Source organism: Halorubrum sp. JWXQ-INN 858, from assembly GCF_009806985.1.
Classification (GTDB): domain Archaea; phylum Halobacteriota; class Halobacteria; order Halobacteriales; family Haloferacaceae; genus Halorubrum.
This window is the reverse complement of the sequence record NZ_WUAX01000008.1, coordinates 28419-83507: the sequence shown is the minus strand read 5'-3', so window position 1 is coordinate 83507 and position 55089 is coordinate 28419. Positions and strand designations below refer to the sequence as shown.

56 protein-coding genes (1 of these 56 cut by a window edge) are annotated in these 55089 nt (G+C 69.3%); 30 read left to right on the top strand and 26 right to left on the bottom strand.

Features of this window, described 5'->3' with window-relative positions; all coding sequences use genetic code 11:
• Positions 1 to 1297, bottom strand: partial view of an HAD-IC family P-type ATPase gene (locus GRS48_RS05800; protein ID WP_200840211.1) — the start only. The gene continues 1433 nt to the left of window position 1, outside the view; the window shows 1297 of its 2730 coding nt (coding positions 1–1297); the start codon lies at positions 1295 to 1297; its stop codon lies off the left edge, out of view.
• Positions 1298 to 1595: 298 nt separating this feature from the next.
• On the opposite strand from GRS48_RS05800, the gene GRS48_RS05795 reads away from it, so the two are divergent.
• The 3 genes from GRS48_RS05795 (at position 1596) to GRS48_RS05785 (ending at position 5710) form a co-directional block, all read left to right on the top strand.
• Complete coding sequence (locus tag GRS48_RS05795) at positions 1596 to 1790, top strand: cold-shock protein (RefSeq protein ID WP_159484478.1); 195 nt, start codon at positions 1596 to 1598, stop codon at positions 1788 to 1790.
• Between the two features lie 338 nt (positions 1791 to 2128).
• A complete protein-coding gene (locus GRS48_RS05790) occupies positions 2129 to 4624 on the top strand; it encodes a DNA topoisomerase VI subunit B (protein ID WP_159484476.1) in 2496 nt (831 codons plus the stop codon).
• Positions 4625 to 5710, top strand: a complete 1086-nt coding sequence (locus GRS48_RS05785) for a DNA topoisomerase IV subunit A (RefSeq protein WP_159484474.1) — start codon at positions 4625 to 4627, stop codon at positions 5708 to 5710.
• 285 nt (positions 5711 to 5995) lie between these two features.
• Here GRS48_RS05785 and GRS48_RS05780 read toward each other — a convergent pair whose 3' ends face one another.
• Positions 5996 to 6202 (bottom strand): cold-shock protein, encoded by a 207-nt coding sequence (locus GRS48_RS05780; protein ID WP_159484472.1) that lies wholly within the window; start codon positions 6200 to 6202, stop codon positions 5996 to 5998.
• 198 nt (positions 6203 to 6400) lie between these two features.
• Here GRS48_RS05780 and GRS48_RS05775 point away from each other — a divergent pair, with 198 nt between their 5' ends.
• Positions 6401 to 6670: a hypothetical protein gene (locus GRS48_RS05775; protein WP_159484470.1), complete on the top strand. Its 270-nt coding sequence runs from the start codon at positions 6401 to 6403 to the stop codon at positions 6668 to 6670.
• Between the two features lie 157 nt (positions 6671 to 6827).
• Here GRS48_RS05775 and aroA read toward each other — a convergent pair whose 3' ends face one another.
• A complete protein-coding gene (gene aroA, locus GRS48_RS05770) occupies positions 6828 to 8150 on the bottom strand; it encodes a 3-phosphoshikimate 1-carboxyvinyltransferase (protein ID WP_159484468.1) in 1323 nt (440 codons plus the stop codon).
• Positions 8151 to 8254: 104 nt separating this feature from the next.
• Between aroA and GRS48_RS05765 the strand changes: the two genes are divergently transcribed.
• Positions 8255 to 8791, top strand: coding sequence for a multiprotein bridging factor aMBF1 (locus GRS48_RS05765; protein WP_159484466.1), 537 nt, complete (start codon positions 8255 to 8257; stop codon positions 8789 to 8791).
• A gap of 110 nt (positions 8792 to 8901) precedes the next feature.
• Here GRS48_RS05765 and GRS48_RS05760 read toward each other — a convergent pair whose 3' ends face one another.
• Complete coding sequence (locus GRS48_RS05760) at positions 8902 to 9684, bottom strand: DICT sensory domain-containing protein (protein WP_159484464.1); 783 nt, start codon at positions 9682 to 9684, stop codon at positions 8902 to 8904.
• Between the two features lie 123 nt (positions 9685 to 9807).
• On the opposite strand from GRS48_RS05760, the gene tpiA reads away from it, so the two are divergent.
• The 6 genes from tpiA to GRS48_RS05730 all read left to right on the top strand — a co-directional run bounded on the left by tpiA (position 9808) and on the right by GRS48_RS05730 (position 16342).
• Complete coding sequence (gene tpiA / locus GRS48_RS05755) at positions 9808 to 10452, top strand: triose-phosphate isomerase (protein WP_159484462.1); 645 nt, start codon at positions 9808 to 9810, stop codon at positions 10450 to 10452.
• Between the two features lie 188 nt (positions 10453 to 10640).
• Positions 10641 to 12575 (top strand): molecular chaperone DnaK, encoded by a 1935-nt coding sequence (dnaK, locus tag GRS48_RS05750; protein ID WP_159484460.1) that lies wholly within the window; start codon positions 10641 to 10643, stop codon positions 12573 to 12575.
• Between the two features lie 69 nt (positions 12576 to 12644).
• Positions 12645 to 13796, top strand: a complete 1152-nt coding sequence (gene dnaJ / locus GRS48_RS05745; protein ID WP_159484458.1) for a molecular chaperone DnaJ — start codon at positions 12645 to 12647, stop codon at positions 13794 to 13796.
• A gap of 72 nt (positions 13797 to 13868) precedes the next feature.
• The gene (locus GRS48_RS05740; RefSeq protein WP_159484456.1) at positions 13869 to 14189 is read left to right on the top strand and encodes a cupin domain-containing protein; all 321 of its coding nucleotides are present in this window, start codon (positions 13869 to 13871) and stop codon (positions 14187 to 14189) included.
• Positions 14190 to 14245: 56 nt separating this feature from the next.
• Entirely contained in the window at positions 14246 to 14983 is a 738-nt protein-coding gene (locus GRS48_RS05735; protein WP_159484454.1) for an AMP-binding protein, read from the top strand.
• 21 nt (positions 14984 to 15004) lie between these two features.
• Complete coding sequence (locus GRS48_RS05730; RefSeq protein WP_159484452.1) at positions 15005 to 16342, top strand: MFS transporter; 1338 nt, start codon at positions 15005 to 15007, stop codon at positions 16340 to 16342.
• A gap of 42 nt (positions 16343 to 16384) precedes the next feature.
• Here GRS48_RS05730 and GRS48_RS05725 read toward each other — a convergent pair whose 3' ends face one another.
• From GRS48_RS05725 to gyrB, 3 genes are all read right to left on the bottom strand, one after another.
• Positions 16385 to 18397, bottom strand: a complete 2013-nt coding sequence (locus GRS48_RS05725; RefSeq protein ID WP_159484450.1) for an AMP-binding protein — start codon at positions 18395 to 18397, stop codon at positions 16385 to 16387.
• 97 nt (positions 18398 to 18494) lie between these two features.
• A complete protein-coding gene (gyrA, locus tag GRS48_RS05720; protein ID WP_159484448.1) occupies positions 18495 to 20954 on the bottom strand; it encodes a DNA gyrase subunit A in 2460 nt (819 codons plus the stop codon).
• A 25-nt stretch (positions 20955 to 20979) separates the two neighbouring features.
• Positions 20980 to 22896: a DNA topoisomerase (ATP-hydrolyzing) subunit B gene (gene gyrB, locus GRS48_RS05715; RefSeq protein WP_159484446.1), complete on the bottom strand. Its 1917-nt coding sequence runs from the start codon at positions 22894 to 22896 to the stop codon at positions 20980 to 20982.
• Positions 22897 to 23063: 167 nt separating this feature from the next.
• Between gyrB and GRS48_RS05710 the strand changes: the two genes are divergently transcribed.
• Both GRS48_RS05710 and GRS48_RS05705 read left to right on the top strand, forming a co-directional pair.
• Positions 23064 to 24068: a ZIP family metal transporter gene (locus GRS48_RS05710; RefSeq protein WP_159484444.1), complete on the top strand. Its 1005-nt coding sequence runs from the start codon at positions 23064 to 23066 to the stop codon at positions 24066 to 24068.
• A gap of 61 nt (positions 24069 to 24129) precedes the next feature.
• Positions 24130 to 24714, top strand: coding sequence for a nuclear transport factor 2 family protein (locus GRS48_RS05705; RefSeq protein WP_159484442.1), 585 nt, complete (start codon positions 24130 to 24132; stop codon positions 24712 to 24714).
• A gap of 73 nt (positions 24715 to 24787) precedes the next feature.
• On the opposite strand, the gene aroC is transcribed toward GRS48_RS05705, so the two are convergent.
• Together aroC and GRS48_RS05695 are read right to left on the bottom strand one after the other, a co-directional pair.
• A complete protein-coding gene (aroC, locus tag GRS48_RS05700; RefSeq protein WP_159484440.1) occupies positions 24788 to 25975 on the bottom strand; it encodes a chorismate synthase in 1188 nt (395 codons plus the stop codon).
• 109 nt (positions 25976 to 26084) lie between these two features.
• On the bottom strand, positions 26085 to 27266 hold the full coding sequence (locus tag GRS48_RS05695) for a S1C family serine protease (protein WP_159484438.1): 1182 nt from the start codon (positions 27264 to 27266) through the stop codon (positions 26085 to 26087).
• Positions 27267 to 27352: 86 nt separating this feature from the next.
• Here GRS48_RS05695 and GRS48_RS05690 point away from each other — a divergent pair, with 86 nt between their 5' ends.
• From GRS48_RS05690 to hpt, 5 genes are all read left to right on the top strand, one after another.
• Complete coding sequence (locus GRS48_RS05690) at positions 27353 to 28093, top strand: hypothetical protein (RefSeq protein WP_159484436.1); 741 nt, start codon at positions 27353 to 27355, stop codon at positions 28091 to 28093.
• Positions 28090 to 29496, top strand: a complete 1407-nt coding sequence (locus GRS48_RS05685; RefSeq protein WP_159484434.1) for an NADH:flavin oxidoreductase — start codon at positions 28090 to 28092, stop codon at positions 29494 to 29496. Before GRS48_RS05690 ends, GRS48_RS05685 begins: the two co-directional genes overlap by 4 nt.
• Positions 29497 to 29519: 23 nt before the next feature.
• Positions 29520 to 29741, top strand: coding sequence for a hypothetical protein (locus tag GRS48_RS05680; RefSeq protein ID WP_321168310.1), 222 nt, complete (start codon positions 29520 to 29522; stop codon positions 29739 to 29741).
• 203 nt (positions 29742 to 29944) lie between these two features.
• Positions 29945 to 30718, top strand: a complete 774-nt coding sequence (locus tag GRS48_RS05675) for an enoyl-CoA hydratase/isomerase family protein (RefSeq protein WP_159484432.1) — start codon at positions 29945 to 29947, stop codon at positions 30716 to 30718.
• Between the two features lie 62 nt (positions 30719 to 30780).
• Positions 30781 to 31350 carry a hypoxanthine/guanine phosphoribosyltransferase gene (hpt, locus tag GRS48_RS05670; RefSeq protein ID WP_159484430.1) on the top strand — a complete coding sequence of 190 codons (570 nt, stop codon included), beginning with the start codon at positions 30781 to 30783 and terminating at the stop codon, positions 31348 to 31350.
• 66 nt (positions 31351 to 31416) lie between these two features.
• Here hpt and GRS48_RS05665 read toward each other — a convergent pair whose 3' ends face one another.
• On the bottom strand, positions 31417 to 32205 hold the full coding sequence (locus tag GRS48_RS05665) for an HpcH/HpaI aldolase/citrate lyase family protein (RefSeq protein WP_159484428.1): 789 nt from the start codon (positions 32203 to 32205) through the stop codon (positions 31417 to 31419).
• A gap of 128 nt (positions 32206 to 32333) precedes the next feature.
• Positions 32334 to 33008: a 2,5-diamino-6-(ribosylamino)-4(3H)-pyrimidinone 5'-phosphate reductase gene (locus GRS48_RS05660; RefSeq protein ID WP_159484426.1), complete on the bottom strand. Its 675-nt coding sequence runs from the start codon at positions 33006 to 33008 to the stop codon at positions 32334 to 32336.
• Positions 33009 to 33192: 184 nt separating this feature from the next.
• Here GRS48_RS05660 and GRS48_RS05655 point away from each other — a divergent pair, with 184 nt between their 5' ends.
• A complete protein-coding gene (locus GRS48_RS05655) occupies positions 33193 to 33612 on the top strand; it encodes a VOC family protein (protein WP_159484424.1) in 420 nt (139 codons plus the stop codon).
• A gap of 61 nt (positions 33613 to 33673) precedes the next feature.
• On the opposite strand, the gene GRS48_RS05650 is transcribed toward GRS48_RS05655, so the two are convergent.
• Entirely contained in the window at positions 33674 to 34045 is a 372-nt protein-coding gene (locus GRS48_RS05650) for a hypothetical protein (RefSeq protein ID WP_159484422.1), read from the bottom strand.
• 94 nt (positions 34046 to 34139) lie between these two features.
• Here GRS48_RS05650 and GRS48_RS05645 point away from each other — a divergent pair, with 94 nt between their 5' ends.
• Positions 34140 to 34883, top strand: a complete 744-nt coding sequence (locus GRS48_RS05645; protein ID WP_159484420.1) for a ThuA domain-containing protein — start codon at positions 34140 to 34142, stop codon at positions 34881 to 34883.
• Positions 34884 to 35260: 377 nt separating this feature from the next.
• Here GRS48_RS05645 and GRS48_RS05640 read toward each other — a convergent pair whose 3' ends face one another.
• The 3 genes from GRS48_RS05640 to pyrB form a co-directional block, all read right to left on the bottom strand.
• Positions 35261 to 36121, bottom strand: a complete 861-nt coding sequence (locus tag GRS48_RS05640; RefSeq protein ID WP_159484418.1) for a hypothetical protein — start codon at positions 36119 to 36121, stop codon at positions 35261 to 35263.
• Positions 36122 to 36402: 281 nt separating this feature from the next.
• Positions 36403 to 36861 carry an aspartate carbamoyltransferase regulatory subunit gene (gene pyrI / locus GRS48_RS05635; protein WP_159484416.1) on the bottom strand — a complete coding sequence of 153 codons (459 nt, stop codon included), beginning with the start codon at positions 36859 to 36861 and terminating at the stop codon, positions 36403 to 36405.
• Positions 36858 to 37790, bottom strand: coding sequence for an aspartate carbamoyltransferase (gene pyrB / locus GRS48_RS05630; RefSeq protein WP_159484414.1), 933 nt, complete (start codon positions 37788 to 37790; stop codon positions 36858 to 36860). The genes pyrI and pyrB overlap by 4 nt, the downstream gene beginning before the upstream one ends.
• Positions 37791 to 38039: 249 nt before the next feature.
• Between pyrB and GRS48_RS05625 the strand changes: the two genes are divergently transcribed.
• Together GRS48_RS05625 and GRS48_RS05620 are read left to right on the top strand one after the other, a co-directional pair.
• Positions 38040 to 38354: an ASCH domain-containing protein gene (locus tag GRS48_RS05625; protein WP_159484412.1), complete on the top strand. Its 315-nt coding sequence runs from the start codon at positions 38040 to 38042 to the stop codon at positions 38352 to 38354.
• 125 nt (positions 38355 to 38479) lie between these two features.
• Entirely contained in the window at positions 38480 to 38860 is a 381-nt protein-coding gene (locus GRS48_RS05620) for a transcriptional regulator (protein WP_159484409.1), read from the top strand.
• A 149-nt stretch (positions 38861 to 39009) separates the two neighbouring features.
• On the opposite strand, the gene GRS48_RS15210 is transcribed toward GRS48_RS05620, so the two are convergent.
• Together GRS48_RS15210 and GRS48_RS05610 are read right to left on the bottom strand one after the other, a co-directional pair.
• Positions 39010 to 39324, bottom strand: coding sequence for a HalOD1 output domain-containing protein (locus GRS48_RS15210; protein WP_200840210.1), 315 nt, complete (start codon positions 39322 to 39324; stop codon positions 39010 to 39012).
• Positions 39325 to 39412: 88 nt separating this feature from the next.
• Positions 39413 to 40210, bottom strand: coding sequence for a TrmB family transcriptional regulator (locus tag GRS48_RS05610; RefSeq protein ID WP_159484407.1), 798 nt, complete (start codon positions 40208 to 40210; stop codon positions 39413 to 39415).
• Between the two features lie 357 nt (positions 40211 to 40567).
• Between GRS48_RS05610 and GRS48_RS05605 the strand changes: the two genes are divergently transcribed.
• Entirely contained in the window at positions 40568 to 41371 is an 804-nt protein-coding gene (locus GRS48_RS05605) for a TrmB family transcriptional regulator (RefSeq protein ID WP_159484405.1), read from the top strand.
• A gap of 27 nt (positions 41372 to 41398) precedes the next feature.
• Here the strand turns inward: GRS48_RS05605 and GRS48_RS05600 are convergent, their stop codons facing one another.
• The 3 genes from GRS48_RS05600 to GRS48_RS05590 form a co-directional block, all read right to left on the bottom strand.
• Positions 41399 to 41701, bottom strand: coding sequence for a HalOD1 output domain-containing protein (locus tag GRS48_RS05600; protein ID WP_159484403.1), 303 nt, complete (start codon positions 41699 to 41701; stop codon positions 41399 to 41401).
• Between the two features lie 118 nt (positions 41702 to 41819).
• Positions 41820 to 42650 (bottom strand): DUF2797 domain-containing protein, encoded by an 831-nt coding sequence (locus tag GRS48_RS05595; RefSeq protein WP_321168309.1) that lies wholly within the window; start codon positions 42648 to 42650, stop codon positions 41820 to 41822.
• A 25-nt stretch (positions 42651 to 42675) separates the two neighbouring features.
• Positions 42676 to 43503: a helix-turn-helix domain-containing protein gene (locus GRS48_RS05590; protein ID WP_235028007.1), complete on the bottom strand. Its 828-nt coding sequence runs from the start codon at positions 43501 to 43503 to the stop codon at positions 42676 to 42678.
• Positions 43504 to 43545: 42 nt separating this feature from the next.
• Here GRS48_RS05590 and GRS48_RS05585 point away from each other — a divergent pair, with 42 nt between their 5' ends.
• A complete protein-coding gene (locus GRS48_RS05585; RefSeq protein WP_159484401.1) occupies positions 43546 to 44220 on the top strand; it encodes a hypothetical protein in 675 nt (224 codons plus the stop codon).
• A gap of 21 nt (positions 44221 to 44241) precedes the next feature.
• Here the strand turns inward: GRS48_RS05585 and GRS48_RS05580 are convergent, their stop codons facing one another.
• The 3 genes from GRS48_RS05580 to menD form a co-directional block, all read right to left on the bottom strand.
• Positions 44242 to 45192, bottom strand: a complete 951-nt coding sequence (locus tag GRS48_RS05580; RefSeq protein ID WP_159484399.1) for an NAD-dependent epimerase/dehydratase family protein — start codon at positions 45190 to 45192, stop codon at positions 44242 to 44244.
• Between the two features lie 140 nt (positions 45193 to 45332).
• A complete protein-coding gene (locus tag GRS48_RS05575) occupies positions 45333 to 45734 on the bottom strand; it encodes a hypothetical protein (protein ID WP_159484397.1) in 402 nt (133 codons plus the stop codon).
• Positions 45731 to 47638 (bottom strand): 2-succinyl-5-enolpyruvyl-6-hydroxy-3-cyclohexene-1-carboxylic-acid synthase, encoded by a 1908-nt coding sequence (gene menD, locus GRS48_RS05570; protein WP_159484395.1) that lies wholly within the window; start codon positions 47636 to 47638, stop codon positions 45731 to 45733. The genes GRS48_RS05575 and menD overlap by 4 nt, the downstream gene beginning before the upstream one ends.
• Positions 47639 to 47753: 115 nt before the next feature.
• On the opposite strand from menD, the gene GRS48_RS05565 reads away from it, so the two are divergent.
• Complete coding sequence (locus GRS48_RS05565; RefSeq protein ID WP_159484393.1) at positions 47754 to 48482, top strand: nucleotide exchange factor GrpE; 729 nt, start codon at positions 47754 to 47756, stop codon at positions 48480 to 48482.
• Positions 48483 to 48756: 274 nt separating this feature from the next.
• A complete protein-coding gene (locus GRS48_RS05560; RefSeq protein ID WP_159484391.1) occupies positions 48757 to 50001 on the top strand; it encodes an RNA-guided endonuclease TnpB family protein in 1245 nt (414 codons plus the stop codon).
• 77 nt (positions 50002 to 50078) lie between these two features.
• On the opposite strand, the gene surE is transcribed toward GRS48_RS05560, so the two are convergent.
• Entirely contained in the window at positions 50079 to 50984 is a 906-nt protein-coding gene (gene surE / locus GRS48_RS05555; protein WP_159484389.1) for a 5'/3'-nucleotidase SurE, read from the bottom strand.
• Positions 50985 to 51158: 174 nt separating this feature from the next.
• Here surE and GRS48_RS05550 point away from each other — a divergent pair, with 174 nt between their 5' ends.
• The 4 genes from GRS48_RS05550 (at position 51159) to GRS48_RS05535 (ending at position 53457) form a co-directional block, all read left to right on the top strand.
• Positions 51159 to 51491: a DUF5798 family protein gene (locus GRS48_RS05550; protein WP_159484387.1), complete on the top strand. Its 333-nt coding sequence runs from the start codon at positions 51159 to 51161 to the stop codon at positions 51489 to 51491.
• 134 nt (positions 51492 to 51625) lie between these two features.
• Complete coding sequence (locus GRS48_RS05545) at positions 51626 to 52000, top strand: helix-turn-helix domain-containing protein (protein WP_159484385.1); 375 nt, start codon at positions 51626 to 51628, stop codon at positions 51998 to 52000.
• On the top strand, positions 52000 to 52281 hold the full coding sequence (locus tag GRS48_RS05540) for a hypothetical protein (protein WP_321168338.1): 282 nt from the start codon (positions 52000 to 52002) through the stop codon (positions 52279 to 52281). The genes GRS48_RS05545 and GRS48_RS05540 overlap by 1 nt, the downstream gene beginning before the upstream one ends.
• Positions 52282 to 52476: 195 nt before the next feature.
• A complete protein-coding gene (locus GRS48_RS05535; RefSeq protein WP_159484383.1) occupies positions 52477 to 53457 on the top strand; it encodes a PLP-dependent cysteine synthase family protein in 981 nt (326 codons plus the stop codon).
• 59 nt (positions 53458 to 53516) lie between these two features.
• Here the strand turns inward: GRS48_RS05535 and GRS48_RS05530 are convergent, their stop codons facing one another.
• Positions 53517 to 53939: a CoA-binding protein gene (locus GRS48_RS05530; RefSeq protein WP_159484381.1), complete on the bottom strand. Its 423-nt coding sequence runs from the start codon at positions 53937 to 53939 to the stop codon at positions 53517 to 53519.
• Positions 53940 to 54026: 87 nt separating this feature from the next.
• The gene (locus tag GRS48_RS05525) at positions 54027 to 54632 is read right to left on the bottom strand and encodes a recombinase RecA (protein WP_159484379.1); all 606 of its coding nucleotides are present in this window, start codon (positions 54630 to 54632) and stop codon (positions 54027 to 54029) included.
• Positions 54633 to 55089 lie beyond the last annotated feature (457 nt).

Here is a 55089-nt window from a genome sequence, read left to right as displayed (position 1 = left end):
CGAGCCGTTGGATATCGGGCTGGCGCGACTGCGCCTCCCGTACCCGATCGACGATCCGTTGGATCGCCGTGTCCGACCCGACCTTCGTCGCCTCGACGAGCAGGACGCCGTTCGCGTTGATCGTGGACCCGACGACCTCGTCGCCGGGACCCTTCTCCACGGGCACCGACTCGCCGGTGAGCATCGACTCGTCGACGGCGGACTCGCCCTCGCGGACGACGCCGTCGGTCGGCACCGTCTCGCCCGGCCGCACCTTCATCAGGTCGCCGACGGCGACCTCCTCGACCGGGACGGTCCGCTCCGTCCCGTCGACGACGAGCGTCGCCTCGTCGGGTCCCATCCGAAGCAGCGCCCGGAGGGCGTCGCTCGCGCGCGCCTTCGATCTGACCTCCAGCCAGTTGCCGACGGTAATGAACCAGAGGATGAACGCGACCGCCTCGAAGTAGTAGTCGCCGATCAGCGCGGAGCCGACGACCGGCGCGAGCAGGACGGCCGTGCTGAACAGGTAGCCCGCGGACGTGCCGATCGCCACCAGCGTGTCCATGTTGACGTCGCGTCCTCGCGACCACGCGCGCCACGCGCCCGCGAGGAACTCCCGCCCGAGCGTCGCCATCAGAACCGTCGCGAGCGCGAACTGGACCCACCCGTGGTGGACGCCGAGTACCGTTTCCGGGTGCGTGTAGAGCCCGAACATCGCGCCCATCAGGTACCAGAACGGGAGCGTCAGGAGCCCCCCGCCGATCACGAGCCGTCGCTGCCGGACGAGCTCGCGTTCCGCGGCGGTCGTTCGCTCGTCGGTGCCCGAACCGCCGCCGTCCGCTCCGGTCGCCGAGTCCGTCCCGTCTCCGCTCGTCCCTCCGCTCGCTTCCTCACGTCCCTCGCGCATCGGCTCGAAGCCGGCGTCCTCGACGGCGGCGTACACGTCGGTGAGCGTCGCGTCGACCGGGTTGTACTCGACGCGCGCCTCGTCGGTGGCGGCGTTGACGCTGACCGCGATCACGCCGTCGACCGCGCCGATCGCCTCCTCGTTGGTCGCGGCACACGTCGAACAGCTCATCCCGATGATCCCGACGGTGGCCGTCTCCGAGACGGGGTCGTAGCCCGCCTCCCGGATCGCCGCGTAGACCGCCGCGAGGTCGGTCCGGTCGGGGTCGTACGACACGGTCCCCTCGTCGGTCGCGAAGTTGACGGACGCCTCCTCGACCCCCTCCAGCGCCTCCAGCGCCTCCCGAACCGTTCCGGAACAGGTCGAACAGGACATCCCGCCGATCTCGATGTGTGCGCGGCGAGAGCTCATACGTCTAGTCATACGGGGTCCGTACTCATGCGGGTTGTGGTTGTCGAACGTCGGCTGGGCGGGGAGAAAAGCTTCGAATCCGAACAGAGACCGGACGCAGACGTTGGGAACGAAACGAGGGGCGGTTCGATGGTCACGTCGCGGGGGGCCACGGCGGATCGATGGCGGGGATACCGGCTCGAAACCGACGGGGATGCCGGCTCGAAACCGACGGAGGTACCGGTTCGAAACGACCGTTTCGTGAGTATCGGTAACGCACCCAACATTTATGCCTCTGTTCGGCGTCCGTACGGACGCGATGGCGAAAGGCAAGGTCGACTTCTTCAACGACACTGGCGGCTACGGATTCATCGAGACCGACGAGGCGGACGAGGACGTGTTCTTCCACATGGAAGACGTCGGCGGCCCGGACCTCGAGGAAGGCCAGGAGGTAGAGTTCGAGATCGAGGACGCGGACAAGGGACCGCGCGCGAAGAACCTCACCCGACTGTAGGTCGCGCACCCCACCGATCCGGAACCGACCGCGACGGGACGACCGACCGCGGCGGAACCGATCACCGCCGAATCGACGACCGGCCGGTTTCCCCGGCGGTCCAACCAACACGGTCCCGCGTTATTCAGCCTCCCGAGCCGCCGGCTCGCTTCGGTCGAGCGGGTGAGCGCGTGCGGTGAGTGCATCCGAGGGACTGTCCAGGAACGGCTCGGGTAGATCCTCGGCTCGACGCCCTGATAGCCCGTCCCCGACCGAATCGACCCGGTACGACCCCGGCTTCACTTTCACCCCGTTGGCGGTGCGCTTTTAGGTCCCACCGCGAAAGGTACGGGCACCGAATGACGTCCTTCCAGTCGAGTCTCGGCGACGAGGAGGGGATCGCGGAGGAGCTGGCGGAGAGCCAGCGCGAGATCTCCATCGCCGAGTTCTTCGAGAAGAACAAACACATGCTCGGGTTCGACTCGGGCGCTCGCGGGCTCGTCACCGCCGTCAAGGAGGCGGTCGACAACGCCCTCGACGCGACCGAGGAGGCCGGTATCCTTCCCGACGTTTACGTCGAGATCGAGGAGGCGGGCGACTACTACCGCCTCGTCATCGAGGACAACGGACCGGGCATCACGAAAGAACAGCTCCCGAAGGTGTTCGGGAAACTGCTGTACGGCTCGCGGTTCCACAAACGGGAGCAGTCGCGCGGCCAGCAGGGGATCGGGATCTCCGCCGCCGTCCTCTACTCGCAGCTCACGTCCGGACAGCCGGCGAAGATCACGTCGCGCCCCAAGGGGCAAGCGAAGGCGCAGTACTTCGAGCTGATCATCGACACCGACACGAACGAACCGGAGATCAAGGTCGACGAGGAGACGAGCTGGGACCGCCCGCACGGGACGCGGATCGAACTGGAGATGGAGGCGAACATGCGCGCGCGGAACCAGCTCCACGACTACATCAAACACACGGCGGTCGTCAACCCACACGCCCGGATCGAGCTCCGGGAACCCGGGCTCGACGAGCCGATGAAGTCCGAGCGCGCGACCGACGACCTCCCCGCGGAGACGACGGAGATCCGTCCGCACCCGCACGGCGTCGAGCTCGGCGCGCTCATCAAGATGCTGGAGGCCACGGAGTCGTACTCCGTCTCCGGGTTCCTTCAGGAGGAGTTCACGCGAGTCGGCAAGAAAACGGCCGAGAGCGTCATCGACAACTTCCGTGACGTCTACTACGGCCGCGAGCTCGCGTGGTCGCCGCCCGCCGCCCACGAGGACCGCGACGTGGAGGCCGCCATCGAGGCCGCCGTCGCCAACAAGGGGGCGGCGGCGACCGCCGCGTTCGCCGAGGGCGTGGCGGGGACGGTCGCCGGCAACGCCCACCTGACGCGCTCGGAACTGGCGTCGATCGTCGGAACCGTCGCGGACGACGTCGAGGCCGACACCGGCCGGACGTTCGGGTCCACGGTCCGTGAGAACGCCGTCGAGGCCGCGTGGTCGGCGATCACGGGCGTCGGCGCGGGCGACGAGGACGCCGCCGACCGCGGAGGCGACGCCGACGGCTCGGAGGGCTCCGGCGACGCCGACGGCTCCGACGCCCACGAGGAGGGAGCCGCCCTCGTCCCGGACGTGTACGCGCTCGTCGACGACGCGACGTCGACCCGCAAGGACGACGTGACGGTCCAGGCGATGGCCGACGCGCTCGCGAGGCGGTTCGCGAACCTCGACGGCGACGCGTTCCGGATCAGCCACGGCGACCTCGAAACGCTCGTCGCGGACGCGGCGGGGTTCGTGACGGAACAACACGACGCGACGTTCGGGGACACGGCGCGGGGCAACGTCGTCGACGCGCTCTGGGCGCGGGCGGGGACGGTCCCGGACGACCCGCCGAAGGTAGCCGTGATCGCGGCCGACCGCGACGCGGCCGCCGACCTGCTCGACGCGATGCGGGTGACGGACATCCTCGCGCCCCCGACCGACTGTCTCGCACCGATCACCGCCGAGCTCGTCGAGGCGGGGCTTCGGAAGGAGTACGACGCGGACTTCTACGCGGCCGCGACGCGCGACGCCGAGGTCCACGGCGGCGACCCGTTCATCGTCGAGGCGGGGATCGCCTACGGCGGCGACATCCCGGCCGAGGGCTCCGTCGAGGTCCTGCGGTTCGCGAACCGCGTACCGCTCGTCTACCAGCGGGGCGCGTGTGCGACGACGGACGTGATCAAGTCGATCGGCTGGCGCAACTACGGGCTCGACCAGCCCGGGGGCTCGGGGACGCCGAACGGCCCCGCGGTGATCAGCGTCCACGTCGCCTCGACGAACGTCCCGTTCACGAGCGAGTCGAAGGACGCACTGGCGAACGTCCCGGCGATCGAAGACGAGATCGAACTCGCGGTCCGGGAGGCCGCCCGGGAGCTCAAGTCGTACCTCAACAAGCGGCGCTCGATGCAGCAGCGCCGCGAGAAACAGGACGTACTCGGACGGATCCTTCCGGAGATGGCCGACAAGGTGTCGGAGGTGACCGGCCGGGACCGTCCCGACATCGGGGGCGCGCTCGCCCGCATCATGAACAACGTCAGCGTCGAGCGCGAGGTGAACGGCGAAACGGTGACGCTCCACGTCGAGAACTACTCCGACACTAGCGAGCGGCTGGACGTGACCGACATCGTCTCCGTCGAGCCGCGCGACCCGTCGGCGGGGACCGTCGTCGAGATGGACGGCGAGTGGTTCCTCCAGTGGAAGCCCGAGCTGGCGGCGGGCGACGAGCGGCGACTGACGTACACGATCGACGGCGACGCCGACTTCGAGTTGAGCGTCGGCGGCGTCGAGACCGAGAAACTCACGGTGAACGCATAAATGACGACCGACGCAGACGCACGCGAGCAGCTCATCGACCTGGCCGCCGACTTCTACGACCAGTTCGCGGCGGGGCGGATCCCGGAGCTCGAGCTGCCGACCCGGACGAAAAGTAACATCGAATACGACCCCGAAAGCGGCGTGTGGGTGTACGGCGACCGCACGTCGACGCGGAGCGCCAACTCCGTTCGTGGCGCGCGGAAGCTCCTGAAGGCGGCGTACACGATCGAGTTCCTCGCCGACCAGTTGGAGGAGGACCGCTCGTCGACGCTGCGTGAGCTGTACTACCTCTCGGAGTCGTGGGACAACACGGAGGCGCAGTTCTCCGACCAGGACGAGTCGAACGACCTCGTCGAGGACCTCGAGATCGTCACGGGCGTCACCCGCGAGGACTTCCACATGCGCCCGGAGGAGTCGGGCGCGACCCTCATGGGCCCCCTGAAGCTCCGCGAGCAGACGCGCCGGGGCGAGCGCGACATCCACTGTCAGGAGGACGTCGGGGAGGGCGGCTACCAGATCCCGAACAACCCGGACATGATCGAGTTCCTCGATCACGACATCGACTTCGCGCTCGCCGTCGAGACGGGCGGGATGCGCGACCGGCTCGTCGAGAACGGCTTCGACGAGGCGTACAACTGCCTCGTGATCCACCTGAAGGGCCAGCCCGCGCGGGCGACCCGCCGGATCACGAAGCGGGTCCACGACGAGCTCGACGTCCCGATCCTCGTCTTCGCCGACGGCGACCCGTGGTCCTACCGGATCTACGGCTCCGTCGCGTACGGGTCGATCAAGTCCGCCCACCTCTCGAAGTACCTCGCGACGCCGGAGGCGCGGTACGTCGGGATCCAGCCCGCGGACATCGTCGAGTACGACCTCCCGAGCGACCCGCTCTCCGATTCGGACGTCAACGCCTTGGAGTCCGAGCTGGAGGACCCCCGGTTCCAGACCGACTACTGGGAGGAACAGATCGAGCTCCAGTTGGAGATCGGCAAGAAGTCCGAACAGCAGTCGCTCGCGAGCCGCGGGCTCGACTTCGTCACCGAGACGTATCTCCCCGAACGGCTCGACGACATGGGCGTGTTATAAGGGCATTTCGGCGTTTATAAGCACGTCTCAGCGTGTATCAGCTCACGTCGGCAGTTATAAGCACATCTCGGCGGTTATGAACGCTTCGAGGCTAGCACCAGCTTAAAACACGTCACCAGGGATCACCGATCGTTGGCGACGAGGACTCCCGGGCGTCGAGACGTGACTCGCAGCGATCGAACGGAACGCGTCGAGAACGACGCAGGCGAGCGCGTTCGCTACGACGGTGACTGATACGAAAGAACGAGTTCCTGCCCGTCGAAACACACGACGGAAGCAGTACTGTTATTTGCGGACGAGGTTCGTCGCGCGGGGTCCCTTGGGGGATGATTCGATGTCGAACTCCACTTCCTGGCCCTCCTCGAGGTCCGGACCGCCGATGTCTTCCATGTGGAAGAACACGTCCTCGTCGTCGTCGAGGTCGCCGTCGTCAGTCGAGATAAAACCGTAGCCGCCAGTGTCGTTGAAGAAGTCAACTTTTCCGTCTGCCATTGTAAACAAACGTAGTCCCCGGTTGCCGATAAGACTTCCGAGCGTCGCGGTACCATGACTCCCGTTTCGGGGTGCACGCGGAACGGTCGTTCGCGCGTCCTGGTCGTTCGTTCGTCCCGGTCCTTCGGGCTTCGGCCGTCGGTTCGGCTTCGGGGACAACTATTTACCGGATGATGACAAGGTGTCGCACGCATCGCCATGAAACCGTGCCAAAACTGCCAGACGGTCATCGACGAGTATCTCCTGGACAAACAGCTCGAACCCCTGCGCGACCTCACGGTCGACGACTTTAACGTCTGTGCGGACTGCACGACCGTCGTCGCGGACGCGTGCGTGACGTGTGGCGGCGCGGTGTACGTTCCCCGAAGCGGATCCGTCACCCCTGACTACTGTCCGGCGTGCCGGTCCGATCTAATAACCCGAACCGGCCGCGACCCCGGCTGGACGTGTGACCACCTGTCCGGCTGAACGGCGGTCGCTTCCGGAACACCGTTCTCGAGTCGGTCGCCGACCGACTGGTCCGGAGGCTAACGCGCTCGACGCGGCTCGACGCCCGCTCTAGCGCCCATGTCCCCCGTGTCCATCCTTTTCGCGTCCATGCCTCCCGTGTCCATCCCTTTCGCGTTCACGCCTCTCGCTCGACGTCGCCGCCGAGGTCGGACAGCGTGGCGAAGAAGTCCGGGAACGAGACGTCGACGTGCTCCCCGCCGCGGATCGTCGTGGTCCCCTCGGCGACGAGCCCCGCGATCGCGAGCGACATCACGATCCGGTGGTCCGCGCGGCCGTCGACGGTCGCGCCGCGGAGGTCGCTCTCGGAGCCGTGGACCGTGAGGACGTCGGGCTCCTCGGTCGTCTCCGCGCCGAGCTTCGCCAGCTCCTCGGCCATCGCGGACACCCGGTCCGTCTCCTTGTACCGGACGTGCTCGCAGTTCACGATCCGCGTGTCGCCGTCGGCGATCGCGCCGAGCGTCGCGATCGTCGGCAGGAGGTCGGGCGTGTCGCCGACGTCGACCTCGACGCCGGAGAGCGCGGAGCGCTCGACGGCGATCGTTCCGGCCTCGCGATCCCAGTCGATCGTCGCGCCCATTCGCTCCGCGATCTCCACGATCGCGGAGTCGCCCTGGGCGCTAGGGCGTGCGCCCTCGATCCGGACCTCCCGATCGGGATCGGCGGCGACCGCGCCGGCGGCGACGAGGTACGAGATGGACGAGAAGTCGCCGGGGACCGTGTACGTCCCGTCCGTGGGTTCGTACGTCTGTCCGCCGGGCACGGAGAAGCCCGTGGCCCCGTCCGCCGTGTCGCTCCCGACCGGCGTCGCCTCGATCCCGAACTCGCCGAGGAGCTCGAGCGTGATGTTCACGTACGGCGCGGACTTGAGCTCGGTCGTCAACTCGACGTCGATCCCGGCCTCGGTGACCGCGCCCGCCATGAGCAGCGCGGTGACGTACTGCGAGGAGACGTCGCCGGGGATGGCGACGTCGCCGCCCTCGAGCGGGCCGAAGAGGACGAGCGGTGCCTGCCCGTTGCCCCGCGTCGACTCCGCGCGGACGCCGAGGTCGGTGAGCGCGTCGAGCAGCGGCCCCTGCGGTCGGGACCGGAGCGACTCGTCGCCCGTGAGAACGGTCCCCCCGTCGGCGAGCGCGGCGGTGCCGGTAACGAGCCGGGTCGTCGTCCCCGAGTTGCCACAGTCGATCACGTCGTCCGGGACGTCGGGACGGCCGTCGAAGCCGCGCACCTCGAAGACGTCGGGGGAACGGTCGAGCTCGACCGTTCCCCCGAACGCGGAGACGGCGCGGGCGGTCGCCTTCGTGTCCGCGGAGACGAGCGGCGAGCGGACGGTCGCGCCGTCGCTGTAGCCGGCGGCGAGCAGCGCGCGGTGGGTGTAGCTCTTCGAGGGTGGCGCACGGGCCGTTCCCCGGACGGTCGAGGTGGAGACGTGAACGTCCATACGACCCTCTGTCCTCCCCACCGATAAGTCGGTACCGGACGCGGCACCGTCGGCGGCGACCGTCCGGCGGACCCTTTATACGACCGGCCACGCTACCGTCGCGTATGCCCCAGTGTGAAATGTGTGGTGCCGAACAGGCCTCGCTGACGACGACGAAGGTCGAAGGCGCCGAGTTGGAGCTGTGTAGCTCCTGTACGGACTTCGGCACGGAGGTCCGCCAGGACACGGGCTCGTCGGGCGGGAGCAAGTACTCGACGACTTCCAGCTCCGGCACGTCGTCCGCGTCGTCGTCCGGCGGTTCGTCCGGTTCGTCCGGCTCGGGGAGCGGCGGCGGGTCGCGGCGTCGCCGCGACATGTTCGACGACATGGAAGAGATCGTGACCGACTACGACACCCGGATCCGGTCGGCCCGGGAGTCAAAGGGACTGAGCCAGGAGGAGCTGGCCGACCAGCTCAACGAGAAGGCGAGCCTCATCCGGAAGCTCGAGCGCGGCGACACGCTGCCGACCGACGAGGTCCAGCGGAAGCTCGAGCGCGCGCTCGAGATCTCGCTCGTCGAGGGCGAGGAGGTCGACGCGGAGTGGGACTCCGGCGACGCCGGAACGATGACGCTCGGCGACGTCGTCAAGCGGAAGGACTGATCTAACGGGTCGACTCAAACGGGTTGACTCAAACGGGTCGACTCAAACGGGTCGACTCGAACGGAGGGCTCGGGCGGCGAACTCGGGCAAGGAACTCGGATGGAGAGGACTCAGACGGTCGCGCCGCTCCCGTCGTCGGCCGTCTCCGTCGAGCCGTATCGGTCGGTCAGGTGTCGGATCATGTAGTCGACGGTGGCGGGGTCGTAGCTCCAGAACCCGTAGAACCGTCCGGGCTCGCGCTCCTCGGCGAGCAGCGCGCATTTCGCGTCGTCGAGGCCGCCGCCGTCGTAGGCGACGAACCACGTCTCGCGTATCTCCGGCGTCCGCGCGACGTGAACGGTGTAGTGTTCGACGTCGGGCGCGTTGCCCTCCGCGGCCGCGTACGCGTGGACGTCGAGACCCTCCCGCTCGCCGAGCCGGTCGTAGGTGAGCGTCTCGCCGGTGAGCACGTCGAGGGTCTGAAAGCCGGCGTGGAGCTCGCCCCTGCCGACGCGCCAGGCGCGGTCCTCGATCTCTCGCGACGCCGCGACCATGTCCGCCGTCGAGTACGAGGTGAACATCGTCTCGTCGAGGTGGTCGAGGACCGGCTGGCCGGCACGCCGGTCGGGCCCCGTATCGCCGGCGGACGCGCCCGACTCGGGGCTCGCGTCCGACTCAGGGCTCGCGTCCGGCTCGGGGAGGAGCTCGTCGACGGTGGTGGCGGTCACGAACACGCCGTCCCGCGAGAGGACGGCGAACTCGTCCGGGCCGGAGTCGGTCTCCTCCCCGACCACCCGGATGTTGCGGTCGGCGAAGTGGTCAGCGAGCGACTCCCTGACCTCCGGATCCGCGTTGAACACCGTCAGCGTGGCCTCGTGCGCCTCCACGCCGGCGATCAGCTCGATGAGCGACATCTGTCGTCCCGATCCAGTCGCCCCAGGTATTTGGAGGTTTGTGACCGAACGGTTGTGGTTCGGCTGTGCGGGGCTCTCGCCGGAGTATGAAGCTATTTCCTCCCGCGGGCCCGCCGTACGGGTATGTTCATCCTGGTGAACCTCAAGGCGTACCCGTGTGATCCGATCGAGGTCGCGACCGCGGCCCGCGACGTGGCCGACGCGTCCGGGGTCCGCGTCGCGGTCGCGCCGCAGGCGGCGGACCTCTCGCGCGTCGCGGAGACGGACGTCGAGACGTGGGCACAGCACGTCTCGCCGAACGCCCACGGCTCACACACCGGCTCGACGCTCGCGGAGGCGGTCGCCGACAACGGGGCGGAGGGGACGCTCATCAACCACTCGGAGAACCGTCTCAAGCTCGCGGACGTCGACGGCTCGGTCCGCGCCGCCGAGCGGGCGGGGCTGGAGACCGTCGTCTGTGCGAACAACCCGACGCAGGTCGGGGCGGCCGCGGCGCTCGGCCCCGACGCGGTCGCCGTCGAGCCGCCGGAGCTCATCGGCGGCGACGTCTCCGTCTCCACCGCCGACCCCGGGATCGTCGAGGACGCCGTCGACGCCGCCGCGGCGGTCGACCCCGCGGTCGACGTGTTCTGCGGCGCGGGCGTCTCCACCGGCGCGGACGTCGCCGCCGCCGGCGACCTCGGCGCGACGGGGATCCTCCTCGCGTCCGGCGTCGCGAAGGCCGACGACCCCGAGGCCGCCCTCGAGGACCTCGTCTCCGGGATCTGAACGGGGACCGCCGCAGGGATCGGTCGCGGTCGCGGTCGCGGCCGATGGCCTTGCGGATCTGTATAAAGTCACCGACCACTACGACGCCGCGGATCGCGAAACCGCAAGACTGCGTCGGGGTCGATAGCGACCGTGTGTCGGCGTATCTAGTAACCTTTAACCGACGCAAGCCGATACGATCGGGCAAGATGGCGAGCAACAAGATCCTCGGTATCGACCTCGGTACCACGAACTCGGCGTTCGCCGTGATGGAGGGCGACGAGCCCGAGATCATCGCGAACGCGGAGGGAGACCGAACGACGCCCTCCGTCGTCGCGTTCTCCGACGACGGCGAGCGACTCGTCGGGAAACCCGCGAAGAACCAGGCCGTCCAGAACCCCGACCGCACGATCCAGTCGATCAAGCGGCACATGGGCGAGGACGGCTACACGGTCGATATCGACGGCGAGGACTACACGCCCGAACAGATCTCGGCGATGATCCTTCAGAAGATCAAACGCGACGCCGAGGAGTACCTCGGCGACGACGTCGAGAAGGCGGTCATCACGGTCCCCGCCTACTTCAACGACAAGCAGCGACAGGCGACGAAGGACGCCGGCGAGATCGCCGGCTTCGAGGTCGAACGCATCGTCAACGAACCGACCGCGGCGTCGATGGCGTACGGCCTCGACGACGAGTCCGACCAGACCGTCCTCGTCTACGACCTCGGTGGCGGGACGTTCGACGTCTCCATCCTCGACCTGGGCGGCGGCGTCTACGAGGTCGTCGCCACGAACGGGGACAACGACCTCGGCGGCGACGACTGGGACGAGGCGCTCATCGACCACCTTGCCGAGGAGTTCCGCAACAACCACGGCATCGACCTCCGTGAGGACCGTCAGGCGCTCCAGCGGCTGAAGGACGCCGCCGAGGAGGCGAAGATCGAGCTGTCGAACAAGAAGGAGACGACGGTCAACCTCCCGTTCATCACGGCCACGGACAGCGGCCCCGTCCACCTCGAACAGTCGATCACCCGCGCGACGTTCGAGAGCCTCACCGCGGACCTGATCGACCGCACGGTCGACCCGACCGAACAGGCGCTCGCGGACGCCGGCTACGGGACGAACGACATCGACGAGGTGATCCTCGTCGGCGGGTCCACCCGGATGCCGCAGGTCCAGGAGAAAGTCGAGGAGCTCGTCGGCCAGCAGCCGAAGAAGAACGTCAACCCCGACGAGGCGGTCGCGCTCGGCGCGGCCGTGCAGGGCGGCGTGCTCTCGGGCGACGTCGACGACATCGTCCTGCTCGACGTGACGCCGCTCTCGCTCGGGATCGAGGTGAAAGGCGGGCTCTTCGAGCGGCTCATCGAGAAGAACACCACGATCCCCACCGAGGAGTCGAAGGTGTTCACCACGGCCGCGGCCAACCAGACCTCCGTCAACGTCCGCGTCTTCCAGGGCGAACGCGAGATCGCCGAGGAGAACGAACTGCTCGGCGCGTTCCAGCTGAGCGGGATCCCGCCCGCGCCCGCCGGCACCCCACAGATCGAGGTGTCGTTCAGCATCGACGAGAACGGCATCGTCAACGTCGAGGCCGAGGACCAGGGCTCGGGCAACGCCGAGTCGATCACGATCGAGGGCGGGGCCGGCCTCTCGGACGACCAGATCGACCAGATGCAGGCGGAAGCCGAGAAGCACGCCGAGGAGGACGAGGCCCGCCGCGCCAACATCGAGGCGCGCAACGACGCCGAGACGGCGATCCAGCGCGCGCGCTCGCTGCTCGAGGAGAACGAGGAGAACGTCGACGACGAGCTCGCAGGCGACATCGAGGCGGCCATCGAGGACGTCGAGGCGGTGCTGGAGGACGAGGACGCCGACACCGAGTCGCTCGAGGGAGCCACCGAGGACCTCACCGCCGAGCTCCAGGAGATCGGCAAGCAGATGTACCAGGAGCAGGCCGCACAGGCCGGGCCGGGCGGCGCTGCCGGCGCGGGACCGGGCGGCGCTGCGGGCGCGGGTCCCGGCGGTGCGGGGCCGGGCGGCGCCGACGCCGACGACGAGGAGTACGTCGACGCGGACTTCGAGGACGTCGACGACGCGAGCGACGCCGACGCGGACGACGCCGACGCGGACGACGAGAAGTAGCCCGCCCGCGTCCGTCGGACGGGCCTTTTAACCGGGCGAGCGACGAACGACCACCAACGAACACAACGCATGAGTGAGGATTTCTACGACGTCCTGGGCGTATCACGGGACGCCGACGAGGACGAGATCAAGACGGCCTACCGGAAGCAGGCCGCCGAGTACCACCCCGACGTCAGCGACGCCGAGAACGCCGAGGAACGGTTCAAGAGGATACAGAAGGCCAAGGAGGTCCTGACCGACGAGGAGAAGCGTCGCCAGTACGACCAGCTCGGTCACGACCGCTTCACGGAGGCGGACAAGCGGGGCGCGACAGGCGGTGGCGGCCCCGGTGGACCCGGCGGCCCGTTCGGCGGGGCCGGCGGGGGCGGCGGGTTCGAGGACATCTTCAACCAGTTCTTCGGCGGCGGCGCTGGCGGCGGCGGCGGTCGCGACGACCGGCCGCGGCAGGGACGGGACCTCCGAACGGGGCTCTCCGTCGACCTCGCGGAGGCGTTCGAGGGGACGACGAAGCAGGTGACGCTCACGCGCCCGACGAGTTGTGGCGCCTGTGACGGGACCGGTCACCCGCCGGACGCGGACGTTCGGACCTGCCAGCAGTGTAACGGGCAGGGGCAGGTGACCCAGGTCCAGCAGACCCCGCTCGGGCGCGTCCAGCAGACGTCGACGTGTCCGCGGTGTGGAGGGGCCGGCGAGACGTACAGCGAGGACTGTGCCGACTGCGGCGGCGAGGGGGTCGTCCGCGAGGAGGCGACGCTCTCCGTCGAGATCCCCGCGGGGATCCGGTCCGGACAGAGCCTTCGGATGGAGCGCGAGGGGGCCCCCGGCGAGAACGGCGGGCCGAACGGCGACCTGCTGATCGAGGTCGACGTCGACGTCGGCGACCGGTACGAGCGCGACGGCGACGACCTCCGCGTCAACGAGGCGATCTCGTTCCCGCAGGCGGTGTTCGGCGACACCATCGCCGTCGAGACGGTCGACGGCAGCGTCGAGATGGACGTCCCGGCGGGCACGCAGAGCGGCGAGACGTTCCGACTGAAGGGCAAGGGAATGCCCCGGATCCGGCGGCGCGGCCGCGGCGACCTCTACGTCCAGGTCGCCGTCGTGGTCCCCGACAGCCTGAACGACGACCAGCGCGAGGCGCTGGAGGCGTTCGCGGAGGCCGGCGGCGAGGAGATCGACATCGGCGGTGGCTTCTTCGAGAAGCTGAAGAGTTCCTTTTAATCGGTGCCGCCCCGGCCGATCGCCGGTGTCTCCGCCCCCGACTTTTAGGTCGCTCGCGGCCGTCGTCCCGGTATGGGACACGACGAGGCGACCTACACGGACGTCGAACCGCGCGCGCCGGGGATGTACTTCCTGCGGGACGCGCTCGACTGCGCCGAGCTCGGCGTCACCGTCGTCGAGGCCGACGACGGCTGGGACGGGCTCGAACACGACCACGCCTCCGACGGGCAGGAGGAGGTGTACCTGCTCGTCGACGGCGGGGCGACGCTCACGGTCGACGGCGACGACCTGACGCTGGAGCCCGGCGACGCCGTCCGTGTCGACCCCGATTCGACGCGATCGCTGTCGTTCACCCACGACGGCTCCCGGATGGTTATCGCCGGCGCACCCTAGGAACGAACCGGCCGTCGGCCCGCGGTTTTTAAGCGTCCCTCGCCCCGAGAGCGGGTATGAACGTGGTGGGTGACCTGTTGGCGCGTGACCGCCGGAGCCGGGAGGTCGCGCTCGTGACCGACGACGGCGGGGAGCGGACGTATCACGACCTGATCACGAACGCGTACAAGGCCGCGAACGTGCTCCGCTACCTCGGCGCACGCGAGGGGGCGACGGTCGCGGTCCCGGCCGAGACGTCGCTGCACGCGACGCTCGCGTTCCTCGGGGGCGCACGGCTCGGCGCGTGCGTCCGGTTCGACCCCGACGCGGGGCTCGCGGCCGGTGACAGGGTGGTGGTCGTTCCGGTCGACCGGGAGACGGAGTCGGTCCCGCCGCCGGGCACGAACCTCGCGGCGTTCGGCGGTCCGCCGGAGCGCCCGGAGACGACCTACTGGGAGCAGGAGCTGTGGAGCGAGAACCCCGGGACGCCGCCGTCGTCGGTGGGACCGGACGACCCGGTCGTTCGCGCCCCCGACCGGGACGTCGAGCACGCCGCCCTCCTCGACGCCGCACGGTCGGTGGTCCGCGAGCACGGGATCGGCCCCGAGAGCCGGGTGGTCGTCCGGACGACGCTGTCGGACCCCGGTGCCGTCGCTGCGGGGGTCGTCGCCCCGTTACTCGTCGGCGGGACCGTCGTCCTCGTCGGGCCGGGAGCAGACGAGGCGACCGCCGCACGGGGGGAGTTCGCGGTCCTCGACGGCTCGGGGGACGTGCCGGAACCCCAACAGATACGGCCGCCCGCGATCCCACCGTGACGTAATGCAGGTCGTACGCTGATGCGGGTCCGTCGGTGGCTCGCCGGTCGCGTCTACTACGGGTGGGTGATCGCGATCGCCTGTCTGTTGGCGGTGATGGCGGTGTTCGGCACGACGTACGCGTTCGGGGTGTTTTACGACGCGTTCGTCGACGAGTTCGCGGTGAGCCGGACCGCCCTCGCGGCGACGTTCGGGCTCCAGACCGCGCTCATCTACGTCGGGGCCGTGGCCGCCGGCCGCGCGGTCGACCGGATCGGAGGCCGTCGGGTGACCGCCGCCTCCGGGGCGCTGCTCGTCGCGGGACTGACGTGGACGGCGTTCGCCCGGTCGTTTCCGGAGCTGGTGGTCGCGTTCGGCGTCGTCGCCGCCTTCGGTATGGCGGGACTGTACGTCGTCGGCTACGCGACGGTGCCGGTGTGGTTCGAGCGTCGCCGGGGGGCCGCGGCCGGACTCGCGGCGGCCGGCCTCGGCGTCGGGTTGGTGGTCGTCCCGCCCGGCGCGGACCACCTGATCGGCGTCGTCGGCTGGCGCGGGGCGATGCTCGCGGTCGCCGGCGGCGCGGCCGTGCTCACGGTGCTCACCGTGGCGCTGCTCGTCGACGACCCCGCCGCCGTCGGCGCGGACCGATCCGTTGAGTTCGGCGACGTCGACCGTGGAGCGCGTCGCGACGGCGGGAACGCCGACGCGGCCGACGCCGATCCGGTCGACGACGACGCGGCTAACGCCGATCCGGTCGACGACGACTCCGGGACGGAGGCCGCTAACGGTCGATCGGCCCGTGCCATCGCGCTGTCCGCCCCGTTCCTCCTCGCGTTCTGTGGCTGGGTGTTCCTGTTCGCCCCGATGTACGCCGTGATGACCCACGTCGTCGTCCACGCGGGCGAGTCGGGCATCGGCCGGTCGGCCGGCGTGCTCGCGATCACCGTCATCGGCGCGACGACGACCGGGGCGCGGCTGGGTATCGGCCCGATCGCCGACCGGATCGGCCGGACACGGACGTTCGCCGCCTGTGGGGCCGTGATGGGCGTCTCCGTCGTCGCGTTCGCGGGCGCACCCACCGCGGCGACGCTGCTCGCCGTCGCGGTCGTCTTCGGCGTGGGGTACGGCGGCTGTGGCGGGCTGTTCGGCGCGGTCGTCGCCGACCTGTTCGGCGACACCCATTTAAATACCTTGTTCGGACTGATGTCGCTGTCGTTCGCCGTCAGCGGGCTCCTCGCGCCGCCGCTCGCCGGCTACCTCTTCGAGGTCACCGGCGACTACGCGGTCGCGTTCGTCGGGCTCGGGCTCCTCGGCGTGGTCGGGTCCGGCTGTATCGCGGTCTCCGCCCGGCTCGTGAGCGGGTCGAACGCGGGCGAGTGAGCCGAGTCGGGCGGCGGAACGGGGTCCTCCGCGGGATGGCCGCTACGACGGGTCCTTCAGCCCGTCGAGCGCCTCGGGGTTCTCCATCGAGGAGAGGTCACCCGGGTCCTCGCCTTTATAAACGGATTCGATCGCCCGGCGGATGATCTTCCCGGACTGCGTCTTCGGGAACGCCTCGACGAACAGCAGCTCGCGCGGGCGGAACGGTTTGCCGTGTTCGTCGCCGACGAGCCCCCGGAGCTCCTCGCGGAGCCCGTCGGTCGGCTCGACGCCGTCCTCCAAGACGACGTAGGCGACCACCGCGGTGCCGGTCGTGTCGTCGGGGACGCCGACGGCGGCCGCCTGGTTGACCGCGTCGTGGTCGATGAGGACGCCCTCGATCTCCGCCGGGCCCACCTTTCGGCCCGCGACGTTCAGCGCGTCGTCGGCGCGGCCGTGGAGGTACCAGAAGCCGTCCTCGTCCTTCTGTGCGAAGTCGCCGTGGTCCCAGCGGTCCTCGAACGTCGACCAGTACTCCCGCAGGTAGCGCTCGTCGCCCTCCCAGAGGCTCTTCGTCATGGACGGACAGGAGTCGAGCGCGACGAGGAACCCCCGGTCGTGCGACTCCCGCACCGATCGGCCGTCGATGTCGACGATGTCTATCGCCATCCCGAGCCCGGGACCGCCGAGCGTGCAGGGTTTCAGCGGCTGGGTGGGCATCGGCATCAGGAAGCAGCCGCAGATCTCCGTCCCGCCGGAGATGTTGATGATCGGACAGCGCTCGCCGCCGATCTCCTCGTAGAACCACATCCAGGACTCGGGGTCCCACGGCTCGCCAGTCGAGCCGAGCAGTCGGAGGCTCGAGAGGTCGTGCCCCTCGACCCAGTCGTCGCCGTGTTTCCGCAGCGCGCGGATCGCGGTCGGCGAGATGCCGAACACCGACAGCTTGTGGCGGTCGATCAGCTCCCAGAACCGGTCGGGCTCCGGGTGGTCCGGCGCGCCCTCGTACATGAACACCGTCCCGCCGAACGTGTGGTTCCCGATCAGGGTCCACGGACCCATCATCCAGCCGACGTCGGACACCCAGAAGAAACGGTCGTGCGGCTTCTGGTCGAAGCCGAAGTGGATCTCCTTTGCACACTGCGTCTGGACGCCCGCGTGGGTGTGGACGATCCCCTTCGGCGTCCCCGTCGTTCCCGAGGAGTACAGCAACATCGACTCCTGTGCGGAGGGGAGCGCCTTCGTCTCGTACGCCGACGATCGGGAGCCGACCGCCGCCTCCCACGTCACGTCACGGTCGTCGTCCCACGGGACCGGCTCGTCGGCGTCCCCCGCCGGGGTCGCGCCCAACCGGTCGTACACGACGGTGTGTTCGACGTGGCCGGCCGCCGCGATCGCCTCGTCGGCGGTCGATTTCAGTCGCACCTCGCCGCCGCGGCGGTGGAAGCCGTCGCCCGTGAACAGCACGGACGGCTCGGCGTCGTCGATCCGCGTCGCGGTCGCCTCGGTGCCGAATCCGGAGAAGATCGGGACGGCGAGCGCGCCGACCTTCAGACAGCCGTAGAGGATCGACGTGACCTCGGGCACCATCGGCATGTAGAGGCCGACCGTATCGCCCGTTTCGACGCCGACGGACTCGAGGTAGTTCGCGACGCGGTTGCTCTGGCGGTACAGCTCGTGATACGTGATCTCGCGGACGTCGCCCGGCTCGCCCTCCCAGATCAGCGCGACGCGGTTCCGGTTCGGCGAGTCGACGGCGGCGTGCCGGTCGACGACGTTGTGGGCGATGTTGATCTCGCCGCCGGGGTACCAGTCGGAGAACTGCGGTCCCTCCGCGTCGTCGCGGACGGTGTCGTAGTCGGTGTAGAAGTCGATACCCAGGTAGTCGATCAGCTCGTCCCAGAACCAGTCGACGCCCGACTCCGGGACCCCCTCGACGGACGAGGTGGTGCGTTCGATCAGCTCCTCGTAGTCGTCGATGTCGTACTCGCGCATGAACGCGGCAACGTTCGTCGACTCCACGAACGCCGGGTCGGGTTCGTGAACGACCTCGTCGATCACCTCGTATTCGTCCATCTCGTCCGCTGGTTTTCGCGGGGGATGATAAGTAACTTTCCTGACCGACCGTGCGACCGTCCGCCCGGAGACGACGTCCGCGGCCGCGTCCGTTCGGCTACTCGTCGGCCGCGTACGCCGCCTCGTGGACGATGTCGACACAGGACACCGCGTCCCCTACGCCTAAGTCCATCACGATGACGCCCATCGTGTTGCGGCTCACCGTCGACACCTCCTCGACGCGGGTCCGCATGATCTGTCCGTCGCCGCTCATCGCGAGCAGGTGGTCGCCGTAGGTGACCGCCTCGATCGCGACGACCGGGCCGTTCCGCTCGCCCGTCTTGATGTCGATGAGCCCCATCCCGTTGCGGGACTGCTTGCGGTACTCCTCGAGGTCCGAGCGCTTCCCGTAGCCGTTCTCGGTCACGGTCAACACCCAGTCGTGCCGGTCGGCGTCGATCGCGGCGACGCCGGCGACGGCGTCGCCCTCGCGGAGGTCGATCCCGATCACGCCGCGGGCGGTCCGCCCCATCGCCCGCACCTCGGCCTCGTCGAAGCGGATCGCCATCCCGTTCCGGCTCCCGATGACGATGTCGGTCCCGCCGTCCGTCACCTCGACGTCGACCAGCTCGTCGCCGTCCTCCAAGCGGATCGCGCGGATCCCCGTCGTGCGGATGTTCTCGAACTCGCCGGCGGCGGTCCGTTTGATGTACCCGTCGCGGGTGACCATCGTGAGGAACTCGTCGTCCGCGAGGTCGTCCGTGTTGACGACCGCCTCGATCTCCTCGTTGTCGGCCATGTCGAGGAGGTTCACCGCCGACTTCCCGCGGGCGGTTCGGGACATCTCCGGCACCTCGTACGTCTTCAGCTGGTAGATCTGCCCGTGGTTCGTGAAGACGAGCAGGTAGTCGTGGGAGTTCGCCTGGAACACCGAGGAGACGCGGTCGCCTTTCTTGAGGTCGGCACCGATGATCCCCTTCCCGCCGCGGTTCTGCGCGCGGAAGGTGGACAGGGGCATCCGCTTGATGTAGTCGTCCTCGCTCATGACGACGACGCACTCCTCCTCCGGGATCAGGTCCTCGTGGGTCACCGTCCCCGCGTCCTCGATGAAGCTCGTGCGGCGCTCGTCACCGTACTCCTCGGCGATGTCGCGCAGCTCGTCGACGATCACGGCGTCGAGCTCGTCGGGGTCGCCGAGGATCGTCTCGAGCCGCTCGATCCGAGCGGTGACGGTTTCGTACTCGGCTTCGATCTCCTCGGTCTCCATCGAGGTCAGCGACCCGAGCTGCATCCGAACGATGTGCTCGGCCTGTGCCTCGCTGAACTCGAACCCGGACTGTAGCGCCGCTCGCGCGGCGTCGCGGTCCGCGGAGTCCTGGATCGTCTCGACGACGTCGTCGACCCGATCGAGCGCCTTCAACCGTCCCTCGAGGATGTGCGCGCGGTCGGCCCGCTCGTCGAGCTCGTGTTCGGACCGGCGGCGGACGACGTCGCGCCGGTGTTCGACGTAGTGTTCGAGCGTCTGCTTCAAGTCGAGCACCTGCGGCGCGCCGTCGACCAACGCGAGGTTGATGACGCCGAACGTGCGCTCGAGGTGGCTCTCCAACAGCTGGTTCTTCACGACCTCCGCCATCGCGTCGCGTTTCAGCTCGACGACGATGCGGATCCCGTCGCGGTCGGACTCGTCGCGGAGGTCGCGGATCCCCTCGATGGACCCCTCGTTGACGTCGTCGGCGATGCGCTCGACCAGCCGGGCCTTGTTCTGCTGGAAGGGGAGCTCGGTGATGACGATCCGGCCCTCCTCCTCGTCGACGTCGAACACCGCGCGGACGCGGACGCGTCCCCGTCCGGTCTTGTACGCCTTGTGGACCGCGTTGCGGCCGACGATGTTCGCGCCGGTCGGGAAGTCGGGCCCCTTGACGTGTTCCATCAGGTCCTCGACCGTGGAGTCGGGGGTCTCGATCAGCTCGACGGTCGCGTCGATAACCTCGCGGAGGTTGTGCGGCGGGACGTTCGTCGACATCCCGACCGCGATCCCCGACGACCCGTTGACGAGCAGGTTCGGGAACGCCGACGGGAGCACCGCCGGCTCAGTGAGTCGGTCGTCGTAGTTCGACTGGAAGTCGACCGTGTCGCGCTCGATGTCCGCGAGCAGCTCCTCCGCGATGGGAGCCATCCGCGCCTCCGTGTACCGCATCGCTGCCGGCGGGTCGCCGTCGACGGAGCCGAAGTTGCCCTGGCCGTCGACGAGCGGGTAGCGCATCGAGAAGTCCTGGGCCATCCGCGCGAGCGTGTCGTAGATCGCGCTGTCGCCGTGCGGGTGGTAATCACCCATCGTCTCCCCGACGATCGAGGACGACTTGCGGTGGGCCGAGCGCGAGGTGACCCCCGCCTCGTGCATCGCGTAGAGGATGCGACGGTGGACGGGTTTGAGCCCGTCGCGGACGTCCGGTAACGCCCGCCCCGCGATGACGGACATCGCGTAGTCGATGTACGACTGCTCCATCTCGTCCTCGATGCGGGCGTTCGTCACCTGTGCGGCCCGCACGTCGTCGGGGTTGGGTACGTCGGAACTCATCGGTGTGTGTGTGTCGTCGCGGTCATCAGATGTCCACCCATTCGGCCTCGGTCGCGTGCTCTTTGATGAACTGTTTGCGCGGCTCGACCGCGTCGCCCATCAGGACGTTGAACATGCGGTCGGCGGCGGCCGCGTCGTCGATGTTGATCCGCTTGAGGATGCGGTTCTCCGGGTCCATCGTCGTCTCCCACAGCTGGTCGGGGTTCATCTCGCCGAGCCCCTTGAACCGCTGGACCTGGTCGGGCTCGCCGTCGCACTTCTCCGCGACGATGCGGTCGCGTTCCGCCTCCGTCATCGCGTCGTACGTCTCGCCTTTGTACCGAACGCGGTACAGCGGAGGTTGCGCCGCGTACACGTAGCCGGCCTCGATGAGCGGCTTCATGTGGCGGTACAGAAGCGTCAACAGTAGCGTTCGGATGTGTGCGCCGTCGACGTCGGCGTCCGTCATCAGGATCACCTTGTTGTACCGGACGTCGTCGATGTCGAACTCCTCGCCGATCCCCGCGCCGATCGCCGTGATCAGCGCGCGGATCTCGGTGTTCTCGAGGATCCGGTCGAGGCGGTGTTTCTCGACGTTGAGGATCTTCCCCTTGATCGGGAGGATCGCCTGGTTCTTCCGGTTCCGACCCTGTTTGGCGCTTCCGCCGGCGCTGTCGCCCTCCACGACGAACAGCTCCGCTTCCGCCGGGTCGCGGGTCTGACAGTCGGCGAGCTTGCCGGGCAGCGCCGTCGACTCCAGCGCCGATTTCCGCCGGGTCAGCTCCTCGGCCTTCTTGGCGGCCTTGCGGGCCCGTGCGGCCTCGGCGGCCTTGTGAACGACCTTCCGTGCGACGTCCGGGTGCTCCTCTAAGAACGTCCCGAGCTGTTCGTGGGTCGCGGACTCGACGACGCCGCGGACCTCGCTGTTGCCGAGCTTCGTCTTCGTCTGTCCCTCGAACTGCGGGTCGGGGTGTTTGATCGAGATCACGGCGGTGAGCCCCTCGCGGACGTCCTCGCCTTTGAGGTTGGCGTCGAGGTCGTCGACGAGCCCGTGTTCGTTCGCGTAATCGTTGACGACGCGGGTGAGCGCCGTCTTGAACCCGGTGAGGTGGGTGCCTCCTTCGCGGGTGTTGATGTTGTTCGCGAACGCGTGGACGGAGCCTTGCAGCTCCTCGGTCGCCTGCATCGCGACCTCGACGTGGACGCCGTCGTCCTCGCCCTCGAAGTAGATGACGTCGTCGTGGATCGGCGTGCGCGTCTCGTTGAGGTACGCGACGAACTCGCGGATCCCGCCCTCGTACCGGAACGTCTCCCGCTCGCCGTCGCGCTCGTCGGCGAGTGTGATCTCCACGCCGGAGTTGAGGAACGCGAGCTCGCGGAGCCGGTTCGCGAGCGTCGAGAAGGAGAACGTCGTCGTCTCGAACGTCTCCCGGTCGGGCCAGAACCGGATCCGGGTGCCCGTCGGCTCGTCCGGTCCCATGTCGCGGACGCGATCGAACCCGTCGACGTCGGGCTCGCCGCACTGGAAGGAGTGGCGATACACTCCGCCGTCGCGTTTCACCTCCACCTCCAATCGCTCGGAGAGGGCGTTGACGACGCTCACGCCGACGCCGTGGAGCCCGCCGGACACCTGGTACGACTTCGAGTCGAACTTCCCGCCGGCGTGGAGGACGGTCATGATGACCTCCAGGGCCGGCCGGTCGTACTTCTCGTGGGTGTCCACCGGGATCCCCCGGCCGTCGTCGCTGACGCTCACCGAACCGTCCTCGTGGATCGTTACCTCGATATCGTCACAGTACCCCGCGAGCGCCTCGTCGATGGAGTTGTCGACGACCTCGTAAACGAGATGATGGAGCCCACGGTCGTCCGTGGACCCGATATACATCGCCGGGCGTTTGCGTACGGCCTGCAGGCCCTCCAGCACTTGGATCTGGCCGGCTCCGTACTCACTATCCTCTGGCATAGAACGTATCGGAGGTAATCGGTGCCGGGTTATAAAGGCGGCGCACGCGCGCGGGCGCGAGCGAGATGATTACAAGGTCGCCTATCGACGCGGCTTCCCGCCCGTCGTCCACCGACCTCCGCGTGGATGGTCACCGATTTATATTCGTTCCGACGGAACCGGCTCGCATGACAGACATCGTGACCGTCCTCGCGGTCACCGGGGCGGCGGGGCTCGCGACCGGCCTCGGCGCGCTGCCCGTCTTCGTTCGGGCTCGGGTGACCCATCGGACGTACGACGCCGCGCTCGGGCTCGCCGCCGGGCTCATGGTCGCCGCCAGCGTCTTCGGGCTGATCCTGCCCGGTATGGACGACGGGGGCCTCTCTATCGTGATGGTCGGGGTGTTCGCGGGCGGCTTCACGTTGCTGGTCGGCAACCGCGCGATCCCGCATCTCCACGCGTTCTACCGCGAGTGGCGCGCCGAAGGCGGGGCGACGAGCACGGACGTCGCCCGGATGCCCCCGATGGAGGGAACGGCCGCACGGATACGGGGGACGGACGGGGACGACACCGACACGGACGCCGACTCCGACACCGATACGGACGCTGACTCCGACACCGACACTGTCACCGTCGCGGACGCTGACTCCGACACCGACACGGACGCCGACTCTGACACCGACACGGACGCCGGCGTGGACGCCGACTCCGACACCGACGCGGACGCCGACACCCTCGACGCCCGGCTCCGGAAGGCCCTGCTCATCGGCGGGGCGATCACCCTCCACAACGCGCCGGAGGGGCTCGCGATGGGCGTCGCGTTCGCGTCCGGCCTCGAGGAGGTCGCGGTGCTGATCGCGATCGTGATCGGTCTCCAGAACGTCCCCGACGGCTTCGCGTTCGCCGTCCCGATGGGCGAGACCGGGATGGGGAACGGCCGAGTGCTGCTGTACACGACCCTGTCCGGCGTGGTCCCACAGGTCGTCGCCGCGCTGTTCGGTTTCTACCTCGTCTCGATCGCGGACGGGCTGTTCCCCGTCGCGGCCGGGTTCGCCGCCGGCGCGATGCTGGCGGTCGTCTTCCGCGAGCTGATCCCCTCCTCGCACGGACACGGGCACGCCGACGCCGCGACTGCGGCGTTCCTCGTGGGGTTCGTCCTGCTCGTCGTCGTCGACGAGGTCGTGGTGATCTGAGCGTCGGCGCGCGTCGCGGCGGACCGCCGAGGTTTACTGGTTCGTCCGCGGACCGTCGAGCATGACGGATACGTCCCCCGGCGCTGATCCCGACACCGACGGGCATGCTGATCCGACCGCCGATCCCGACACCGACTCAGCTGCCGACAGCGACACCGACCCAGCCGCCGACAGCGACACCGACCCAGCCGCCGACAGCGACACCGATCCCATCGAGCGAATGGTGAACCGCGAGACCAGAGCGTGGAACGAGCGCGACGTGGAGTCCTTGCTCGACCTGTTTCATCCCGACATGGTGTGGGCGTGGCCGCCGACGGCCCACGATCACGACCCGGTGACGTGGGAGCTGGAGTACGGCCGCTTCGACCGGGACCGCTGGCGGGAGAACTGGCAGGGCCTGTTCGACAGCCACGACCTCGTCCACAACCGGCGGGAAACGCTCCGGACGTCCGTCTCCGCGGAGGGCGACGGCGGTTTCGCCGTCGTCGACATCGACACGCTGTGGCGACACCGTGACACCGGCGAGCGGTTCCACTGGGAGGGACGAACCGCCAAGGTGTACTCGCTCGTCGACGGGGTCTGGTTGCTCGTCTCCCACTGGGGAACCCTCGCGTTCGACGAGGCGGGCGACCCGGTCACCTCCTGATCGACGGGCCTTTTGAGTCCGTGGCGCTTGCTGACCGCCGTCGCCCAACGGCCGACACCCACCGACCGATCCGCTATTCGTTGTCGGGGCTGCTCGGGTGGTACTCCGTGTCGTACTCGCCGGGCCGGTCGTCGACGCGGTCCGGGTTGATCCGGCCGCCCAGCAGCATGAAGTCGAGGACGGTACAGTAGAGCATCGCCTCGACGACGGGGACGGCCCGCGGCGGGAGGACGGGGTCGTGCCGGCCGACGACCTGGATGTCCTTCTCCTCGCCCGTCTCCCAGTCGGCGGTCCGCTGTTCCTTCGGGATCGAGGTGGGCGCGTGCCAGGTCGCCTCGCCGTAGATCGGCTCGCCCGTCGTGATCCCGCCCTGGATCCCGCCGTGGTCGTTGCCGACGGGGACCGGGTCGCCCGCGTCGCTCTCGACGTGCGTGAACGACTCGCCGTCGTCGAACGTCCAGTCCTCGTTTCGCTCCTTCCCGGTCACGTCGCTGGCGGCCTTCCCGAGCCCGAACTCGACGGCCGTGGTCGCCGGGACGGAGAACAGCGCCTGCCCGAGCCGCGACGGGAAGCCGTCGAACCGCGGCGCGCCGAGCCCGCGCGGGACGCCCCGACACTCGAAGTAAATGGAGCCGCCGATCGAGTCGCCCTGCTCCTGGTACTCCTCGATCAGCGCCTGCATCTCCGCGGCGGCCTCGGGGTCCGCACACCGCACGTCGTTCTCCTCGCTGTGGGCGAGGATCTGCTCGAACGTCACCGCGCCGGCCTCGACGTCGCCGATACGGTTGACGTGTGCCTTGATCTCGACGTCGTACGGGGAGGCGTCGAGCACCTGTTCGGCGACCGCGCCGGCCGCGACCCAGTTCACCGTCTCCCGCGCGGACGATCGACCGCCGCCGCCCCAGTTGCGCGTGCCGAACTTCGCGGAGTAGGTGTAGTCGCCGTGGGAGGGCCGCGGCGCGGTGACGTACGGCTCGTACTTGCCCGACCGCGCGTCCTTGTTCTGGATCACCATCCCGATCGGGGTGCCCGTGGTGTAGCCGTCCTGCACGCCGGAGTTGACGACGACCTCGTCGGGCTCGCCCCGCGAGGTCGTGATCATCGACTGGCCGGGCTTCCGCCGGTCGAGCTGTGCTTGGATCGCGTCCTCGTCGAGTTCGACGCCCGCCGGCACGCCCGAGACGGTGACGCCCATCGCCTCGCCGTGGCTCTCGCCGTAGGTGGTCACCTGAAAGAGGCGACCGAACCGGTTTCCGTTCATACCCCTACCTGTCGCCGGGGGGATTTAGGGGTTGCAGTCCGCGGGAGCCGCGGGAGCCACGGGAAGCTAGGAGAACCCACGTGATCCACGGAACGCGACCGTCTCGCGATCAGGGGTCGGGCCGCGACCCGAGCGTCAGGTCGACGGTCCTCGTTTCGCCGTCGCGTCTGACGGTCACCTCGATGACGTCCCCCGGGCGCGTCTCCAGCGCGAGGAACCGCGAGAGGTCGGCGTTGGCCTCGACGGGCGTCTCGTCGAGCGCGACGACGGTGTCGCCGCCGACGGGCACGGTCGCGCCCTCGACGGACGTCTCGCCGTCGGCCCCCCGAAGGACTCCGTCGGCCGGGCCCCCGTCGGCGACGTCGGCCACGTACACGCCGCGCGCCTCCGGGAGGTCGTTCGCCGTCGCGAGCAGGGGCTCGACCGGCAGCACGCTCACGCCCATGTACGAGTGGTCGTACCCGCCGGACCCGATCAGTTCGGGAACGACCTCGCCGACGAGCCGGGCGGAGACGCCGAAGCCGACGTTCTCGCCGCGCGTCGCGGTCGCGACCCCGATCACGTCCCCGTCGAGCGTGACGATCGGCCCGCCGCTATTGCCGGGGTTCAACGCCGCGTCCGTCTGGACCGCGTCGGCGATGGAGAACCGCCCGGCCTCCGTGACGGTCGCGGGGATCGTCCGGTTGCGCCCGCTGACGATCCCCTGTGTCGCCGTCCCTTCCAACCCGAGCGGGGACCCCACGACGAGCACCTCGGTTCCCGTCGCCGGGACCGCCTCGGCGAGCGCGAGCGGCCCGCCGGGGAGGCTCCCGGCCGTCTCCACGACCGCGAGGTCGCTGTACGGGTCGCGGCCGACCACCGACGCGTCGAGCCACGTTCCGTCGGACGCCTGCACCCGGACCGTGTCCGCGTCCGCGAGGACGTGATCGTTCGTGACGAGGTAGTCCTCGGCGTACCGGAAGCCGGAGCCCTGTCCGGCCTCGCCGCCGCCGTCGCCGCCGTCCCCGTCGTCGCCGAAGAGCCCGCCGACCGCTCCGTCGCGGTACGTCTGTACCCGCGCGACGGACGGGGAGACGGCCTCGTACACTTCGGTATAGCCCGCGTTCGACTCGACGCGCGGCGCGTCCGCCGGTTCCGCCGGCTCTGTCGATTCCGCCGCGGCGGCCGTGGGGTTCCCCCCGTCGACGCCGACCCGCCCGTCGTCGTTCGTCGGCGCGAGACAGCCCGCCGTCGCCGCGATCGCCCCCATCGTCGCGCCCAGGCCGAGCACCTCGCGTCGGGTGCGCTTCATACGCGTTCGACGGGACACGTCCGGTTAAACGCCCCGACGACCCGGGCGGGCGAACCGTCAAATCCCGTGGCGCCCAACGGACGGGTATGACACTACGACCCACGCGATGTCCCGCACCGGACTGCGGGTTCAGCGACGTCCCGTCGCTCGTCGCCGCCCACGTGAACGGAACCGAGGGGCCCGAACACGACTGGGCCCGGCTCCAGTACGACGGTCCCGGCGACTTCCTCTCGGCGATGCGCGACGGCGATGGGGAGGAACGGGGCGACGATGGTGCCGGCGACGATACTGCCGGCGACGACACGGCCGGCGGGACGAGTGACGACACGGGCGACGGGACGGGTGACGACACGGCTGACGGCGAGGAACCGAGGTCGCACGCCATCGATCCGGAGCCGGTGTTCCGAGCGGTCGAGGTCGCCCGCGACCGCTCCGCGGGGGTCGAGGACCTCGAGGACCTCGAGACGCCGGCGTTGGCGGACCTCTTCGTCGCCTTCTCCGTGCTCGCGAGCGAGGCGGGGACCGTCCGGAGCGACGTCCGGACCGCGATCATCGACCGGATCGACGAGGAGATGGAAATCGAGGGCGAGCTCGGAAGCATCGGCCGGTCGATGTCGACGCGGCGCTCGCTCCGGAGCGAGGAGACGGTCCGGCGTGCACTGTTCGAGGCGGGGATCGACCCGCGGGCGGCCGAGTCGTTCGACCCCGACCTCGTCCGCGACCTGGTCGACAAGGGGGACATCGACGAGGACACCGTGTTCGAGACGAGCCGCTCCGACCACGTCCGCCGGACGACGGTCGACGAGGAGGCCTTCGAGGAGCGATGACGTCCGCCGGCCCGCCCGCGCTCGATGACCCGGTCGACCTCGGCGGGCTGCGCCTCCGGAACCGGCTGTATCGTGCCCCGCTGCTCGAGTGCGCCGGGAACGGTGACGACGCCGTCGACCGGCTGATCGCCGATCTCGAGCCCGCCGCGGCCGCCGGCGTCGGGCTGATCCACCAGGGCGCGACGATCGTCCGCGGGGAGGGCGGCTGTGCCGCGCCCGGGATGACGCGCGTTCACGACCCCGCGTTCGTCGCCGACCTCGCACGGCTCACCGACGCGGTCCACGCGCACGACTCCCGGATCGCGATCCAGCTCGAACACGGCGGGCTCCGCTCGATGGAGGTCTGGCACGCCGGCTACCGGGGGGCGAACCCCGACCTCGAGCAGCTGGCGGTGTCCCGTCCCCCGCGCGTCCTGCGGATCCTCGACCGGCTCGGCTTCCTCGACCTCTCGGCTCGCGTGTTGACGACCGCCGAGGTCGATGCGCTCGCCGACGACTTCGGTCGGGCCGCCGCCCGCGCGGTCGACGCCGGCTACGACGCCGTCCACGTCGCCGGCGCGAACATGGGGATCGTCCAGCAGTTCCTCTCGCCGTTCTACAACCGGCGCGACGACCGGTACGGGATCGACCCCGACGTGGGCGCGGGCGTCGCCTTCCTTGAACGCGTCGCCGAGGCGGTCCGCGATCGCGCCGGCGACGTCCCGCTCCTGACGAAGGTGCCCTCCGAGCGGCCGACGCTCCCCGGAATCGGTCCCCACCTCGGCGACGACGACGCGGTCCGGGTGTGCGAGCGGCTCGCGGCGGCGGGCTACGACGCGGTCGTGCCGGTCCGGACGAGCGTCTTCTGGGACATGAGCGTCGTCCGCGGCGAGTTCCCGGCGGCCGCCTGGCGCGACGCGCGGTTCCGCCCGGGGTTCCGCGAGGCGTTCGGGTCGCTCCCGCGGGCCGCCGCCGTCGCCGCCGGCAACTGGGTCGAGTCGTTCGCGTACGACTTCGAGCCCGGCTGGAACCGCGACCTCTGTCGGCGCGTCCGCGACCGCGTCGACGTCCCGGTGGCGTGTGAGGGCGGCCTCCGCGACCGCGCGACGCTCGACGACGCGCTCGCCGGGGACGCCGACCTCGTCGGGATGGCCCGGCCCTTTTATGCGGAGCCCGAGCTCCCGGCCCGCCTGCTCGGCGACGACGTCGACCCCGGCGTGGCGGCCGTCTGTGAGAACTGCAACAACTGCGCCGTCGCGCAGGCGGCCGGCGAGTCCGGCGTCTGTCGGACCCCGGCGGTCCTCCGGCGCGCCGGCGTCCTCCGCCGACACGGGGCGTACGATCGGCGGGACGGCCCGGAAGCGGACGACGACCATCGGGCAGATCCCGCCGATCCCACCGATCGCTCCGACGGGGGTTTTTAAGTCCAGATCGCCTATCGGGTGCCGTGCGTCAACGACTCACCTCCGATCTGGGCGTGTATGCGCTCTCCGGGCTGTTCTCGCTGGTCGTCTTCGTCGTCGCGCTCGCCGTCCTCTCCGCGACGCTTCCCGACGGCCTCGGGGACCGTCAGCTCGTGGGGCTCGTCTTCGGCTACCTCCTGTTCGTCGGGGTGTACGCCGTCGCGTGGTTCATCTACACCGGGATCGAGGCCCGCGAGGAGGTCTGACCGGCTCCGGGGCGGTCGCGATCCCGGGAGCGCGCGACGATCACTGATAAGTGACCGCGATCGATTACAATCGATTGAGATCGATCGCAACCGACCCCGATCGGTGCGGACGTTCACTTAAAAACGGCCACGGCCGTCTCACGACGACGGTAAGTGGATTTTCCGCACGAACAGTTTTCACGCCCCCCGGTGACACGCCGGACATGGAGTGGGACACGGTCACGCTGGAGATCGACGAGGACGTCGCGACGCTGACGATCGACCGCCCCGAGCGGCTCAACACGCTCACCGTCGACGCGCTCGAGGCGGTCGCCGAGGCGCTCGACGCCGCGGCGGCCGCCGAGGTCCGCGCGCTCGTGCTGACGGGCGCGGGCGAGGACGCGTTCATCGCCGGCGCGGACGTCTCGTATATGACCGACCTGACGACGCCGGAGGCGCAGGCGTACGCGGAGCTGGGCCACCGCGTCGTCGACGCGATCGAGACGTTCCCCGCGCCGGCGATCGCCGCCATCAACGGCTACGCCTTCGGCGGGGGCTGTGAGTTCGCGCTCGCGTGTGACCTCCGGGTCGCCGCCGAGGGCGCGGTCCTCGGCCAGACCGAGATCGACATCGGGCTGGTTCCCGGCTGGGGCGGCACCCAACGGCTCTCGCGGCTCGTGGGCGACGAGACGGCGCGGCGGCTCGTCTTCTTCGGCGAGCGGCTCGACGCGAGCGAGGCGGCCGCGATCGGGCTCGTCGGGGAGGTCGTCCCCGACGCGGAGCTCGACGACCACGTCGCGCGGATGGCCGCGGAGCTGGCGGCGAAGCCGGCGTTCGCGCTCCGGGGCGCGAAGGAGGCGCTCAACGCGGTCCACGACGGCTCCCAGACCGTCGGGCTCGACTACGAGAAGCGGCTCTGGTCGGGGCTGTTCGGCACCCACGACCAGCGTGAAGGGATGGCCGCGTTCCTCGAGAAGCGGGAGCCGGCGTTCGAGTGACACCCGGGCGCACGACCGCCCGCAACCGCCACCCTTTATTAAGCGCACCGAGTACCGGCGACATGGACCAGTTGCGGCAGTCGCTCCTCGACGCGCCGATCATCGAGAAAGGCGAGTACCAGTACTTCGTCCACCCGATCAGCGACGGCGTTCCCATGCTGGAACCCGAGCTGCTCCGGGAGATCGTCATCCGGATCATCCGGAAGGCCGAACTCGAGAACGTCGACAAGATCGTCACTCCCGCGGCGATGGGGATCCACATCTCGACCGCGCTCTCGCTGATGACCGACATCCCGCTCGTCGTCATCCGAAAGCGCCAGTACGGCCTCGAGGGCGAGGTCCCGCTGTTCCAGGAGACGGGCTACTCCGAGTCCGAGATGTACATCAACGACGTCGAGGAGGGCGACCGCGTGCTCGTGCTCGACGACGTGCTCTCGACGGGCGGCACGATGAAGGCGATCCTCGACGCGCTCACCGGCGAGATCGGCGCGGACGTCGTCGACGTCGTCGCCGTGATCAAGAAGGCGGGCGAGAACGAGCTCGACGACACCGACTACAACGTGAAAACGCTCATCAACGTCACGGTCGAGGACGGCGAGGTCGTGATCGTCGACGCCCAGGGCGACGAGTAGTCGGTCCCTCGCTCCCGCCGCGTTTTCGCTCTTCCCGCTCGGAAGGTGTCGTTCCCGGGCGACCGCTTATCGCTGATCCTCGATCGCCGCCAGCCGCGCGGACAGCGTGGTTCGTATCGCCCCGACGTCGCCCCCCACCCGTAGGATCCGGTACCCCTCGTCGATCGCGGCCTCGACGTCGGCGGGGTCGTTTCGGATCCCGCCCAGCGCGACCGGTGAGCCCTCGGCGGCGCGTTCGACCCGCTCGATGGCGTCGCGGACCTCCTCCGCGGCGGTCTCCATCGGGCGGCCGAGAGAGACGGAGAGGTCAGCCGGCCCGAGGAAGACGAAGCCGAGTCCGGGGACCGACAGGATCTCCGAGGCGTTCTCCACGGCGGATCGGGTCTCGATCATCGCGCCGACGAGGACCGACTCGTCTTCGGCCGCCACGAAGTCGCCGTCGAGGCGGGCTCCCCAGCCGCTCGCGCGACCGACCCCGATCCCACGCTGCCCCGGCTCGCCCTCGTGGACGAACCGCGCGGCGTCGACCGCCCGTCGGGCCTCGGCCGCGGTGTCGACCCGGCTGATGAGGATCGTTCGGACGCCCGTATCGAGGACCTTCCGGATGACGTGAGGATCGGGTGAGGGCAGCCGAACGAGGAGCTCCGTGTCGGCGACCGCGGCGGCGCGGGCGAGCCCTTCCAGCGCCTCGGTGTCGTTCGGGCTCGGCCCGCCGTGTTCGAGGTCGACCCAGACGAAGTCCATCCCGACGTCGCCGAGCGTCTCGATCACCGCCGGCGAACACGTCGCCGCGGCCGCCCCGAACACCGGCTCGTCCCGCTCTACCGCCTCTCGAAGTGCGTTATCGTTCCTCATGGTTCTGATCGGGAGGGGAGTCGCTTGAACCCCGGGGATGCGGAACCCGATCCGCGGCCGTCAGACGCCGCCGACCGCTCATCACGACCGCCGAAACCGGACCCCCAGCGCGATTCGCCGAGACCGGCCTACCGCCGCCCGTCGAGGACGTCGTACGAGAGGACGATCCCGTCGTCGAGTCGCTCGGTCCCCGTCAGCTCCAGTCGGGGGAACGCGTCGACGAACCCGTCGCCGTCGGCCAGCGTCGGGGCGTCGCGGCCGCCGACCACGAGCGATCCGACATACAGCTGCAGCTCGTCGACGAGCCCCGCGTCGAAACACGACGCGATCAGCTCGCCGCCCCCCTCGACCATCAGCCGGTCGACGCCGCGGTCCGCGAGCGCGGCGAACCCCTCGGCGAGGTCGACCCGTTCCTCTCCGGCGACGATCACCTCCGCGCCCGCGGCCCGCAACGCCTCGCGACGGTCCGTCGGCGTCGCCGCCGCCACGAGGAGGTACGTCGTCGCCTCGTCGTCGAGTATCCGGGCGTCGGTCGGCGTCCGCCCGGTCGAGTCCGCGACGACGCGGGCGGGGTTCCCGGGCCGTCCGTTCGTGAGCCGTCCGACGCGGCGGTCCTCCTCTTTGATCGTCAGGCCGGGATCGTCCGCGAGGACGGTCCCGACGCCGACCAGCACCGCGTCGGCCGCGGCGCGGATCCGGTCCATCCGGTCGAAGTCCTCGGGCCCGGAGATCCGGAGCTGCTCCCGGCGACGGGTGGAGAGCTTCCCGTCGACGCTCGCGGCGGCGTTGACGACGACGTACATACCGTCGTCTCGTCTCCCCGTCGGATGGACGTTTCGGTCGGAGGAGGCGGGTTCTGCGAGGCTTCGGGGTTCTGCGAGGCTTCGGGGTTCTGCGAGGCTTCGGGATGCTTCGAGGCTTCGGGACTCTTGGAGCTTTTGGGGGACTCTGCGGAGCTTTATGTGCCGGGCGCACTCACCGCCGACGATGACCGATCTCTCCGCCCATCACGTCGGGATCACCGTCGCCGACTTGGACCGCGCGGTCGACTTCTACGCCGGGACGCTCGGGCTCGACGTCGTCGCCGAGTTCTCCGTCTCGGGGGACGCGTTCGCCGACGCCGTCGCGGTCCCCGGCGCGACCGGGAGCTTCACACACCTCGACGCGGACGGGGTGCGGGTCGAGCTCGTCGAGTACGACCCCGCGGCCGACGCACGCGCCGACGCCGCCCTCAACGAACCGGGCGCAGTCCACGTCGGGTTCGCCGTCGACGACCTCGACGCCTTCCACGCGGGGCTCGACGACGACGTGGTGACGCTCAGCGCGCCGCGAACGACAGAGAGCGGGACGCGGATCTGCTTCGTCCGGGACCCGGAGGGGAACCTCGTCGAGGTGCTCGAGACGTAGCCGTCTGGATCCGGGCGCGGGTCGGGGCGCGGGTCGGGGCGCCGGGGGCGGCCGATCCCGCTCACGGCCCCTCGAGGAGGTCGGGATCGCCCGGCTTCAGCCACTCTCGGTGCGTGTAATGAACGACCGCTATCGGGGGCGCAACCAGTGCGATGAGCGCGTACAGCCACGTGAAGACGCCGAGGTCGACGAGCCCCTGCTCGCGGAGCGACAGCGCGTCGAGCAGCACCGCGGCCGCGACGAGCGGCGCGAGGACGTACGCGTGACCGAACCCGACGATCGCGCCGGCCGGCGTGGCGGCCTCTAGCAGGAACCGGTCCAGCGCGTAGAGGGCCGCCCACCCGACGAGCGCAGCGGCGAGCACGCGGAGCCACGGCCCGTCGAACCGCCGGTCCGGTGGCTCCTCCGTCGCCGCCGCGTCGTGCGCGTTCATACCGTCGCTCGGGGCCGGATCACAATCAACGTCCCGCCCGGGTCGGCGCGATCCGGATGGCAGGCTACAAGTCGCTCCCCGTGACACGTTCACTATGGTTCGAGTAACCGTTTGGAACGAGTTCCGTCACGAGCGGGAGAGCGACGTCGTCGCGGAGATCTACCCCGACGGCATTCACGAGGTCCTCGCCGAGGTCTTCGAGGACGCCGGCCACGAGGTCCGGACCGCCACCCTCGACGAGGGGCCCGAACACGGGCTCACCGAGGAGGTGCTGGCCGACACCGACGTGCTCACGTGGTGGGGCCACGCCGCCCACGACGAGGTGCGCGACGAGGTCGTCGAGCGCGTTCACGAGCGCGTGCTGGAGGGGATGGGCTTGCTCGTCCTCCACTCCGGCCACTACTCGAAGATATTTAAGAAGCTCATGGGCACGAGCTGCTCGCTCAAGTGGCGCGAGGCCGCCGAAACGGAGCGGCTGTGGGTCGTCGAGCCCGGCCACCCGATCGCCGACGGAATCGGCGAGTACATCGAGCTCGAGGAGACCGAGATGTACGGCGAGCGGTTCGACGTCCCGCAGCCGGACGCGCTCGTGTTCAACTCCTGGTTCGCCGGCGGCGAGGTGTTCCGCTCCGGCTGCTGTTACCGCCGGGGGAACGGCAGCGTGTTCTACTTCCGACCCGGCCACGAGACGTACCCCGTCTACCACGACGACGACGTCCGTCAGGTCCTCCGGAACGCCGTCGAGTGGGCCGCCCCGGGCGACGGGCCGACCCCCGACTTCGGCAACGCCGACCCGATCGAGGCGATCGACACGAGCGACGACCGGACGGTCCACTGACACGGCCCCGCCGACGGCCGTCCGAGGACCCGTCGGCCGGGCGTGGTCGCCCGACGAGCCGTCGGCTCACGGCTGTTGAGCGACCGCCGCTACGGTGTCGACGTTGAAAGGTGACCGCCCCGAGTCGAACGCGGGACGAGCAGTGTGTCGGGCACCGGCGGCCGGTCGAGTGACCGTCGGCCGCGCCGACTGATAAACCCTCGTTCTCGTCCGCCCTGCTCGTGCAGTGGTCGTTACGCGGTGGCTGTTGTGCGGCCGCCGTTTCGAGAGGTCGTCGATCCTCCGCGCGGGGGATCGACGATCGTTCGGGAGAACGCCGGTCATTCGGACACGAGCCGGTCACTCGAACGCCAGCCCGTCATTCGGACACGAGCCGGTTACTCGGGGCGGTGCTCGACGCCCTCGCGGGCGTCGGCCGCCTTCCGGCGGAGCGCGGCGGCCGCGTTGTTGGCGTCGTAGCCGAAGAGCACGTCCTTCGCGTACGTCTCGGCGACCTCGGTCGCGTGGATCAGGTCGTCGACCTCGACGTCGACCGCGTACAGTTCGATCGAGAACGGCGTCTCCGGCGGCGCGCCGTGGACGTCGTAGTCACCGCCGAGCCGCGAGCGGAAGCCGCGGGCGATGGATTCGAGCCAGTAGGTCGTCGCGTAGTGGAGGTCGTACACGGGAACGACGAACTCGTCGACGTGCGCCGCCAGCGCGTCGAGGTCGAGCCCCGCGCGCTCGTAGAGGTGGTCCGGATACGGGTCGGGGTACAGCGTGAGGAGGGTGCGGCCGGGGACCCGCGCTGCCGCCTCCGCGACGAAGTCGGTGATGACCGCGGCGCGCCAGTCGGCCCACTCCTCGTGGTCGCTCGCGGCGAACAGCCGCTCACAGCGGTCGCAGCGACAGAACCCCTCGCGCGGGAAGCCGACGTCGTCGAGCCGGACGTCGTCGCTCTCGGCGGCACAGTCGGAGACGATCTCGAGGAGCCCCTCGCGGTACTCCGGGTGCGTCGGGCAGACGTACGCCCAGTCGAAGTAGTCGCGGTCGCGCGTCGCGGGCTCGCCCCGCTCGTCGACGGGCACCAGCTCCGGGTTCTCGCTCGCGGCGGCGTTGTCGCCGAAACACGACACCATGTTCACGGCGTTCCCGAGCGGCGCGGCCGCCCGCCCGGTCACGTCCTTCACCTCGTAGCAGCCGAGGTCGAACGGGTCCATGTCGACCTCGTCGGCGTTCCGCGTGACGACCCCGTACATACCACCGTCTACGGGGATGGGGAGGTAAAAGGGCGGGCATCGGTGCCCGCGGTCGTGGGGGCGATCCGGCTACTCGGCCGTTCGCCCACTCGATCGTTCGACTACTCGACTTCGATCGGTTCCTTGTCCCCGGCGAAGAGGAAGTACGCGAGGACGACGAGCGACAGGGCGAGGACGAGCTTTACTTTCGTGCTCATACCCGATCATGGGTACGGGGGCGGCTAAAAACTACCGCCCGCGGACGGGTCCCGGAGCCGACCGGCGCGCCGACTCGGCCGCGCTCACACGCCGATGTGGTCGGCGAGGTGGTCGCGGATGATCGTCGAACAGTAGTCACACCGGACCCCGTCGGCGACCACCTCGAAGCTCGTCTCGACGGGCTCGTCGGCGTTCGTGATGCAGTTGCGGTTCGGACACGACAGCACGCCGGTCACCCGGTTCGGGCGGGTGACGCGGTTCTTCTCGACGACCTCGAAGTCGCGGATGATGTTGATCGTCGCCTCCGGCGCGATGAGCGAGAGCACGTCGACCTCCGACTGCGACAGCTCCCGCCCCTCGACCTTGACGACGTCCTTCCGGCCGAGCCGGTCGGACGGGACGTTCATTCCGATGGAGACGCCGAGCCCCTCGGAGCCGTCGATCCCGAGGATCGCGAGGACGTTCAGCGCCTGCCCGCCCTCGACGTGGTCGATGACGGTGCCGTTCCGGATCTTCGAGACGCGGAGCTCGTGTTCGCTCATCGGTCCACCTCCGTCCCCTCGTCGTCGCCGAGCAGGGTGTCGAGCAGAGCCATGCGGACCGGGACGCCGTTGTGTGCCTGTTCGAAGTAGCGCGCGTGATCGGTCGCGTCGACGTCGGCCGCGATCTCGTCGACGCGCGGCAGCGGGTGCATGACGGTGAGGTCCTCCTTGCCGTCCTCGAGGGTGTCGGCGTCGATCCGATATTCGCCGGCGACGCGGTGGTACTCGTTCTCGTCGGGGAACCGCTCCTTCTGGATCCGGGTGACGTACAGCACGTCGAGTTCGGGGAGCACTTCCTCGAGGTCGGTGTGTTCACGCACCTGCGCGCCCGTCTCGTGGAGGTCGAACCGGACCGAGCGCGGGAGCCGGAGCGACTCCGGGCTGATGAAGTGCTGTCTGACGTCGAAGTTCGTGAGCGCCGCCGCGAGCGAATGGACCGTCCGCCCGTACTTCAGGTCGCCCATGATCCCGATCGTGAGGTCGTCGAGCCCGTGGTCCTCGCGGATCGTGTGGAGGTCGAGGAGGGTCTGTGAGGGGTGTTGGCCTGCCCCGTCGCCCGCGTTGACGACGGGGACGTCGACGAACTCCGCGGCCAGCGTCGCCGCGCCCTCGCTGGGGTGTCGCAGGACGATGGCGTCCGCGTACCCCTCGATGACGCGGACGGTGTCCGCGAGCGACTCGCCCTTCTTCACCGACGACGACTCGACGCCGCCCATATCGATCGTGTCGGCTCCGATCCGCTTGGCGGCGGTGTCGAAGCTCATCTTCGTGCGCGTGCTCGGCTCGAAGAAACAGAGCGCGAGCACCGCCCCCGCGTGTCGGTCCATGTACGCCGCGGGGTCGGCGGCGACCTCGCGCGCCCGGTCGAGCACCGCCTCGATGTCATCCCGCGAGAGCTGTGTCGCGGTGATGAGGTGGTCCTGACGCATCGTCAGAGAGGGCGCGGGGAACACTCTTGAATCCCTCGGCTCACGCCCGCGTGACGGTGTGCAACCACGTGGATCGGCCGCGCCGCGCCGTTTCGAGATCCGCAATCGACCGTCGTCGACCGCTGAACGGAGACCGTCATCGACCGCTGAACGGAGACCGTCGCCGACGCGGTCGTGTTTATAAGTGACCGGCCACCGACTCCCCTCCCTCGACCCGACTCATAAGTGTCGCCGCCCCCAAGGGCGGGTATGTCCGAGTTCGACCCGGCGGACCTGCTGCCGAACGATCGCGTGAAACGGGCGGCCGTCGACGGCGACGTCACCCAGCTCCATCGAGGGAACCGCTACGGCGAGCCGGGCGACACGTTCGTCGTCGACGGCGTGACCTTCGAGCTGACCGAGGTGACCGAGCGGACCCTCGGCGACCTGACCGACGAGGACGCCCGCCGCGAGGGCTCGGCATCGCTCGAGGCGTATAAGGAGCGGATGGTCCGGGTCCACGGCGGGAACTTCGAGTGGGACGACGGGGCCGAGGTCGTGTGCCACCGGTTCGAGCCCGTCTGAACCCGGTTCGACATTTCGGAAGGATCAGGTCGCGCGTTTGGCTCCCGTTGTCATTCTATTAATCAAAAAAAAAATATTCCGTCAAAACCGTCCTCGTTTACCACCCTTGGGCCCCACCACCGTCCATGGGAGAACAGCTATCTTCGCCTTCAACGGACGGTCTCTTTGACGCGTTCTCGGACGTTCACCGTCGTCGAGTACTGGTGAACCTCCTGGATCACAACCCGCAAGCCGTCGACCAGCTGTCCGCATCCCCTCCGGGCGCTTCCGAAGCGACCACCGACTCACCCGGCGGCTCCCTGACCGGAGCGCTGGAAACCACCGACGTAGACGGAGGGGCCGTGCTCCTGCACCACGGACACCTTCCGAAGCTCGCTGACTACGGGCTCATCGAGTGGGATCGCGACGAGGACGAGGTGCATAAAGGGCCCAACTTCGACGATGTCCGGCCGCTGCTCGTGTTGTTGGAGGAGAACCGCGAGACCCTTCCCGACGACTGGCTGTGAGGGCACCCGATCGCTACCTCCTCTCGTATCGAGCCCTCCTCTCGTATCGAGCCCCGTCGACGGAGACGTGACGCGACGTTCCGAGCGGTCACAGCCCACGCACGAATAATGACTCAATTCCGGTCGGACTCGCTCTGGTCGGACTCCGGTCAGTCTCCGATCGGACGAACGGCGACGACGCCGTCTCCGTGAACCGTCACATCGCAGCCGACGTACGCGAACGAGACCACGACCTCCTTTTCAGCGGGGCCTGTGTCAGTCGATCCGATAAGCGTATCGACCGCGTCAGCGTCGACTACCTCGTAGAGCGGCTCCATCGCCGCCGGCTCGCGGTTCGACGCGATCGCGACCGTCTGGACGACCGCCGTGCTCGGCGACACTGCGGACCAGTCGAACTCCGCTCGGACGGTGCCGTCCCTCTCAGGCCCCGGTCCCTCATCGGTTGGCTGCTCCGACGGAGTCACGAACGACTCTCCTGGTGTAGGCGTTGGAACGGTTGGATGTATTGAATCATGTACACGCGGCGATTGGCACGTTGTCTCGTGTTCTCGGTCAGTTCGGCTCGGCCGCGTCGAGTCGCCAGGTGAAGATCGCCTTGAGGACCACGACCAGGCTGTTCGTCGCTCCCTCGCCCCAGATGGCGGTCTCCGATCTCGGATCGGTCGGACTCGCGTCCTCGCCGTTGACGAGCGCGCTGACGAGCGTTTTCCGCCCGTCGACCATCATGAGCCGGCCCGCCGGCGTGTCCGACCAGACCCACAGCGAGTCGAACGTTTCCGCCTCAGGGACGGCGTCCTCCACGCGATCCTGGACGTCCTCGGAGATCCCGCCGAGCCTGATCGAGACGTCACGGGCTGCGGCCTCGCTCAATCCGTCGAGCAGGTCCTCCGTGAGGAGGTCCTCGACGGTCATGTAGACGATCTCCTCCTCGGCGCTCTCGAAGAACTCCACGACTCGGGTGGTGATCGCCGCCTGTCCGCCGACCGTCCAGACGCCTCCTTGTTCCTCCTGGCGCTCGACGGGTTCGAGTTCGTTCAGTGCCGTCCGGAGGATGGCCGTCCGGTTCCGGAGCTCGTGTTCGAACGTGCGACTGGCGGTTTCCGCCGAAATGGCCCAAAACCGTTTGGGTGACGACTGCTGGACGTCGACGATCCCTCGTTCGTGGAGTTCGTCGATGGCGTCGTAGACGCGCGTCCGAGGCACCTCCGAGACCTCGCTCACGTCCTTCGCCGTGCCCGATCCGAGGCTCGCGAGCGCGACGAACGTCCGCGCGGCGTAGGCACTCAACCCGAACCGTTCGAGTTGCTCGATCGCTGCGTCCCGGGGCTCCGTGGTTGGATCGTCGCTCATCGAGATGGTCGTTTATATCGGTTGAAACCCGACCACGCCGAGTGGCCGGAGTGACACACAGTAGCAAAGTGGTTGGGACACGGTGCTGGACTGTGTGGCACTGTTGTCTTGAGCCCCTACTCTTGTAAATACTTTTGTGATTAACCGAGTAACAGATATTCCCCGGCCATTGAGGGACGCGATACGTCACTATCTGACGTTGTCACTGTGATAACTACAACCGGTTCGTTCAGTGCGCGTCACACGGACGGAATTCGGACCGACGGCGGATGATGTCATATTAAAAGTGACAACACCTATCCATCCTGGGAGACAACTATCAATGAGGTCCCGGTGTAGACCGGGAGGTTGGGACACATGGATACGACAGACAACCTGGAGGAGGCGATCGAAGTCCTCCAGCAACTCGGCTTGAAAGAATACGAGGCGCGCTGCTTCGTCGGTTTGGCTCGCCTCAGGACGGGTACCGCGAAACAACTCAGCGAGATGACCGAAGTTCCCCGGACGCGCGTGTACGATGCGGTCCGCGTGCTCGAGGCACAGGGGCTCGTCGAAGTGCAGCACTCGAGCCCACAGCGGTTCCGAGCGGTTCCGCTACAGGAGGCGACCGAAACGCTCCGCGGGCAGTACGAGGCCCGCGTCGAACGACTTCACGACGCCCTCGACTCGGTCGAGATCGTCGAGGAGGACGATGGGTCCGCCGTCCAGCAGGTGTGGGCGATAACCGGTCGGGACGCGATCGAAAACCGGACGGAGAAGCTCATAAAGGGGGCGTCCGACGAGGTCGTGTTAGTGCTCGGCGACGAGTCGCTGCTGACCGAGGACCTCGTCGACACCCTCAACGACGTCAGCAGCGGTATCGAGCTGATCGTCGGCGCGCTGACGCCGTCCCTCGAGGAACGGGTCCGATCGGCCGTTCCGGCCGCGACGACGTTCACCTCCGGGCTCGAGTGGTTACACGGCGAGGACACGGCGGAGGACGACACGGCGATCGGTCGACTGCTGCTGGTCGATCGATCGACGATCCTCGTGAGTTCGATCATGCCCGACTCCAAGGAGGAGCAGGCGATCTTCGGCGAAGGGTTCGGGAACGGTCTCGTCGTGATCTCCCGCCGGCTCATGGCGCAGGGGCTGTTGACCGCCAGTGACCCCGCGCAGTGAACTCACGGAGGCCACGCAACCCACTCATCAATGCGAGGGGGTACAACCGGGCTCCCGTTCGGTAACGGTTTCGAGGTCGGGCTCGAGCGGTTGGATGGTTAGGTACTCGCCGTTGTCGACGGTTATTCGACAGTTACAATACACGAACGTAAGCCGCCCGCCGGTTCGCGCCGCTCCGTTGGGTCGCGCGCCGAAGAGCGTGTCCAGCGCATCCGGGTGAAGAACGTGTGCGAGTGGTGGCATAGCGAGCGGTTCACGACCCACCACAGCGCTCACGGCACAGACGACCGCGGTACTCACCGACTCGCTCGGTCCGATCTCGTACTCCATACCTCCGGTTAGACGGCGCCGACAAAGCACGTATCGATTTTTACTCGAATAATAACAAACGACGACGGCGGACCGGTTCGCACCCTCGATCGAGTCACGCGGCCCACTCCCGGTGCGCTCAGCCGAACGCGCCCAGGCTCGACTGGAGCTCGCGGTCGGGCACCTCATCGACGATCTCGTACCCGACCAGGTCGCGCGCGTCGACGGCGTACGTCGAGCCGCCGCGGTCGAGCACCAACACGCGGCCCTTCCACCCCCGAACCGTCCCCGCCGCCATCGTCTCCGTGACGGGGCGGTCCGTGAGGTCGAGCCCGTACCCGAACGCGAACGTCTCGATCGGGTCGAACCGGTCGCGGAGGGCCTCCCACCCGGCCGCGTCGACGCGCCGGTGCAGCCCGGCGAGCTTCGTCGGGACGCGGACGCGGTCGACGAGGGCGTCGCCGCCGGCAGCCAGTTCGGCCTCCACCTCGCGGGCGACGCGCCCGTCGGGGAACGTCCGGACGTGGGCGGCCCGGTCGGCCCCCTGTTCGCGGAGCCGCGTCTCGAGCCGCCACTCGCGGGTCACGCCCACCTTGAACACGTCCGGGGCGAACGCCGCGAGGTACAGCGCGTGCGACTCGTGGCAGTCCATCTCGTCTTTCAGGCACGTCCCCGTACAGCGCGCACAGACCCAGACGCTCCCGTGGGCCTCACAGTACGGCGCGTCGGGCGCGTCGCAGGCGACGTGGCCCCCCTCGTGGACCGTCCCCGCACAGCGCCGCTCGCCGAGCCCGAACGCGAGCTCGGTCCCCGGGCTCGCGTCGACGTACTCGACGTCGCCGCCGGACGCGACGTAGAGGCCGCCCGCAAGGGGGTCGGCGTTCCCCCCGGCATCTCCACCGTCGTCGGCGTCGCCATGGCCGTCGCTTCCGTCGGTCGGCGTCCCGGCGTCGTACCCCACTACCTGCACGCCATCCTGTACGCGAACCGGCGACTTAGGGGTGCCGCCCGCCGTCGCCGGACCGCGGATCGGAGGCCCCGGTGAGGTAGCGCGTCAGCACGCGGCGCTCGCCCCGGCGGAGCGTCTCGCTGGCGCTCGACTTGTCGACGCCGAGCGTCTCCGCGAGCGCGGCGAGGCTGCATTCGCGCGGGACCTCGAAGTACCCCTCCCGGAGCCCCGCCTCCAGCGTCTCCCGCTGTCTGTCCGTGAGCAGCCCCTCGGTCTCGCGGACCCCGACGAGCGATCGGAGCTCGTAGTCGCGCCCGACCGCACCGAGCGCGGACCGGAGGCCGTCGAGCTCCTCTCGCGTCCCCGTGAAGTCCAGCTCGTACCAGCCGTCCCGGACGACGACCGGGAACTCCGGCGGGAACGTCGACTCCTCGAGGAACTCGTAGAGGTCGGTGTCCGTCGTTTCGTACTTCGCGAGCGTCCGGTCCGCCGTCGTCTCCAGCCGCCGGTGGGTGAGGACCGCGTCGTGGGTCGCCACCGCCCGGGAGACGACCAGCGGATCGTCGGCGACGATCTCGCCGAGCTCGACGGCCGTCTCACCGGTTCTGACGCCGGTCAGCAGCCGGAACGTCGCCCGGGGAAACGACCGGGACACCTCCGCGACCCAGGCGTCGGCCGGCAGGCGGATCCGTAGCGATGCCGCGATCATGGCCGCCGGTTCACGCCGCAACCCCTTCGCGTGATCGGTTCCCGTCGCCCCCATCGCCCCCGTCCCCTCGTCGCCCTCGACGCCACCACTGCCCTCGTCTTCGCCGCCAGCCCCCGTCGTCCCCGCCGAGCCCGCCGACCGGCGCGCTCCCGCTCGGCCCAACATGTTGGACCAACGGTTACCTCGGACCCGGTCGTCGGAGCGCACATGAACGGGATCGGAGTCGACACGGTGGTCGCGGACCCGCTGTTGGCGGTCCACGTCCTCGCCGGAGTGGTCGCGCTCGGTGCGGGCCTCGCGGCGATGGCGACGGCGAAGGGACGGCCGCGGCACAACGCCGCGGGACGGGCGTACGTGGCCTCGATGGCCGTCGTCGTCGTGACCGCACTCCCGCTGGCGATCCGCATCGACAGCGCGTTCCTGCTCGCGGTCGCCGTCTTCAGCGGCTACCTCGTCTTCGCCGGCTACCGGGAGGTCCGGCGACGGCGGGCACGGCTGACGGACCCGACGCCGGCCGACTGGGCCGGCCACGGGACGATGGTCGCCGTCGGCGCGGCGATGGTGGTCCTCGGCGTCCACGGCACCGTGACCGGCACGGTAGAGCTGGCCCCCGTTCTCGCCGTCTTCGGGGCCATCGGCGGCGGGGCGGCCGGCTTCACCCTGCGCCGGTTCCGGACGCCGCTCGCCGACCGCACCCCGTGGATCGAGCGCCACATCGGCTTCATGGGCGGGGCGTACATCGCGACCGTGACGGCGGCGGTCACGGTGAACCTCACCGCCGTGCCGCCGCTCGCCCGTTGGTTGGGGCCGACGCTCGTCGGCGTCCCGCTCATCGTCTACGCCACCCGTCGGTACCGACCGCGGTTCGCGCCGGCGGCGTGACCGCGCGAGGACCGGCGTCGACTACCCGTCCAGCCGTTCGGGCGCGAGGTCGGCGATCAGGTCCCGCGCGCCGCGGCGGACGGACTCGTGGCTCGACAGGGTCGGCTCCCAGCCGAGCGCGGCGAGCTTCTCGATCGACAGCCGCATCTTCGGCACGTCGCCGGTCCAGCCGCGGTCGCCGCCGGTGTACTCGTAGGTGGGGTCGACGCCGAGCTCCTCGCTCACGACGTCGGCGATCGTCGTCACCGACGTCGTCGTCCGGGTGCCGAGGTTGTACGTGTTCACGTCGCCGTCGGCGTGTTCGACGACGTGCCGGAGCGCGTCGACGCAGTCGGTCACGTGCATGTACGACTTCTCCTGGCGGCCGTCGCCGAGGACCGTCAGCTCGGTCGGGTCCGCGAGCAGCTTCTCGATGAAGTCCGGGACGACGTTGCCCCGCTGGTACGGCCCGACGATGTTCGCGAACCGGACGGTCCACACGGTGAAGCCGTACGAGTGGCCGAACGTCGACAGCAGGGCCTCGTCGGCGAGCTTCGCGGAGCCGTAGATCGAGATCGGCTCGAGCGGGGCGTAGTCCTCCGGTGTGGGGCGCGGGGCCTCGCCGTAGACGGCCGACGAGGACGTGAACGCGAGGTTCGTGACGCCGACCGCGCGCATCCGTTCGGCGACGTTGTACGTCATCGCCGTGTTCTCCTCGAACAGGGTCCGGTCGTCGTCGAAGTTGGTGTCGGTGTACGCGGCGAGGTGGAAGACGACGTCGAGGTCCGCGGTGACCGCCTCGGCGACGTCGTCGGGGTCGGTGAGGTCCGCGCGGACGAACTCGACGCCGTCGGGCACGCGGTCGCGCTCGCCCTTCGAGAGGTCGTCGACGACCCGGACGTGGGCCGCGTCGTCGACGAGGTCGGCCGCGAGGTGGCTGCCCACCAGCCCCGCGCCGCCCGTGATCAGCACGCGGGCTCCGGTCAGGTCCATGTCCCGGCGTGCGTGGTCCCTTGAAAAAGGGGTTGCGGTCGCCCGTGGTCGCTCGCCCCTGGGTGATCGTCCTCGATCGATCGCCCCCGGCCGATCCCCTCATCGTTTGAACGACCACCCGCCAGCCGAATCACCCCTCCTCACCCGAACAGCGGCCCGTCTTCGAGTCCGTCCCCGGCGAAGTGGACGCCGCCGCGGAGGTAGTCGATCCCCACGACAGCGAGGAACACCCCGCTCGTGACGAGCGCGACCGCGAACACGAGGTCGGTCGCCGCGGGGCCGAGCCGGAACGCGGTGACCCCGTTGACGATCACCATCCCCGCGACGCAGACGTCGCCCACCCCGACCAGCCGGATCGGGTCGAGCCCGAACGGCGACCCGCCGAGCCCGGCGACGACGAACGCCACGCCGCCCACGGCGAGCAGCGCACCCTGGAGGGCGAACGGCGGGTCCAGCCAGAACGCGCCGCCGAACGCCGCGGTCAGGACGCCGACGCCGCACAGCAGCGCCGTCCCCATCACGGCGAACCAGCGGCGCTTCACCGTCCCGGCTCCGCCGCGAGCGCCCCGCCGTGAACCGCGGTCTCGACGGCGTCTCGGAGGCGGTCGCGGGTCCGATGGCTCGACTCGGCGTCGACCCGGACCTCGAGCAGGCACGACCCGTCCGCCTCGCGGGCGGCCCGGTACGCCTCCGCGATCGCCGCTTGCGGGTCTTCAGCACCGGCTCCGCCCCGTGCGTCGATCGCGCGGTACGCCAGTCCGTGGAGCGCCGCCATCGGCTCGAAATCGAGCCCGTGGGGCGTTTTGAACTGCTCGGTGAACTCGGGCTCGTACGACTCGATCGGGAGCTCGTGGAAGATCCCGCCCCCGTCGTTGTTCACGACCACGAGGGTCGCCTCGACGTCACACCGGTCGATCGCGATCAGGCCGTTCGTGTCGTGGTACAGCGCGATGTCGCCGAGAACGACCGTGAGGTCGTCGGTCGTCGCCGACCCGGCCCCGAGGCCTGTCGAGACGATCCCGTCGATCCCCGAGACGCCGCGGTTACCGAGCGCGGTGACGTTCGCCGTCGACGGCGGGACGAACCGGTCCAGGTCGCGGACGGGCATCGAGTTGGAGACGAACAGCGTCGCGGGGTCCGGGAGCCCGTCGGCGACGGCGCGGAGGACGTCCCCCTCGTGGAAACCGGGCGCGTCGCCATCGTGGAAGTCGAGATCGTCGTCCTCGTGGAAACCCGGCGCGTCGCCCGCGGGCTCGCCGGCATGAACCGCCTCGGCGGCCCGGTCGGCGGCGGTCCACTGCTCGCGCCAGTCGGCGTCGCCCCCGCCGGCGACGAGCCGGGAGAGCCGCGCGCAGAGCCGGTTCGGTTCGGCCACGACGCTGTCGGTCGCGGCGAACTCCGCCTCGCGCCAGCGGCCGACGGGGTCGGCGACGTACTGGTCCGCGTCCGTCGCGGCGAGGTACTTCCGCAGCCGCTTCGACGTGGGCGACGCGCCCAGCCGGAGGACGACGTCGGGGTTGATCCAGTCGGAGCCGGCGGCCCCGGACCCGTCCTCGCCCGCTCGCGTAGCGCGGTCCGCGAGCGCCGCGGAGACGTACGCGTCGTACGCGCCGATCACGGGCGCGACGCGGGTGTGGCCCCCGTACCGGATTCCCGACAGCGGGTCCGCGAGCACCGGATAGCCGGTGGCGTGGGCCAGCGCGGTCACGGCCTCGGGGTCGAGTCCGGGGGGATCGGCCGGGCCGGCCACGATCAGCCCGCGGTCGGCGCGCAGGGCGTCCGCGAGCGCGCGGAGGTCGTCGTCGCCCGGCTCCGTCGTCCCTCGCGTCACGTCGACGTACGGGCCGTCGCGACCGCGCGCGGCCTCGGGGTCGAGGTCGGCCGGGACGTCGCCGGGAACCGGGGTCGGTTCGAGCGGCTTCTCGAACGGGACGTTGAGGTGGACGGGGCCGGGCGAGACGCCCTCCGCGGTGGCGACGGCGCGCGAGACGGTCGTTCGAACCGATCGGAGCGCGCGGTCGGTCGCCGCCGGCTCCGGGAGGTCCTTATAAAAGCGGACGGCGTCGCCGTACAGCTTCTCCTGGTCCGCGGTCTGGTTCGCGCCGGAGTCGCGAAGCTCCGGGGGGCGGTCGGCGGTGAGCGCGAGCAGAGGGACGCGCGCGTTGCTCGCCTCCATCACGGCGGGGTGGTAGTTGGCGGCGGCGGTGCCGGACGTACAGACGAGGGGGGTGACGCGGCCGGTCCGCCGCGCGCGGCCGAGCGCGAAGTAGGCGGCCGACCGCTCGTCGAGCCCCGAGAGGACCCGGAGGTCCCCGTGGCGCGCGGCGGCCATCGTCAGCGGCGTCGAGCGGCTCCCGGGCGAGACGACGACGCTGTCGACGCCGGCCGCGACGAGTTCGTCGACGATGGCGGTCGCCCACAGCGTGTTCCGGTTCGGCGCGGTCATCGCCCGGTGTTGGGGTGGTGGGTTTAAATACTCCCGCGGCTCGCGGCCGCCCACACGACGAGCGTCCCCATCGCGTTCTGCAACGCTTATGCACGCCCGCCGGCTTCGATCCGGTATGAACGACGACGACGCCGTCGAGGTCGAGTCGCCCGAGGGAACGGACGCCGACGCCGAGCCGACCGCGGCCGACCCGAACGGGGAAGCCGACGCCGAGTCGGTCGACGGCACCGGGACCGACGCGGTCGACGAGAGCGGTGGGGTCGACGGGGCCGGCGAGGGCAACGGGGCCGGCGAGAACGGGGCGAGCGACGGCGAATCGCTCGCCGAGCGCGTCGCCGACCACGACGCGGCGCTCGCGGAGGACGTCGCGGCGCTGGAGGCGGAGCTGGCGGCGGCCCGCGAGGAGGCCGCCTCCGCGAACGCGGAGGTCGAGGAGCTGACGAGCAAGGTCGCCCGCGTCCGCGCCGACTTCAAGAACTACAAGGAGCGCGCGAAGCGCAAGCAGGAGGAGATCCGCGAGCGCGCCTCCGAGGCGCTCGTCGAGCGGATCGCGCCGGTCCGGAACGACCTCCTGCGCGCGCTCGACCAGGACGAGGGCAGCGACGTCCGTCCCGGCGTGGAGTCGACGCTGGAGAAGTTCGACGCGGTCCTCGCGGAGGAGGGCGTCGACGCCATCGAGCCCGACCCGGGAGCCGAGATCGACCCGTCCCGCCACCAGGTGATGCTCCGCGTCGAGAGCGACCAACCCGAGGGGACGGTTCACGAGGTGTACGAGCCGGGCTACGAGATGGGCGACCGCGTCATCGCCGAGGCGCAGGTCACCGTCAGCCGGGACGAGGAGTAGGCCGAGCCGCGGGTCGTGGCGCGAGGTCCATCCCGCATCCACTCCGCCCCGCCACCCCGCCATCTACACCGCCCAGCCACCCACACCGCCCCGCTATCCACTTCGTCCCGCGTACGGCCTTCTCAGCATAATACAAGGTGGAGCCTCCGACCTCAAGGAGCGAGCGGAGTGAGCGAGTAGGTCGGAGAGGAAACCGACAAAGGACGACGCAACCGCACGACAGTAGCTACCCGACTCCCGAGATTATAAGTACCCTCTAGTAGTAATCTGAAATATGGAGGTGCGTCGAACTGCGCCGGTCAAACTCATTGTTCCCGATGAGCGGCGCGACGACCTCCACGAATCCGCGCGACAGTTCCTTCACTGTGCGAATCGTGCCGCTGAATTCTGTTGGGACGACGACTCCTACGCCAACTGCGTTACGGCAAACTCAACTGCGCGAGACGCACTCTACGCGGAGCTGCGGGAAGAAACTGAACTCACCGCGAACCTCGTCCAAGAAGCCATCCGACGCGCCGTCCAAGCGACGAAAGGCGTCGTTGAACGGTGGAAACAGGGGAAGCGTGTGAGCCAGCCGGAGTTCACGTCGTGGAGTATGCTCTATGACAAGCGGAGTGCGACGTTCTACCGGAACGAAGTCTCACTCTCAACCGTCAACGGGCGTGTTGAGTGTGAGTTTGAACTCCCGGCGGACAGCCCGACGCCCTACGAACAGTACGTTCTTTCGGAGGCGTACGAGTTCCGGGCGAGTACACTGCAATACGACAAGGCGACCGACGAGTTCTACTTCCACATTACAACCCGGAAGGACGATGACGACGAGTCCGAGGTTTCGGAAGATACCGGGCACCAAACAGTCCTCGGTATCGACCTCGGCGTCAACAGCCTTGCAGTATCTTCGACCGGCACGTTCTGGCAAGGTGACGACTACGATCATTGGTGCCGCGAGTTCGAGAAGCGGCGTGGTGAGATGCAACAGCGCGGCACGCAAGCCGCGCACAACGCACTCGTTCGCCTCGGAAAGCGCGAAGAAGCGTGGCGGAAACAGTACATCCATGTCGTCGCCAACGAGATCGTCACGGAAGCTGTCGAGAACGGATGCGACGTGATCGTGTTCGAGGACTTAACAGACATCCGTGAGCGGCTTCCACAGGCGAAGTGGCACCACGTCTGGGCATTCCGTCGCCTCTATGAGTACGTCGGGTACAAGGCCGCTGAACGAGGCGTTGCGGTGAAGCAGGTTGCGCCGAACCACACGTCCCAACGTTGTTCTCGGACGGACTGTGGGTTCACGCACGAATCAAACCGTGATGGTGAACACTTTGAGTGTCAGAAATGCGGTTACGAGGTCAATGCGGACTACAATGCAGCGAAGAATATCGGGGTGCGATACGCCCGGAAACAGGAACACAGCCTCCGTTCCTCGCCCAAGTCGGGGAGCGGAGACGCACCAGTAGACGTGCGTGTGAATGGTGGGATGTTGAGCGGCGAGAGTTACCAGCCTATTGCTGGCGACTAATTGCCGGGAGTCCACATCAAAGCCCCACCCTCAACGAGCGAACCGCGTATGCGGTGAGCGAAGTAGGGTGGGGTAGTTTACTCCACGTACGACGCCACCAACCCGTCGAGCGCTTCGTGAGGTTCCGCCGTGTGGAGGGCCGTGAGCGGCGAGACGGACACCTCCCCGTCGACGACCGCTCGCCGGTCGACGCCCACGTCGTCGGGGACCTCTTCGGACGTCATCCGGCCCCAGATCGGATCGGTGAACGTGACCCCGCCGTCGCCGTTCCGCTCGGCGTCCATCCCGTACCACGTCGACGGGACCGTGACCCGAAGCGGTGCGGGGGCGTCGCCTGCGCGGGCGCCGTCGGCGAGGTCCTCTCCGTTTGTCTTCCTCCCGTCCGCCCCCGTCCCGTCCGCCTCCGCCCCGTCCGCCTCCGCGTCGACGCCTCCATCGTTTCGGGCGTCCGTCGCCCTCGCGATCGGCGCGTTCAGGTTGAGGTAGTCGGCCGTCTCGAAGACGCCCGCGTCGACCGCGCCGTCGACGAGGTGGCGGGTCGCCCGCGTCGCGTGCGCGAAGGCCTCCGCGTCGAGTTCGGTCCGCCACCAGTCGCCGTCGCCCGGGACGTACATCGACGCCGCGATCGCCGGCACGTCGAAGAACGCGGCCTCGACGGCGGCCGAGACGGTGCCGGACCGACCCAACACGTACGCGCCGAGGTTCGCGCCCTTGTTACAGCCGGCGACGACGCAGTCGGCGTCGGGGACCAGCTCGCCGAGGCCGGCGACGACGCAGTCGGCGGGGGTGCCGTCGACGACGTAGCCGAGCTCGTGGCCGACGACGTCGACCCCGTGAGAGAGCGCGCGCCCGATCGAGGACTGGTCGTCCGCAGGCGCGACCACGGTGACCGCGTAGTCGTCGGCGAGCGCGTCGTACAGCGCGCGCAGTCCGACGGCGTCGATGCCGTCGTCGTTCGTCAACAGGATCCGCTCGACGCTCATACGGGGTCATCGAGCGGTCGGGCCAAAAGCGCACCGTCGGCGGCGACGTACTGCCGGATCCGCGACGTATTGGCGGACCCTGCGACGTACTGCCGGACCCCGAGACGCGCTGCCGGCGACGCGTCGTCGTCGACGAACGGAAACACACACGTAGCCGGGAGCCGATGTACGCCCATGGGATTCGGAGACACGGCGAAGCGCATCCAGACGCTTGCGGACAAGGCGGAACAGACCTACCAGAAGCTCAACGAACTCCGCGACGAGGTCCAGGAGACGCAGACGACGGTGAAAGACACCGCCGACCGCGTGGCCGGGCTCGAAAACGAGATGGCAGAGCAGCGCGCGGTGCTCGACGCCGTCGCCCGCGAGGTCGGCGTCGACCTCGACGCGGTGAGCACGGAGGCTCACATCGTGGAGGCGGAGGGGGACGAGGACGCGGCCGAGAGCGACGAGGGCACGGCGGACGGCGACGAGGACGACGCGGCGGCCGCCGACGCCGACGCGTAAGCGACTCGGCGAGAACGGTCACGGGGCCGACACAGTGAGGGCGGTCACGGGGCCAACGCGGTGAGGGCGGTCACGGAGTCGTGCCGAGAGCCCCGCTCGCCAAACGTTTTAAGCCCGCGACGCGGTCGCCAGGTATGGGCTACGACGCACGGGCGGGCGGATCGCCCGAGCCGGAACAGGTGTTCGCGGCGCTCGACGACCCCGCCTGCCGCGACATCGTCTCCGCGCTCGACGGGCCGATGACTGCAAAGCAGGTGTCGGAGGCGGCCGACGTGCCGCTGTCGACCGCGTACAAGAAGCTCGACCGGCTGGAGTCGGCGGCGATGCTGAACGAGCTGACGGAGATCGATACGGGCGGACACCACCGGTCGCGGTACGTCGTCGCGTTCGAGCGTCTCGTCGTGGAGCTCGACGACGGACGGTCGTTCCTCGTCGAAGTCGAAGACGGCGGCCGCGGGCCCGACTCCCAGCTCGTCGAGCTCTGGTCGCAGGTCCGGAGGGAGACGTGATCGACGTCGCCGGCGCGACGACGGTCGTCGCGTTCAAGACGCTGACGCTGGTGTTGGGCGGGCTGATCACGTACTTCGCGTATCGGGCGTACCGCCGGACCCGTGCGCGGCCGATCGCCGCGCTCGCGATCGGGTTCGGCTGCGTGACCCTCGGCGCGCTGTTGGCGGGCGCGGCCCACCAGGCGTTCGGGCTCGACACCGACTCCGTGCTCGTGATCGAGAGCGCGCTGACGACGGTCGGGTTCGCGATCGTCCTCTACTCGCTGTACGCCGACTGGTAGCGGACGCGACGGATACCGATCCCGACGCGCATCGATCCCGACGCGTATCGATCCCGACGCGTATCGATCCCGACGCGTATCGATCCCGACGCGCATCGATCGGACGCATACCGATCGCGACACGAGCCGCCGGGGATCCCGGAGGTCGTCGCCCCGATGGAAAAGCACTAAACGGCCGGTAACTTTTGCCCGTACATGACGACCCATCGCGAGCCCCTCGACTCCGTCCTGGAGACGATCGGGGAGACGCCGCTCGTCCGGGTTCACGACTCGCCGGACGCGGTGCCGGTGTACGCGAAGCTGGAGTCGTTCAACCCGGGCGCGAGCATCAAGGACCGCATCGGGAAGCACATGCTCGAGCGGATGCTCGACCGCGGCGACCTCGACCCGGGCGGAACGGTGATCGAGCCGACCGCCGGCAACACCGGGATCGGGCTCGCCGTCGCGGCCGGCCAGCTCGGGCTGGAGGCCGTCTTCGTCGTGCCGGAGCGGTTCTCCCTCGAGAAACAACAGCTCATGCGCGCGCTCGGCGCGGACGTGATCAACACCCCGACGGACGAGGGGATGGGGTACGCCATCGAGCGCGCTCACGAGCTGGCGGCGGAGCTCGACAACGCCGCGGTCCCCCAACAGTTCTCGAACCCCCTCAACGCCGAGGCGCACTACGAGACGACGGCCCCCGAGGTCGACGAGGCGCTCGACGGCGCGGTCGGCGCCGTCGTCGCCGGCTGTGGCACCGCCGGGACGCTGATGGGGATGGCGCGGTACTTCCGCGAGCGCGACCCGAACACCCACGTCGTCGCCGTCGAACCCGCCGGCTCCGCGTACCGCGAGTTCCTCGGCGAGGAGGTCGCCCACGAGCCGTACAAGACCGAGGGGATCGGCACGCACGACATCGACACCAACGCGCTGTTCGACCCCGACCTCGTCGACGACATCCGTGCCGTCCCGGACCGGGAGGCCCACGCGGAGATGGGCCGGCTGGCCGCGGAGGAGGGACAGCTCGTGGCCTCGTCCGCCGCCGCGAACAGCCTCGTGGCGACGGCCGTCGCCCACGGGATCGACGAGGGGCGGATCGACGCCCCCTACGACTGCGTCGTCACGGTGTTCCCCGACTCCTCCGAGCGATACCTCTCGAAGGGCGTCTATCGATCCTTCGAGGAGTGGGAAGGGTAGCGCCGCGGCGCTCCCGCCCCGTCAGGCTTCGCCGGACGACCCGCGCCACCGATCGGCGATCACCCCAGCAGCCGCCGGTGTTCGACCTTGAGACACCGGTCCTGCACGACGGTGATCCCGGCGGCCTCGGCTTCCGCCGCGGCGGCATCGTGGCTGATCCCGAGCTGGAGCCACGCCGCGTCGGCGTCGCCGCGGGCCTCGTTACGGTCACGGACCGCCGCGAGGACGTCCGGCACCTCCTCGCTGGGGCGAAACACGTCGACGAGATCGATCCGCTCGTCGACGTCGGCGAGCGAGTCGTACGCCGGCTCGTCGAGCACCTCGTCCGCGAATGGGTTCACCGGGACCACGCGGTACCCCTGTCGCTGGAGGTACGCCGGCACGTCGTGGGCGGGCTTCCCGAGAGTCGTCGAACAGCCGATCACGGCGATCGTCTCGGCGTCGAGCAGCGCGCGTAATCCGTCGTCGTCGGTGACTGGCATACCGGATCGTTCGCGGGCGAAGGTCCTAAAAGCTCCCTCGACACGCTCGCGTTCGGGGGCGGTCAACTCGCGTCAGAACCGGCCCGTTCAGGCGAGCCGGACGTCGGGCTCGTCGTCCTCGGAGAAGGTGATGATCCCGTCGAACAGCTGTTTGAGCGTGTTCATCGTCTGGTCGTCGTGGGCCGTCGAGTCGATACAGAACAGCCCGAGACCGTCGACGCTCTGGACCCGACCGGTGAACACGTGGAGGAACCGGAAGACGGTCTGCAGGTCGGAATACATGAGCAGGGTCGACAGCGAGTGGACCATGATCCGGTTGCGTTCGATCCCCCGGTCACGGTAGAACGCCTGGAGGAACTCGGAGAGCTTGATCCCGATCCCCGTCATGTCGACCGGCGACGACGTGTACTTGATCCGGTCGTCGTCGCGCACGTCGCCCACGCCCTGCTGTCGCGTGACGCAATCGACGACCGCGACGGGTTTCCCCTCGTACGGGACGCGCTTCGCGTAGTCTCTCAGGACGCGGTCGGCACCGTCCTTCGTGGTGACGATGATGGTGCCGTCGCCGGCGGTGGTCCCGTCGGCGAGGAGATCCATCGCGAGCCGCCGCTTGCCGGTCATCGGGGGACCGGAGAAGAGCAGGTTCGTTCCCGGCTCGACGTCGGCGTCGAGGTGGGGGGCGAGGTCATACATATGTGTGCCTCGATGGGGAGACGACCGCCTGCGGCCACGCGAGCGACGGGGATGGCGTCCAACCGGGAGACATCGACTGTGAGGAAGATATCCGCTCCGGATAATATTTGTTTTGATCACCGCGTCAGACGATCGACGGTCGGATCCGGGAGATATCGATGCTTTGACCGGTCCCTCCCCGGCGGATCGCTTCGGCGACGGTCCGGGCCGGTGCGCGTTCCCGAACGGACGTGTCGGATCGTTGGTCGTCGACGCCGACGCGATCGGCGGCGGTCGTCGGTCGAGAGTCGCCGATCGGCGGGCGACGATCGGCGATCGACGATCGATCGTAGGCATCCGCGTCGGTCGATTCGGATCGCGGGACTTAAACCGACCAACGAGGTAACTGGAAGTACGGGCGCTTAGCTCAGTCTGGATAGAGTGCTTGGCTTCGGACCAAGTTGCCGGGGGTTCAAAT

Coding starts and splice junctions, on each gene's coding strand:
- GRS48_RS05795 (WP_159484478.1), top strand. CDS start 1,596: ATGGCGAAAGGCAAGGTCGACTTCTTCAACGACACTGGCGGCTACGGA.
- GRS48_RS05790 (WP_159484476.1), top strand. CDS start 2,129: ATGACGTCCTTCCAGTCGAGTCTCGGCGACGAGGAGGGGATCGCGGAG.
- GRS48_RS05785 (WP_159484474.1), top strand. CDS start 4,625: ATGACGACCGACGCAGACGCACGCGAGCAGCTCATCGACCTGGCCGCC.
- GRS48_RS05780 (WP_159484472.1), bottom strand. CDS start 6,202: ATGGCAGACGGAAAAGTTGACTTCTTCAACGACACTGGCGGCTACGGT.
- GRS48_RS05775 (WP_159484470.1), top strand. CDS start 6,401: ATGAAACCGTGCCAAAACTGCCAGACGGTCATCGACGAGTATCTCCTG.
- aroA (WP_159484468.1), bottom strand. CDS start 8,150: ATGGACGTTCACGTCTCCACCTCGACCGTCCGGGGAACGGCCCGTGCG.
- GRS48_RS05765 (WP_159484466.1), top strand. CDS start 8,255: ATGCCCCAGTGTGAAATGTGTGGTGCCGAACAGGCCTCGCTGACGACG.
- GRS48_RS05760 (WP_159484464.1), bottom strand. CDS start 9,684: ATGTCGCTCATCGAGCTGATCGCCGGCGTGGAGGCGCACGAGGCCACG.
- tpiA (WP_159484462.1), top strand. CDS start 9,808: ATGTTCATCCTGGTGAACCTCAAGGCGTACCCGTGTGATCCGATCGAG.
- dnaK (WP_159484460.1), top strand. CDS start 10,641: ATGGCGAGCAACAAGATCCTCGGTATCGACCTCGGTACCACGAACTCG.
- dnaJ (WP_159484458.1), top strand. CDS start 12,645: ATGAGTGAGGATTTCTACGACGTCCTGGGCGTATCACGGGACGCCGAC.
- GRS48_RS05740 (WP_159484456.1), top strand. CDS start 13,869: ATGGGACACGACGAGGCGACCTACACGGACGTCGAACCGCGCGCGCCG.
- GRS48_RS05735 (WP_159484454.1), top strand. CDS start 14,246: ATGAACGTGGTGGGTGACCTGTTGGCGCGTGACCGCCGGAGCCGGGAG.
- GRS48_RS05730 (WP_159484452.1), top strand. CDS start 15,005: ATGCGGGTCCGTCGGTGGCTCGCCGGTCGCGTCTACTACGGGTGGGTG.
- GRS48_RS05725 (WP_159484450.1), bottom strand. CDS start 18,397: ATGGACGAATACGAGGTGATCGACGAGGTCGTTCACGAACCCGACCCG.
- gyrA (WP_159484448.1), bottom strand. CDS start 20,954: ATGAGTTCCGACGTACCCAACCCCGACGACGTGCGGGCCGCACAGGTG.
- gyrB (WP_159484446.1), bottom strand. CDS start 22,896: ATGCCAGAGGATAGTGAGTACGGAGCCGGCCAGATCCAAGTGCTGGAG.
- GRS48_RS05710 (WP_159484444.1), top strand. CDS start 23,064: ATGACAGACATCGTGACCGTCCTCGCGGTCACCGGGGCGGCGGGGCTC.
- GRS48_RS05705 (WP_159484442.1), top strand. CDS start 24,130: ATGACGGATACGTCCCCCGGCGCTGATCCCGACACCGACGGGCATGCT.
- aroC (WP_159484440.1), bottom strand. CDS start 25,975: ATGAACGGAAACCGGTTCGGTCGCCTCTTTCAGGTGACCACCTACGGC.
- GRS48_RS05695 (WP_159484438.1), bottom strand. CDS start 27,266: ATGAAGCGCACCCGACGCGAGGTGCTCGGCCTGGGCGCGACGATGGGG.
- GRS48_RS05690 (WP_159484436.1), top strand. CDS start 27,353: ATGACACTACGACCCACGCGATGTCCCGCACCGGACTGCGGGTTCAGC.
- GRS48_RS05685 (WP_159484434.1), top strand. CDS start 28,090: ATGACGTCCGCCGGCCCGCCCGCGCTCGATGACCCGGTCGACCTCGGC.
- GRS48_RS05675 (WP_159484432.1), top strand. CDS start 29,945: ATGGAGTGGGACACGGTCACGCTGGAGATCGACGAGGACGTCGCGACG.
- hpt (WP_159484430.1), top strand. CDS start 30,781: ATGGACCAGTTGCGGCAGTCGCTCCTCGACGCGCCGATCATCGAGAAA.
- GRS48_RS05665 (WP_159484428.1), bottom strand. CDS start 32,205: ATGAGGAACGATAACGCACTTCGAGAGGCGGTAGAGCGGGACGAGCCG.
- GRS48_RS05660 (WP_159484426.1), bottom strand. CDS start 33,008: ATGTACGTCGTCGTCAACGCCGCCGCGAGCGTCGACGGGAAGCTCTCC.
- GRS48_RS05655 (WP_159484424.1), top strand. CDS start 33,193: ATGACCGATCTCTCCGCCCATCACGTCGGGATCACCGTCGCCGACTTG.
- GRS48_RS05650 (WP_159484422.1), bottom strand. CDS start 34,045: ATGAACGCGCACGACGCGGCGGCGACGGAGGAGCCACCGGACCGGCGG.
- GRS48_RS05645 (WP_159484420.1), top strand. CDS start 34,140: ATGGTTCGAGTAACCGTTTGGAACGAGTTCCGTCACGAGCGGGAGAGC.
- GRS48_RS05640 (WP_159484418.1), bottom strand. CDS start 36,121: ATGTACGGGGTCGTCACGCGGAACGCCGACGAGGTCGACATGGACCCG.
- pyrI (WP_159484416.1), bottom strand. CDS start 36,861: ATGAGCGAACACGAGCTCCGCGTCTCGAAGATCCGGAACGGCACCGTC.
- pyrB (WP_159484414.1), bottom strand. CDS start 37,790: ATGCGTCAGGACCACCTCATCACCGCGACACAGCTCTCGCGGGATGAC.
- GRS48_RS05625 (WP_159484412.1), top strand. CDS start 38,040: ATGTCCGAGTTCGACCCGGCGGACCTGCTGCCGAACGATCGCGTGAAA.
- GRS48_RS05620 (WP_159484409.1), top strand. CDS start 38,480: ATGGGAGAACAGCTATCTTCGCCTTCAACGGACGGTCTCTTTGACGCG.
- GRS48_RS05610 (WP_159484407.1), bottom strand. CDS start 40,210: ATGAGCGACGATCCAACCACGGAGCCCCGGGACGCAGCGATCGAGCAA.
- GRS48_RS05605 (WP_159484405.1), top strand. CDS start 40,568: ATGGATACGACAGACAACCTGGAGGAGGCGATCGAAGTCCTCCAGCAA.
- GRS48_RS05600 (WP_159484403.1), bottom strand. CDS start 41,701: ATGGAGTACGAGATCGGACCGAGCGAGTCGGTGAGTACCGCGGTCGTC.
- GRS48_RS05590 (WP_235028007.1), bottom strand. CDS start 43,503: ATGTTGGGCCGAGCGGGAGCGCGCCGGTCGGCGGGCTCGGCGGGGACG.
- GRS48_RS05585 (WP_159484401.1), top strand. CDS start 43,546: ATGAACGGGATCGGAGTCGACACGGTGGTCGCGGACCCGCTGTTGGCG.
- GRS48_RS05580 (WP_159484399.1), bottom strand. CDS start 45,192: ATGGACCTGACCGGAGCCCGCGTGCTGATCACGGGCGGCGCGGGGCTG.
- menD (WP_159484395.1), bottom strand. CDS start 47,638: ATGACCGCGCCGAACCGGAACACGCTGTGGGCGACCGCCATCGTCGAC.
- GRS48_RS05565 (WP_159484393.1), top strand. CDS start 47,754: ATGAACGACGACGACGCCGTCGAGGTCGAGTCGCCCGAGGGAACGGAC.
- GRS48_RS05560 (WP_159484391.1), top strand. CDS start 48,757: ATGGAGGTGCGTCGAACTGCGCCGGTCAAACTCATTGTTCCCGATGAG.
- surE (WP_159484389.1), bottom strand. CDS start 50,984: ATGAGCGTCGAGCGGATCCTGTTGACGAACGACGACGGCATCGACGCC.
- GRS48_RS05550 (WP_159484387.1), top strand. CDS start 51,159: ATGGGATTCGGAGACACGGCGAAGCGCATCCAGACGCTTGCGGACAAG.
- GRS48_RS05545 (WP_159484385.1), top strand. CDS start 51,626: ATGGGCTACGACGCACGGGCGGGCGGATCGCCCGAGCCGGAACAGGTG.
- GRS48_RS05535 (WP_159484383.1), top strand. CDS start 52,477: ATGACGACCCATCGCGAGCCCCTCGACTCCGTCCTGGAGACGATCGGG.
- GRS48_RS05530 (WP_159484381.1), bottom strand. CDS start 53,939: ATGCCAGTCACCGACGACGACGGATTACGCGCGCTGCTCGACGCCGAG.
- GRS48_RS05525 (WP_159484379.1), bottom strand. CDS start 54,632: ATGTATGACCTCGCCCCCCACCTCGACGCCGACGTCGAGCCGGGAACG.